Here is a 55,188-nt window from a genome sequence, read left to right on the forward strand (position 1 = left end):
TCGCGTAACCCCAGTTGCGGGGGTCGAAGTCGGGCTGCTGCTTGCGCATGAGCTGCCCCACCGTCCCGAGGTCGGACCAGCCGTCATCGGCGGAAGCCGTCTCGACGGCGCTCCGGAGGAGAGCCACGAGGCGCGCATCGCCGCGCAGCGCCGCGGACGTCCAGCGCTCAGCCGTCGTCGAGCGGGCGGCATCCTTCTCGTCGACGACTCCGAGCACCTCGAGGTAGGTGAACTGATCGCAGGCGTTGCGGAAGGCCTCGGGCGTCTTCCGCTCGCCGAAGCCGTAGACGGTCACACCCTCCTCGCGGATGCGCGAGGCGAGGCGCGTGAAGTCGCTGTCGCTCGAGACGATGCAGAACCCCTGGAATCGGCGCGTGTACAGCAGGTCCATCGCGTCGATGATCAGCGCACTGTCGGTCGCGTTCTTGCCCGTCGTGTTGTCGAACTGCTGCATCGGCTGGATGACGTGCTCGCTCGCGGCATCCTTCCATCCGCGCAGCTGCGACTTGGTCCAGTCGCCGTACACGCGCTTGACCGAGGCGGTGCCGTAGGTGGCGATCTCGGCGAGTACTCCGCCGATCCGCGATGGCGAGACGTTGTCGGCATCGACGAGGACGGCGAGGAGATCGCTCTGCTGAGGCATACCTCCAGCATGTCATTGACGGCGGGCCGGAGCACTGTCAAGCCGCTCCCGCCGCTCCCGCGCCCGCCGTAGCGTGAGGTCCGATGACACTCGAACGCCAGCCCCCGCTGCACCGTCCGACCGTCTCGGTCGTGATCCCGGTGAAAGACGATGCTGTGATGCTGCGGCGGTGTCTGCGCGCTCTCGCCCAGCAGTCCGAACAGCCCGATGAGATCGTCGTCGTCGACAACGGTTCACGCGACGACTCCGCCGAGGTCGCGCGAGCCGCGGGTGCACGGGTCGTCGAGTGCGTGACCGCCGGCATCCCGGCGGCGGCCGCCACCGGCTACGACCATGCGACCGGCGATCTCGTGCTGCGCCTGGACGCCGATTCGCTTCCGGATCCGACGTGGGTCGCGGACTTCCGTCGCGACTTCGCCCAGCGGCCTGACGTCGATGTCCTGACCGGCGCCGCGCACTTCGTCGACGGGCCCCGCGCCCTGCGGGTACCGCTCGCAGCGACGTACCTGGGACTCTATGCACTGCTGGGCTTCGCCGCTCTCGGCCACCTGCCGTTGTTCGGCTCCAACCTCGCCTTCCGTCGCGCGGCCTGGCGCAGCGTACGGACGGAGGTCCACCGCGGCGACGCAGAGGTGCACGACGACTTCGACCTCGCGTTCCACCTCGGCGGGCGACACCGCATCGCGTACTCGCGCCGTGCCGACATGGGGATCTCGATGCGACCCTTCGACGACGGGCGAGCCTTCCGCACGCGTATCGCCCGCGGCTTCCGCACCGTCCTCACCCACTGGCCGGACGAGCTGCCGCACCGCCGCGTCGCCCGGCGGCTCCGCCGCGCGCAGCGCGTGGCCCCGGAGCACCCGGCCTCGGCGCTGTCCGCGCAGGTCAGCCCATGACGGTCTCGACGGGCACGGCTGCGGCGATGCCGCGCATGTTCGGTCCCGACGAGATGCATCCTCACGACCTCCACGTCGCGACCTGGAACATCCGGCGCCGCATCGACGGCCCCACCTGGCCCCCGAACGACCGTTGGTCGGTGCGCGGCCGGCGCCTGGCCACGGTGCTCCACGCCGACCCGCCCGCCATCCTCGGAACGCAGGAGGCGATGCCCGATCAGGCCGACCTGGTGCGCGCCTCGCTCGGCACGGCCTACCGCTTCGTCGGTCATGGCCGGGGCGCCGACGGCCGCGGCGAAGGCTGCCCGATCTTCTTCGACAGCGACCGGCTGCAGCTCACCGGTCACGAGCAGCTCGCTCTCTCCGAGACGCCCGAGGTCGCGGGATCGATGTCGTGGGGCAATCCCGTGCCGCGGGTGGTCGTCCGGGCCGCCTTCCGCGATCGGGTCACCGGCAGCGGCCTGACCGTTCTCAACACCCATCTCGACGTGTTCTCCGCGCGGTCACGGCTGCGCTCGGCATGGCTCCTGCACGACCTCGCCGCCGAGACCGCGGGCCCGGTGGTCGTCATGGGCGACATGAACGCCGGGCCGGGTTCGGCACCTCTCGCGGCGTTGTTCAGCAGCGACCTGGTGGATGCGTGGCATGCGGCGGAGGTCCGGACGACCCCGCTCTGGGACACCTACGGCGGATATCACCCACCGCGCGTGCGGAAAGGCCCGATCGACTGGATCGCGGTCGACCGGCGCACCCGCGTCATGCGCGCCGCGGTCGACACCCGGACGAGCGACGGCGCCGCGCCCTCCGATCACCTCGGGATGCACATCCTCCTCCGCCTGAGCAGGGAGCAGTCGTGAGCCGGCCCGTCATGATCGACAACTTCCTCCGACCGCCCCGCACCACGAGCGCTGTCGCCGCGGACGCGGTGCGGCTGTGCGGCGTCCTCAGCATCGTGGTCGCGGTGCTGAGGTTCGAGCCCACGGACGCCGGCATCCTCGCCTTCGCCCTTCCCGCACTCGTCGCACCGCGGTTCGTCGGCGTCCGTCCCGCATTCGACATCGTGTGCGGCATCACGGTCCTGGTGGCGGCGTGGAGCAACGTCGTCGATCTGTATCGCAGCGTCCCACCGTGGGACATCCCCGTGCATCTCGTTTGCACGGGCGTCCTCGCAGCGCTCGCCTACATCGCGGCGGCTCGGGTCTCGATCGTGCCGCTTCCCGGCGCCGCGGGCTTCCGGCGGCGGACCGGCCTCATCAACACGACGGCGTTCGGTCTCGCCTTCGCCGCCCTCTGGGAGATCGTGGAGTGGGTCGGCAAGGCGTTCGTCGACACCATCCTCGTGACCTACGACGACACGATCGGCGACATGGCCGTCGGTGGACTCGGCGCGCTGATCGCCGGCATCCTCGTGGCCCGCGTGCGGCTGACAGTCGAGCGCACGCCCGCGGCGGGCAGCGACGCCGACCACGACGCCGCGGGCGTCACGCCCTCCCGGTGAGGATGAGGTTCCAGTAGACCCAGGGCAGCACGCGCCGGTCGAAGAACCACGACAGCGCGCTCTCGCGGTACATGCGGCGGAAGAAGGGGATCGTCGGCATGAGATCGCCGGTGGGCCCGAACTCGGCCCACACGACGCTCGAACGCGACACCGTCATCGGGCATACGCCGTAGCCGTCGTACCGCGCACGGGGTTCGCCACCCGAGGCGACGGCCGCGAGGTTCTTCGCGAGCACCATGGTCTGCTTGCGCAGCGCTCCCCCGCTCTTCGAGTTCGTCGTCGCGGCGGCGTCACCGATGGCCCACACGTTGCCGAAGCGCCTGTGGCGGAGGGTCTCGGGGTCGACGTCGACGAACCCGTCCGCATTGCCGTCCGCTGCCAGGCCCGAGGCGCGGATCCAGTCGGGCGCCGACTGCGGCGGCACCACGTTGACGAGATCGAACCGGAGGCGTTCGATGCCGGAGGGCGAGCCGATGACGACTTCGGAAGCCGCGGCATCCACCTCGATCAACGCGCTCTGCGTCCGCAGCTCGATGCCGTAACGGTCGATCGCCCGCTGGATCTCGTGGTCGAAGGCCGGGATGCCGAACACGGTGCTCTCCGGCACGACGAGGACGACTCTGATGTCGTCGAGCACACCGGTGCGCTGCCAGTAATCGCACGCCTGGTACATGGGTTTCTGCGAGGCACCCGCACACGAGGCGGGGCCTGCGGGCTGCGTGAAGACGACGGTGCCCTGCCGCAGATCGCGCAGGCGCAGCGACGTGCGCGCCGCGAGGTCGCCCTCGTAGTGCGTGGTGACGTCGCCCGTGCCGATCGACTCGGCGAGGCCCGGAACGCTCGCCCAGTCCTTCTGCATCCCGGGGCTGAGGACGAGGTGGTCGTAGCCGATCTCGTCGCCCGAGATCAGGCGGACGACCGATCGACGCGGGTCGACCGAGACGACGGCATCCTGGATCCACCGGACGCCGTCGGGGATGACGCTGCGCTGTGGCCGGACCGTCTCGCTGATGCGCGCGGTGCCGCCGGCGACGTGCGAGAACAGCGGCTGATACTCGTGGACGTCCTTCGGCTCGATCAGCGCGATGTCGTCGAGTCCGCGCCGCTGCAATCGAGCCGCGGCGGACACCCCGCCGTTGCCGCCGCCGACCACGACGATCCGGTGATGCGCGTTGTGCGACCGGGTCGCTCGGGGATCGGATGCTGCGTCTGCCGTCGCCATGCGACCACGGTAGGTGGCAGGCGCGGAACGACCGAGGTGCTTGCGTCGCGCGACGGCGGGGTCTAGAGCGTCTCGGTGATGTAGATGAGCACGAAGATCGCGAGAGACCCGACGGCGAGGATGCCCATCGCGACGGCCAGCCGCCGATTGCGGACGGGGGCATCGGCCGACGACCGGGCGGCGACGACCATCATCGCCCAGCCGACGACCGCGAAGATGATGCCGACCGCGGGCAGCGCCGTCTGCAGCTGGAATGCCAGCACGTAGAGCACGATCGCGACCGCGGCCAGGACGCCCGCGGGCACGAGCCACCGCGAGGCCGATCCGTGTCGGAAGCTGGCCTGATTGGTGAGATCGGTGGGATCGGGCCGGGGGTGGCGGTCCGGCATCTGCTCGGGTCCGTGGGGCTCGTTGCGCTTGTCGACCATGTCGTCCTCCCGTTCGACCCCACGGTATGCGCTCCCCGCGCCCCCGCCGACCCCCTTGCGCATCCCGCGCCGAGCACGCACCGTCCGCGCGAGAACGCACCCTGCACGGTGCGCTTTCGGCGCGACGGTGCGTACTCGCGCAGCACAGCCGGCGCGGGCGGGTCAGCGGGCGAGGGCGACCATCTCGGCACTCCGGTCCCAGAGCTCGCGGGCGAGGTCGGCGTCGGTCGCATTGCGGTGGGAACGGGTCGGACGGTCGTTCTCGTAGTAGGCGCCGGGCACCCAGTCACGGTTGGGGATGCCGTCGGCGAGGAAGACCAGTCGAGCGCCGCCCTCGTCGGTGGTCGTGAGCAGGCGCCGGGCGAGGGGGTTGTGGTAGACCCAGCGGAGCGGGCCGGGAACGTTCGCGGCGAACTGCGTCGCGACGACGCCGGGGTGGAACGCGGCCGCCGAGATGCCCTGTTCGCCGAACCGGGTCTGGAGTTCCCGCGTGAACAGGATGTCGGCGAGCTTGGCGTTGCCGTAGGCGATGCGTCCCGAGTAGTGCTTCGCCGCGTTCAGGTCGGTGACGTCGAACCGTGAGAACAGGCGAGCCGCCACACTCGCCGTCTGGATGACGGATGCCTCGCTCTCGATGAGCCGCTCGAGCAGCAGGTTCGTCAGCAGGAACCCGGCGAGGTGATTGACCTGGAAGGTCTGCTCGTAGCCGTCGACGGTGAGGGCACGCGGGCCGAAGATGCCGCCGGCATTGTTGGCGAGTACGTCGATGCGCGGATAGGCCTCGAGCAGCTCGTCGGAGAGCCGACGCACCTGCGCGAGCTCGGCGTAGTCGGCCAGGTGGTAGGGCGCGCCGAGCTCGCTGGCGAGAGCCCGCGTCTTCTCCGGCGAACGCCCGACGAGCACGACTCGATGCCTCTCTCGCGCGAGGCGCCGCGCCGCGGCCGCCCCGATTCCGTCGCTGGCTCCCGTGATGACGATCGTGCGCATGCCCGCAGTCTCGCAGGCTGCGGCCGGTCGACGGGAGTGCTGGCGCATCCGACCCCGGTGTGTCAACGACTTCTCCCCCGGCACCGGCCGGCGGAAGGATCGCGGCAACCGAAGCACAACGGAAGGAGCCGGCATGGCTCAGGAACTGTCGAAGGGCGACCGCGTCAGCTGGGACACCTCCCAAGGGCGGACGCAGGGGAAGATCGTCGAGAAGAAGGAGAAGGACTTCCAGTTCGCGGGTCAGAAGTTCACAGCATCCGCCGACGAGCCGGCCTTCATCGTCGAGTCGGAGAAGAGCGGCGACCAGGCGGCCCACAAGCGTTCGGCGCTGCGCAAGCTCAGCGATTGAGCGGCAGCCACCCCGCAGCGCGACGAGAGGCCCCTCCGCCGAACGGAGGGGCCTCTCGTCGTAGCCGTCAGCGTCGAGGTCAGTTCTCGATGTCGCCGCGCCAGGCTCCGGTCTCGGTGCCGCGCGACTCGATGAACTCCTTGAAGCGCGTGAGGTCCTTCTTCACGGCGTGGTCGTCGATGCCGATGGCCGCGCCGACCGACTCGACGAAGCCCTCGGGCTTCCAGTCCAGCTGAACCGTGACGCGGGTCTCGTTGTCGCTGAGCTTGTGGAAGGTCACGACACCGGCGTGCTCGTCCTTGCCGCCGACGCTGTTCCAGGCGACACGCTCGTCGGGGTGCTGCTCGGTGATCTTCGCGGTGAACTCGCGCTCAGCCCCGCCGATCTTGACCTTCCAGTGGGTCGTGCCGTCGTCGAGCTGGGTGACCGACTCGACGAAGCTGAGGAAGTGCGGGAACGACTCGAACTGCGTCCACTGGTTGTAGGCGACGGAGACGGGAACGTCGACGTCGGTGGTCTCGATGATGCGAGCCATGGGCGGCTCCTTTCGTTTCGATTGCGGGGCTGTCACCATGCTTCGCCGTCACCGGCGCCATCGCGACCGACTTGCGACCTCGACGGTCGGCTGGTAGGCCAGGGGCGGAGTCAGTCGAGTCCGCGTACCGGCACCCCGAGCCATTCGGCCAGGTCGCGGATCTCCGCCTCGACCATCTCGCGCTCCTCGCTCTCCCAGGGCACGAGCTCGTGCAGCGCCGCGACGACGAGGTTCTCCTTCGGTTTGTCGAGCGCCGCGTCGAGGAGGCCGATGAACCGGTCGCCGCAGAGGATGGGATGCGCGAAGTAGCCGTAGACGCGCTGCGCCTTCGGCACGAACTGCTCGAGCTTGTAGGTGAAATCGAAGGCCTCGACCAGTCGCGGCCGGTCAAACAGCATTCCGTCGTACGGATTGAGGATCGCCACCCTCCCGCCGGGGTCGTCGTCGATGGCTTCGAGCGCCCGCGGGTCGACCCGCCACTTCCACGTGCTGCCCTCGACGGAGGCCGGCTCGCCGGCCATCCCGACCCCCGACCACGACGACTTCTGCCGCGCGAGCCCCGCGCCCTGCAGGCGGCGCTCGTCGAGGATCGCCCCCGCCTCGTCGTAGGTCAGGTCAGCGGGCTCGGGACCACGCGCCCGCTCGGCGACATCCCAGCGGCGCAGCCGACCGGCACGCCCCACGACCGCGACCTCGCCGAGCCGCTCGAGCAGGTCGAGCATGCGCGGCACCTGGTTGTCGCTGTACCAGCCGCTGTCGTTGCCGGCGGGCACGGCGGCGGTGTCGGGGATGTCGGCCGCCAGCAGCGGTCCGTCCGCGCGCAGGCGCGCCAGCACGTCGGCCCGGAACGCGCTGTTGGCTTCGAGCCACGCCGCGGTGCTGTCGCGCACAGGACGCATCCGCATCCGCACGCGCATCGCGGGCAGCATGCTCGCGGGGTGGAACGATCCGGCGTACTCGAAGAGCTGCCGGTCGTCTTCGACGGCCTTCGTCAGCTGCCCCGGCTCATATCCCCAGCCGATCCTCGCCCACGGGATGGCCTGCTCGCTGGGCGCGATGACGGCCGTCGGGTCGATCTTGATGGCGCCGATCTGCTCGGCCACCTCGACGACGTCGCCGGGACGGTCTGCCTCGAGCAGCTGCGCCCGCACGATGACGCGGCGCGCCTGCTCGCGCGTGAGCCGATGCGGTTCCATGCGATGACGCTACCGCCGACCCCCGACCGCGACGCTCAGAAGCGGGCGACCCACTCGGGAACGGTCGCCGTCGCCGGGCCGAGCAGGACGTCGTCGAACAGGCGAAGGTCCTCGTAGGCCTCGAGGTTCAGCAGAGCGGTGCGGGCCCCGGCTTCCGCCGCCACCGCGACGAGGGATGCCGCGGGCGTGACCGCCCCCGACGTCCCGATCACCCAGAACTGCTCGCACAGCGCCACCGCGTCGAAGATGTCGTCGAGCCCATATACCGCCTCACCGAACCAGACCACGTCGGGGCGGAGCGCTCGGGCTCCGCACACGGGGCAGGGCGGCCCGTCGGCGAGGTCGCCGTGCCACGGCATCCGCTCTCCGCACGCCTCGCAGAGCGCCGACTCGAGCTCACCGTGGATGTGGCTGACGCGCACCGACCCGGCACGCTCGTGCAGGTCGTCGATGTTCTGCGTGACGATGAGCACATCGCCCGGGCGCCGTGCTTCGAGGTCGGCGAGGGCGATATGCGCCGCATTGGGCTCCGCGGCGGCCGCCGCGCGACGACGCTCGTCGTAGAACGCGTGGACGAGAGCCGGGTCGGCCGCATAGCCCTCGGGAGTCGCGACATCCTCGATGCGGTGGTCCTCCCAGAGCCCGTCGGCGGCGCGGAACGTACGGATGCCCGACTCGGCGGAGATGCCGGCCCCCGTGAGGACGACGATTCGCGCCACCGTCAGCGCCGCGCCGTCAGGTCGGGGGCGAGAGCCTCGCGCTCGTCGAAGACGAAGCACTCCCCGTTCCAGTGCGCACCGCCCGCGTGCTCGAAGTAGCCGAGGATCCCGCCCTCGAGCTGGTAGGCGTCGACCCCCTCCTCGCGCAGGACGATCGCCGCCTTCTCGCAGCGAATACCACCCGTGCAGAAGCTGACGACCGTCTTATCGGCGAGCTGGTCGCGATGCACGGCCGCAGCATCCGGGAACTGGGTGAACCGCTCGATCCGCCAGTCGATGGCGCCCGCGAAGGTGCCGTAGTCGACCTCGAACGCGTTGCGGGTGTCGAGCAGCACGATCTCGCGGCCGGTGTCGTCGTGGCCCTGGTCCAGCCAGCGCCGCAGGTCGTCGGGCGACACGCTGGGCGCGCGTTCGGCGGCGGGGCGGATCGCGGGGCGGTCCATGCGGATGATCTCGCGCTTGACCTTCACGAGCATCCGGCCGAACGGCTGATCGTCGGACCAGCTCTCCTTGGCCGTCAGCGCTGCGAAGCGCTCGTCGGCGCGCAGGTCGTCGAGGAAGCCCCGGACATCGCTCTCGGGACCGGCGAGGAACAGGTTGATGCCCTCCTCGGCCAGCAGGATCGTGCCCTTGAGCCCCGCGCCCACGGCACGCTCGCGCAGCACCTCGCGCAGTGCGGCGGGGTCGGCGATGTGCGTGAAGAGATACGCCGAGACGTTGAGAACGGATGCCACGCCTCCAGCCTACGAAACCGGCGGCCGCACGCGGATCGGGCGCAGTTCCCGACGTCCGCCGCAGAAGAATCTGCGCGGGATGCCGAGAACTGCGCCCGAAGCCGAAGCCGGAACGGCCCGAGGGGGGTCAGTTCACCTCGGAGGGGTGGGCGCTCACGCGGCCCGAGCCGTCGCCCGGGTCGAGCGCCGAGATCGCGTCGACCTGCGCCGTGGTGAGCTCGAAGTCGAACAGCGATGCGTTCTCGACCATGCGCTCGCGGCTGACCGTCTTGGGGAAGACGATGAAGCCACGCTGCAGGTGCCAGCGCAGCACGACCTGAGCCGGGCTCTTGCCGTGCGCGGCGGCTGCCTCGGCGACGGGCTCGGCGCCGAACAGGTCGTACTTGCCCTGACCGAGCGGACCCCACGACTCGATGCGCACGCCCTTGTCGGTCGCCCAGTCGACGACATCCTTCTGCTGGTAGGCCGGGTGCAGCTCGATCTGGTTGACGGCGGGGAGCACACCGGTCTCGGCGTGGATCTTCTCGAGGTGCTCGACGAGGTGGTTCGAGACGCCGATCGAGCGGGTGTGGCCCGCGTCGCGCAGCTCGATGAGCTTCTGCCACGCGTTGACGTAGTTGCCGTTGGCGGGGGCCGGCCAGTGCACGAGGTAGAGGTCGACGTGGTCGAGCCCGAGCTTCTCGAGGCTCTCGGAGAGTGCCTTGCGGGGCTCATCGCCGCCATGGCGGTCGTTCCACAGCTTGGTCGTGATGAACAGCTCGTCACGCGGGATGCCGCTCGCGGCGATGGCGCGGCCGACGCCCTCCTCGTTGCCGTAGATCGCGGCGGTGTCGATGTGGCGGTAGCCCGCCTCGAAGGCCTCGGAGACGAGACGCTCGGTCTCGGCCGGGTCGACCTTGAAGACGCCGTAGCCGAGCTGCGGGATCTCGAAGCCGGAGTTGAGTGACACGTTCGGAACGTGGATCTGATCTGCCATGAGTCCACCCTACGAGCGCGCTCCGACCGCGTCGCCGGGATTGACGCGGGGCGCTCCGAGGGGCATGGCAGCACTCAGCCGGCGAGCGCGTGCAGGGCGTCGCCGGTGAGGCGCTGCGTCGTCCACTCCGACATCGGCTCGGCCCCGATCGAGCGGTAGAACGCGATCGAGGGGGCGTTCCAGTCGAGGACGGTCCACTCCAGCCGCGAGTATCCGCGTTCGACGCAGACCTCGGCGAGCGACGCGATCAGCGCCTTGCCGTAGCCGGTGCCGCGCTGCGATTCGTCGACGAAGAGGTCTTCGAGCCAGATGCCGTGGCGTCCCGTCCAGGTCGAATAGGTCAGGAACCAGATCGCGATGCCCATGATCGCGCCGTCGCGCTCGACCACGTGGCAGAAGGCGCGGGGCTCTGGTCCGAACAGCGTCTCGGTGAGCATCTCGGCGGTGTTCTCGACGGCATCCGGTTCGCGCTCGTAGACGGCGAGGGCGTGGATGCAGGCGAGGATGCCGGTCTCGTCACCGGGGCGGGCGGCGCGCAGGACAGCGCCGCCGGGAAGGTCGCGCGGGGTCATCCCGCCAGCGTATCGAGCGTGGCGTCCGCCGCCACGCCGCGCCAACTCCTCACTTTCGGGCGTTGCCCGCACCGGACGGCCCGGGATGCCCGCGATGGCCGCCGAGACGACTTCCGACCATGAGGAGTTAGCGCGAGCGTCGGGAATCACCCGACGAGCGGGCCGCCGTGCCGCCAGTACCCGAGGAACGAGATGCGCTCCTTCGGCATGCCGACCTCGGCGGTCAGGAACCGGCGGATGCCGGTGACGACGCCCGACTCGCCGGCGAGCCACACGCCGTAGCCCGGGTCGGCCGCGGCGGCGGCACCGTGCTCCGCGGCCCAGGACCGCACCGCCGTGGAGAGGGCGTCGTCGCCGGCGCGGTGCTCGACACGCGTCACGAGGGCACGGTCGGCGATCGATCGCGTGACGAGGTCGTCGGCGGGGTCCGCCGCGCCGACGATCACGTGCGGCTGCGCCTCCTCCGGCAGCGAGTCGACGATGTTCCGCAGGGCGGGGAAAGCCGTCTCGTCGCCCACGAGGAGGAAACGGCTCGCCTCGCCCGGCGTCCAATGGATGCCGTATCCCGTCCATCCCATCCGCACGTCGGGTCCCGTGATGACGAGCGGGTCGCCGGGGCGGGCGGCCAGGGCCCATGCCGAGGCGGGGCCGACGGGCTCGTGCAGGAAGAAGTCGACGTCGATCTCGCGTTCGGCGACGCGAATCGCCGACGGCGTATAGGTGCGCAGCACGTTGCGGTCGTCCTCGTCGAGCGCCTTCCACCGGGCGTACCAGTCGGAGGGGTGCGGGGTCGGCTCGTCGAGCAGGCCGAACTCGGCGAGCCCCGGGTGTGGGCGCCCGGGCATCGGCAACACGATCTTGATGCGCTGGTCGAGCCCCCACGGCGCGAAGTTCGCCAGCGCCTCCCCGCGAAGGGTGATGCGGATGAAGCCGGGGCTCAGTCTCGCCACGGCGGCGACCTCGACGACGAAGGCGCTGTACGCCCAGGGACGCTCAAGGCTCACGGTGCTTCCTCCCCCGTCACTGCCCTGGGCCGACGCGCGCGCAGCGGCACGACGAGCGGCCCACCCGTGACCGGATCATCGACGACGATGTTCGCGAGCCCGAAGACCTCCTGCACCCGCTCGCTCGTGATCACCTCCGCCGGGGGTCCCTCCGCGAGGATGCGCCCGTCTCGCATCGCGACGATGCGGCTCGCGTACCGGGCGGCGTGGTTCAGGTCGTGGAGCACCGCGACGATCGTACGGCCCCGCTCGTTCAGCTCGGCGAAGAGCTCCATCAGGTCGACCTGGTGGGCCACATCAAGGAACGTCGTCGGCTCGTCGAGCAGCAGCAGGTCCGTCTGCTGCGCCAGGACCATTGCGACCCAGACGCGCTGCCGCTGGCCGCCCGAGAGGGCCTCGACCGCGCGCGAGGCGAGCTGCGTCGTTCCCGTCGCCGCCAGCGCCTCGTCGACGGCCGCATCATCGGCGGCCGACCACTGCCGGAAGAGGTTCTGGTGCGGATAGCGCCCGCGTCCGACGAGCTCGCGTACGGTGATGCCCTCGGGCGCGATCGCCGATTGCGGCAGCAGACCCAGTCGGCGGGCGACCTCCTTCGCGGGCAGCTCGGTGATCGCGCGCCCGTCGAGCACGATGTTCCCCGCACGCGGCGCGAGCAGGCGCGACAGGCCGCGCAGAAGAGTGGATTTGCCGCAGGCGTTGGGCCCGATGATGACGGTGAACGACCCGGGCTCGATTCGCACCGACAGATCGCGGACGATCTCGGCGCCGTCGTAGGCGAGGGTCACGGACTCGGCGGCGAGCGATGTCGCCGAAGGGAACGGGTCAGGCACGGCGGCGGACCTCCAGCACGATCATGAGGACGAGGTAGGCGCCGCCGAGCGAGACGGTGACGACGCCGACGGGAAGCGGAGCGGGCAGCACGTGCTGCGCGATGAGGTCGGAGGCGATCAGCAGCACGGCGCCGATCAGGGCGGAGAGCCCGAGCGACAGGTGCGGAGTGCGCGCGATGAGGCGCCCCACCTGCGGCGCGGCCAGCGCGACGAAGGCGATGGGACCGCCGACGGTCGTCGCGGCCGCGACCAGCACGACCCCGACCAGCAGCGCGAGCGTGCGAACGAGCTGCGGTCGGGCGCCGGTGGCGGCAGCGAGGTCGTCACCGAGCTCGAGCTGACGCAGCCGCGGTACGAGCGCGAACGACACGGCGACGAACGGCGCCGCACACGCGAGTGCACCGGCCACCGCCGGAGCCGTGACGCCGTTGAGACTGCCTGCGCCCCAGGCCGAGGCGAACATCGCGGTCTCGAGCTCGATCTGCAGCAGCATCCAGGTGTTGAGCGACGCGAGCATCGCCGAGACGCCGATGCCGACGACGATGAGGCGGAACCCCTGCAACCCGCCGCGCCAGGCGAGCGCCCAGATCGCGACCGCGGTGACGAGAGCACCGATCAGCGAGCCGCCCACGAGCACCGGCCAGCTCGACGACACCAGAACGAGCGCGGCGAGCATCCCGGTGAACGCTCCGCTCGACAGCCCCAGGATGTCGGGGCTCGCGAGCGGATTGCGGGTGACGGTCTGGAAGAGCGCCCCCGCGATCCCGAGGATCGCCCCCACGCCAAGGGCTCCGAGCGCTCGCGGCAGCCGCCACTCGCGGACGACGGTCTGCACGAGCGCATCGTCGCTCGCGCCGGCCAGCGCCGCGATGACATCGCCCGGCGCGACGGGGAACGTACCGGCGCCGAGGGCGACGACCAGCAGGACGCCCGCGACCACGAGAGCAGCCATCCCGACGACGACGCTGCGCAGGCGGACGGGAACGTGCAGTCCACCGACCCGCAGGCGCAGCATCCGCGGCCCGCCGCTCACAGTGCGCTCGCCCGGCGTCGGCGCGCGAGCGCGATGAGGATCGGAGCTCCCACGAACGCCGTGACGATGCCGGCCGGCAGTTCCGCGGGCGCGATGAGCACGCGCCCCACGACGTCCGCGGCGAGCACGACGACCGGGGCGAGCAGGGCGCTGACGGCGAGGATCACCCGGTGATCGGCACCGAACAGCCAGCGTGCGATGTGCGGCACCATGAGCCCGACGAACGAGATCGGCCCCGCCAGTGCCGTCGCCGCCCCGGCCAGGAGGGTCACCGCGACGGTGACGCCGATCCGGATGCCGGCGAGGTTCGCCCCCTGCGCCCGAGCGACGTCATCGCCCAGTGCGACGGCGTTGAGTCCGGCGCCGAGCACGAGCGCCAGGACGAGCCCGAGCGCGATGAAAGGCGCGACCGGCACGATGGTGTCCCAGCCGCGACCCAGGAGCGACCCGGCGTTCCAGCTGCGCATCGCGTCGAAGGCGTCGGGATCGCTGAGCACGATGCCCGTCGTGATGCCCGACAGCACGGCACCGAGCGCGACACCCGCGAGCGTGAGCCGGATCGGTCCCGCCGCCCCGCGCCCGCCCGAGCCGATCAGGTAGACGGCGACCGTGACGACGAGTGCGCCGACGAACGCGAACCAGACCGCTCCCGACGTCGCGTGGACGCCGAAGACCGCCATTCCGAGCGCGACCGCGAGAGCGGCGCCGGCGTTGACTCCGAGGATGCCGGGATCAGCGAGCGGATTACGCGTGAAGGCCTGCATCAACGCTCCGGCGACACCGAGGGCAGCACCCGCGATAAGCCCCACGACCGTCCGCGGAACGCGGAGCTCGGCGACGACGAACGTCGCCTCGGGCGAGCCCTCGCCGCGCAGCACCCCGATGACGGTGTCGAGTGACAGCGGATTCGCCCCGACGGCCAGGGATGCCGCGACGACGAGCACCAGGGCCAGGGCGATCGCGGCGCCCGCCGCCGCGCGTCCGGCTCTCGAGCTCACCGCCCGTCGAGGAAGCGCTCGATGTCGCTCAGCACGCTCTGAGCGCCGCGCGGACCGACACCGGCCACCCAGGTGCTCGTGTCGACGAGGGTCACAGACCGGAAGGCATCCGCGTTCTGGGTGATCGCCGCCGGAACCGCCGATGCGTCGGTCGTGTCGGATGCCGTGACGAAGACGGCGTCCGCACGCGCGTCGAGGACGTTCTCGGGAGAGATGTCGGCCTGCAGTCCGTCGGCCCAGTCGTGCGCGGGCGTCGTGTAGCCGACGCACTCGAGCAGGCTGCCCGCGAACGAGACGGGTCCGTACAGGCTGAGGGTCGTCTCGTCGCGGGGGCGGATGACCTGTGCCGTCTTGCCGGCGAGATCGTGGGCTTCGCCGATTTCGGCGCAGCGGTCGTCGACGACGGCGATCTGCGCCGCGACCTCATCCTCGCGCCCGAGCGCCTCGCCGATCAGCTCCGCGTTGTCACGCCACGGGTCCGCCTGCGTCGCGATGAAGACTGTCGGGGCGATCGCGGACAGCTGGTCGTACAGCTTCGAGTGACGCGCCTCGGTTCCGAGGATGAGATCGGGCTTGAGCGCGGCGATCGCCTCGAGGTCGGGCTCGGGTACCGTGCCGACCGGTTGAACGCCATCGACGCCGAGGTAGGCGGGGATCCCCGCGACGTTACTCGCGACCGCGGCTCCGACCGGCGTGATGCCGACGGAGACCGCGGTGTCGAGTTCGAGGGGCTCGAGGGTCACGACGCGCTGGGGCTGCTCGGGAATCTCGGTGACGCCGCGGGCGTGCTCGACGGAGCGAGCCGCGGCGCTGGCCTCAGGGGCGGCGTCGGCCGAAGAGGGCTGCGCCGCACATCCGGCCACGACGAGGGCCGCGGCGGCCGAGATGGCGACGGCGCTCAGGGCGCGCCGAAGGGGACGAGACAGCATGTGGAGGCCTTCCCTCGGGTCGATCTCGCGGCGAGCGCGATGAGGCAAGGCAACCCTAACAAAAACGGTCAGTCGGCTGTGAGCGCCGCCTCGATCGGGGTGTCACCGCCCGTGAACTCGATCATGCGCCCGACGGTCGCGGGCTCGGCGAGGACGGCTGCGATGACCGCCGCGACATCGCCGCGGGGCACGGACTCCTCGCCCGAGCCGCCCACCGTGATCTGGCCGGTCGGCTCGTCGAGCGTCAGGCCGCTCGGCGCGACGATCGTCCAGTCCAGCCCGCTCTCGCGCAGGTGCGCGTCGGCCTCCGCCTTCGCCTCGGCGTAGGCGTAGAAGGAGTCGTCCTCGGGCACGCCGTGATCCGGTCCCGCACCGAAGTACGACACCATGACGTAGCGGCGCACGCCAGCTGCCGCGGCGGCGTCGATCGAGCGGATGGCCGCGTCGCGGTCGACGGCCCAGGTTCGGGCGGCATCCCCTCCTCCGGCTCCGGCAGCCCAGACGACCGCGTCGTTGCCGCTGAGCAGGTTCGTCAGCTGGTCGACGTCGAAGGACTCGACGTCGGCGACGAGTGGCGTGGCACCGGTCGCGGCGACGTCGGCCTCGTGATCGCGGTTGCGGATGACGGCGGTGACGGTGTCACCGCGCTCGGCGAGGATCGGCTCCAGGCGGAGCGCGACCTTGCCGTGGCCTCCGATGATCAGGATGCGGGACATGGGTGTTCCTTTCGTCGGGGGGGTGTGGATCGGATGCGGCTGCGCCGGCTCTTCGGCCGGCGCGTCAGCCGCGGAAATCGTCGGGATCGATGTCGTCGAGGAACTCGCGGAACTCCGCGACGCGCTGCTCGGCCGCCTCGGGAGTCTCGGCCCCCTCCGGTGCTTCGCTCACGGTGTCGGGGATGCCCGCCTCGGCGAGCACGTCGTCGGCGACGAAGATCGGCGCCCCGGCACGCGAGGCGAGCGCGATCGCGTCGGAGGGGCGGGCATCGACCACCCGCGATCCGGTGAGGGCCGTGACCGTCACCTCGGCGTAGAAGGTGCCGTCGTCGATGCGGGTGACCTCGACACGGTCGACGGTCGCGTCGGTCGCGTCGAGCAGGCGAATCATGAGGTCGTGCGCGAGGGGACGCGGGGGCGAGACCCCTTCGACCGCGACGAGGATCGACGTCGCCTCCTGCGAACCGATCCAGACCGGCAGCACCCGATCCGACAGCGCGTCGACGGGCTTGAGCAGGATGACGTGCTGCTGAGCGGGATCGAGCGCGACCCCGAGAACGCGGACCTGGACCATGACACCTCCCGGGGTCGGTTTCGCCCAGCCTATGCACGGGGGAATGCGAACGGGGCCACGGGCGTTGCGGGTTGACATGCAGCGTTTCGGCACTCTCTCGTTCGGTCACTACGGTCCCCTGGGCGGCGGTCGCGAGCTCACCGCCGGTGATTCGCTGCGTCAGGCCATCGACCTCGCGCAGGGAATGGACGACCTCGGCGCCGTGGGCGCCTACTTCCGCGTGCACCACTTCGCACGGCAGCAGGCGTCGCCGATGCCGCTGCTGGCCGCGATCGCCGCGACGACGAAGAACATCGAGATCGGCACCGGCGTCATCGACATGCGGTACGAGAACCCGCTCTACCTCGCCGAGGAGGCCGCGGCCGTCGACCTGATCTCCGACGGGCGACTCGCGCTCGGCGTGAGCCGCGGGTCACCCGAGACCGTCGTCCGCGGGTACGAGGCGTTCGGGTACACCGGCTCGCAGGATCCGCGCGGCGCCGACATCGCACGCGAGCACTTCGACACCTTCCTCCGCGCCATCGAGGGCGAAGGACTCGCCGAGCGCGACCCGAACAGTCCCTTCGGCGGCGGGAACGGGATGCAGCGGATCGAGCCCCACTCCTCCGGACTCCGCTCCCGCATCTGGTGGGGCGCCGGCACGACCGAGACCGCTGAGTGGGCCGGACGCAAGGGTGTGCACCTGATGTCGTCGACGCTCCTCACCGAGGCGGACGGTACGCCGTTCGACATCCTGCAGGCCCGACAGCTCGATGCGTTCCGCGCCGCGTGGCGCGAAGCCGGGCATCCCGGTGAGCCCCGCACGTCGGTCAGCCGCTCGGTCTTCCCGATCACGACCGCCGAGGACGAGCTGTACTTCGGCGGCAGCAACGACCAGGACGGCATCGGTTACATCGACGGCATGCGCTCGACCTTCGGCAAGACGTACGCCGCGGCGCCCGACGTCCTCGTCGAGCAGCTGCTGCAGGATGCCGCGGTCATGAGCGCCGACACCCTCATGCTGACGATCCCGTCGCAGTTGGGCGTCGAGTTCAACCTGCGCATCGTCGAGTCGTTCGCGAAGTACGTCGCTCCCGCGCTCGGCTGGAAGTCGGCACCCGCCACCGTCTGACCGCCTAGGCTCGGCGGCGTGACGAAGCTCGACGTCCATCCATCTGCACCGCTCGCGATCGCGTCGGGCGCGGTCGTACTCGCGGGACTCGACGTCGCGTCCGGCCTGATCGCGGTGCGAGATGACGAGGCGTATCTCGCTATCGCGGTGTCCGCTGGCCTTCGTCTCTTCGCGGCGCTGTGCCTCGTCGTCGCGCTGGTTGCGGCGTTCCTGACCCCGAAACGGCGGGGCGTGCAGATCGCCGGGGTTCTCGCGGTGGCGGTGGTTGCGATCGCCGTGGTATCCATCGGCGAACACCTCGCCCGCGAAGCGAGCGCCTTCATCCCCTGACCTGACACAGCCCAGCCAGCCGTTAGCGTTGAGCGCGAGCGCCGCTGACCGGCGCACGGCTGCCGCGACCGCGGCACCGCCCGCCCCCGAAGCGAAGGCGCCGCCATGATCATCGAGCTCGTCCGTATCGACCCGACGGGAGCCGACCGCGAGGAACTGATCGCGTTCATGACCGGCGAGGTGTTCCCGTTCCACGTCGGGACCCGGCCGACGCGCGAGCAGGTCGAGGACGGCATCGCCGCGGGACGGTTCCGCGACGACGACAACGACTCGTTCTGGATCGACCATGTCGAGCACGGCCGCATCGGGTTCTTCCGCCTCGAGGAGATCAGCGACGGCGCACCGCTGTTCGATCTCCGGCTGGCGTCGGCGTGGCGGGGCCGCGGCCTCGCGAAAGACGTGCTGGCGACGGCGGCAGACCACGTGTTCACGACGATGCCCGACGTCGACCGCTTCGAGGGGCAGACCCGCGAGGACAATCGCGCGATGCGCCGCGTCTTCGATGCGTGCGGCTGGGTCCAGGAGGCCTACTACCGCGAGGGATGGCCCGTCGAGGGGGCCGAACCGCTGGGATCGGTGGCGTACAGCATCCTCCGTCGCGACTGGGAGACGGGCGAGGTCACGCCACTGCGCTGGTCGTAGCTCGCGCCGAGCACGCACCATGGCGGCGAGAATGGAGGGATGACGCAGCACCGCCGCACCATCATCGACCGTGACGGCGTCTCGCTCACGGTGACCGAGGCGGGAGGGTCGGGTTCCGCGGTCCTGCTGCTGCACGGGTTGGCGGGCAGCTCGCGCGAGCTCATGCCCACGGCGGACGCGCTCACCGACCGGCATCGCGTGCTGCTGCTCGACCAACGCGGTCATGGCTGCAGCACGCGGCGACCCGACGATCTCTCCCGCGACGCCTTCGTTGCGGATGCCGTCGCCGTGATCGAGCGGTTCGCGCCGGACGAGCGGGTGGCGCTGGTCGGACAGTCGATGGGCGCGCACACCGCGTTCCTCACCGCGAGCCGTCATTCCGACCTGGTGAGCCGGCTCGTCATGCTGGAGGGACACCCGGCGGGAAGCGCCGATCCTCAGGATGCCGCCGACCTCGGCGCCTTCTTCGCCTCGTGGCCGACCCCGTTCGCCGACGCTGCCGCCGCGCGGGCCTTCCTGGGCGACTCGCCGCTCGTCGACGCCTGGGTCGCCGACCTCGAGAAGACGCCGTCGGGATTGCGGCCGCGCTTCGACGCGGACGTCATGCAGGCCGTGATCACCGCGGTGCACGAGCCGCGATGGCCCGAGTGGGAGAGCCTCACGGTGCCGACGACCGCCGTCTTCGCCCACCGCGGCATGTTCTCCCCCGAGCAACAGGCCGAGCTTGTCCGCCGACGCCCCGGCACCCGCATCCTGCCTCTCCCCGACGGCACCCACGACGCACATCTCGACGCATTCCCCGCTTGGCTCGCCGTGCTGCGTGAGGCGCTTGCCTGACGTAGCTCGGCCGAGTACGCACCATGGCGCCGAGAGCGCACCGTCGCGGGTGCGTTCTCGCCGCGACGGTGCGTGCTCGCCGCTCGCACGGGCCCGAAAGGGTACAACCACGGCGGGAGTGGGCGAAAGAGCGAACGTGATCCCGCGGGCGCGGCCATAACCTGTCGTCCGCCCCCGGGTGCCCACCGGCACCTGTTCCAGCGAAGAAAGAAGAAGCACCATGCTCTGGACGATCCTCGGCCTCATCCTCGTCGGACTGATCGCCGGCTTCATCGCACGCGCCGTCATCCCCGGCAAGCAGAACATCGGCATCCTGATGACCATCGTGCTCGGCATCGTCGGCTCGTTCGTCGGCGGATTCCTCGGATTCCTCATCTTCAACCACAGCCCCGAGGGCGGCTTCCTGCAGCCCTCCGGCATCATCGGCTCGATCATCGGCGCCATCATCGTGCTCGGCATCTACGTCGCCGTCTCGCGCCGCGGCTCGACCCGCACGCGCTGACACCGCTGCGCACGCGCACCGCGCCAACTCCTCAGATTCGGCGACCCCCTCCCCTGGCGGGGGCTCGGCACCGCATGGCGGGTCGGATTCTGAGGAGTTGGCGCGTCGTCGTTGGACCGGAATACGAACTCGCCCCCACACCTTGAACCCAACATGAGCACGATCGGAAACAGCGACCTCTCCGTCTTCCCCCTCGCCCTCGGCGGCAATGTCTTCGGCTGGACCGCCGACCGCGACGCGTCGTTCGCGATCCTCGACGCTTTCGTCGAGGGAGGCGGCAACTTCGTCGACACCGCCGATTCCTACAGCGCCTGGGCGCCCGGCCACAGCGGCGGCGAGAGCGAGACGATCATCGGCGAATGGCTCGCCGCGCGCAGCCGCCCCGAGGTCGTCGTGGCGACCAAGGTCAGCCAGCATCCCGACTTCCGCGGTCTGTCCGCCTCGAACGTCCGCGCTGCCGCGGAGGCATCGCTGAAGCGCCTGGGCGTCGACGCGATCGACCTCTACTACGCCCACTTCGACGACGAGGAGACCCCTCTCGAAGAGACGGTCGGCGCGTTCGGCCAGCTCGTCGCCGACGGCCTCGTCCGCCACATCGCCGTGTCGAACTACACCGCCGAGCGCATCGAGGAGTGGCTGCGCATCGCCGACGAGACCGGCGTCGCCCGCCCCGTGGCCATCCAGCCCCACTACAACCTCGTGCACCGCAACGAGGTCGAAGACACGATCGTGCCGATCGCCGAGCGCGAGAACCTCAGCCTCGTCCCCTACTTCGCTCTAGCGAAGGGCTTCCTGACCGGCAAGTACCGGTCGACAGACGCCTCGGGGCACGACACCCCGCGCGCCGAGGGCGCCGCCGTGTATGCGACGCCGCAGGGCCTGCAGATCATCGAGACGCTCGAGCGCATCGGCGCCGCACACGACGTATCGATCGCCTCGGCCGCTCTCGCGTGGCTGCGCTCGCAGCCGACCGTCGTCGCGCCGATCGCGAGCGCCTCGCGCCTCGAGCAGGTGCAGGGCCTGCTCGACGGCGGACGCGTCGAGCTCACGGCCGACGAGATCGCCGAGCTCACCCGCGTCTCGACGTGGAGCCCGGAGGCCTGATCGGCAGCATCCGTAGCTCGGAGAATCACGCGAACCTCGGAGCCCTGCGCACGCGGGCTCCGAGGTTCGTCGTATGCTCCGACGTTCGCGTCGACGCGCGCTCATCGCCGCAGGTCGACCGCAGTGGAGTCGCGGGCATGCAGCGAGGGCAGCACGTGGGTGCGCTGAACGGGTCGCGCGGCCCCGCCGGCCAATCGCGCCGTCACCGCCTCGACCGCGAGCCTGCCGATGTGCTGCTTCGGCGGCCGCAGAGCCGTGATGGCGGGCTCGGCGCTCGCAGCGACCTCGTCGTCGTAGGCGATGATCGCGAGGTCGTCGGGCATGGACCACCCGAGGTCGCGCGCCTGCTGCTGCACGAGGACTGCCTGAGGGTCGGAGTGGACGAGCAGCGCGGTCGTCCTGCTCCGGCGGCACTCGGCGAGCAGGTCCGCCACGACGCTCTCGCGCGTTGCGGCGTCGAGCTCGTCGAGGGAGAGATCGCGGTCGATCGTCGGGACGAGCCCGTCGTTCTCGATGGCACGCCGCCAGCCGCGTCGCAACGGGGGTGATGTCGGCGAACCGGCCGATGTCACGAAGCCCACGCGGACGTGTCCGCGCGCCGAAAGATGGGCGGCGGCCAGCGATCCTCCGAAGTCGTGGTCGGTCGTCACCCACTCCAACCGGGTGAGCGCGAGGTGCGAGGGAGCGCTGCGCTCCGCCAGGACGACGGGGATCGGCAACGCGTCGAGCCAGTGCAGCAACGCCGCGCCGTCGGCTCCGAGCGTCTCGGGCGCCACGATGAGCCCGTGAAGATCGCCCATGTCGAGCAGCGACGAGATCTGACGGCGTTGGTCGTGCACCGAATAGCTCGCCCCCCGCAGGATGAGCTGCACGCCCGCATCCGTCGCCGCAGCACGGGCACCGATCACGATTTGCGGCCAATAGTAGGTCAGCGACGGGACCACCATTCCCACCCGGAACAGAGTCGGACGTCTGCCGCCCACCCCGAGCGGTACCGAGGTGTCGAGGCGGCTGCGCAGAGTGGCTCCGCCATGCACCCGCGTGAGCAGCCCGCGGTCGGCGAGGTAACCGATGTCGCGGCGGATCGTGAGTTCCGCGACTCCGAAGCGGCGAGCGAGATCGGCGACACGGACCGAGCCCGCGTACCGGAGCTCGTCGAGGATCCGCTCGCGGCGCGACACCGCGAATCTCGCCCCCGTCGGCTCCTCCACGCCACCCACCATAGCGATCGCCTCGGTTCGAGTGTGTTCGAACGCGATCGGATGCCTCGCCTCGATGGCGCCCGGGTGGTTCCCTCGAAGCATCCCCACTGGACCTTCACCGACGAGGAATCCACCGATGACGAAGATGTCATGGGCTCGGGCGTTCGCGCCCGTCGCCGCCGCTCTCATCACGACGACCGGACTGGTCGTCCCCGCAACCGCGGCGAACGCCGTACCCCTCTCGTCCGTCGCAGCGGATGCCGCCACGGCGACCTCCGGCGCTTCCGAGCTGCCCACGCTCACCTATGACGACGTCGCAGAATGGGCCGAGCTGCTCGTGGACGGCGAGGACGTCGAGCGCGATGCATCGGGCTCGCCGTTCAACACATTCGGCGGCTTCGGCTCGGTGTCGTGCAACAACACCTCGAACCTCCTCCTCGATTACAAGGAGGAGCACCCGGACGTCTATTGGCGCATCCTGCGGATGCTGTTCGACCCGGTGGAGGGCGCGGGTCTGAAGCACATCAAGGTCGAGCTCGGCGCGGACAACAACACCTCGTCGGGAACCGAGCCCGCCACGAAGCGCTCCGCCGACGAACCCGCCAACGTGCTGCGCGGCGCCGGCTTCCACTTCATCGCCGACGCGCAGTCGATCAACCCGGACGTCGAGGTCGAGGCCCTCCGCTGGGGCGAGCCGTCGTGGACGAAGGCCGAGCCCGACCTGCGATACCAGTGGTACAAGGAGACGATCGACGCCGCCTACGACACCTACGGCGTCGAGTTCGACTACCTGAGTCCGTCGCAGAACGAGGTCCACGCGAACTACATCGGCTCCGAGCTCGCTTGGACCGTCGACTTCGCGAAGCGCCTCGAGGCCGACGCGCAGGCGGAGGGTGCTCGCTACGACTACGGGAACATCAAGATCGTCGCTCTCGACTCCTACCGCAACGTCGGTCAGGTCTCGCGAGCCATCCTCGCCAGCCCCGAGGCGCTCGAGCAGGTCGATGCGATCGGCTACCACTACGACATCTCCGGTGATCCGGCGCTGACCCGCCTGAACAAGGAGTTCGGGATGGAGGTGCTCTACTCGGAGGGCGTCGCGCCGATGATCGACCCCGAGTACCGCGTGCAGGCCGACCCCGCGCGCGGCGGCATCGGGGGCACCGTCGGCGCCGTCGACATCGCCGACCGGTTCATCAACGCCTACCGGTGGAGCGGCTCGAGCGCCGACCCCGGACACATGACGACGTTCCTCTTCCAGCCCGCCGTCAGCGCGCTGTACGAGGGCTCGCAGTACTCCCCGAAGCACCTCATCCGGGCGTCCGACCCGTGGTCGGGCTACTACGAGGGCGGTGTCGGCATCGCACTGGTGCGGCACTTCACGCAGTTCATGGACGAGGGCTGGGAGTACATCGAAGGCGCCTCGGGCGGCGACGGGCAGAAGGGCGACGGCGGAACCGTCGTCGACACCTCGACCCGCACAGCCCTGACGCTGCGCACGCCCGCAGCCGACGTCGCCGCGGGCGAAGATCTCGAGTTCAGCCAGGTGCATGCCAACAACACCTCACGCGTCCGGAACTTCGAGGTGAAGGTCGCGAACCTCGACACCGACGACGACACCCCGCTGTACGTGTGGGAGACCACGGGACCGGATGCCGGCGACGCGTTCGACGCGGACTGGTTCCAGAACACCGGAAAGGTCGTCCCGGTGCGCACCGAGACGACGGACGGGGTGGAGTACGACGTCTACCGGGTGCAGGTGCAGCCGTACTCGATCCTCACGCTCGCGACGCAGCAGCACGGCATCCATGACGCCGCGACCGACTACGAAAGCGGCCAGTACGCCGCCACGGTGACCGACGACGTCCTGCCGCTCCCCTACACCGACGACTTCGAGTACGCCGACTACGCCGTTCAGGACGTCGGCGGCGTCCCGATGGACTACGTCACCCGCCGGGGCGGGTCGCCCCGCTACACCGCCGACCAGAACGGCGCCTTCGAGGTCATCGGCACGGATGCCGGCAACGTGATGCATCAGGCGATTCACGCCGACAACCGCGGCTACACCTGGAACGTCTGGGGCGACGGCTCGCAGCGCAACCCCTCCACCACGACGCCGGCGACGGTATTGGGCGACCACACCTGGACGAACTACACCGCGAAGATCGACTTCCGCCTCGACGGTGTGGTGCGTGACGCATCGCTGGCGAACTTCGCGGGCCTCGGGGTGCGGCAGACGACCACCGAGGGCACCGGCGCGGACCTCGCGACCTACACCGCTCGCGTGCACGCCGACGGAACGTGGGAGCTGCGCAAGCTCGGCCAGAACGTCGCGACCGGCACCATCTTCATGTTCGACGCCGATGCGTGGCACGAGCTCGAGGTCGAGGCCCGCGAGAACGTCATCACCGTCCGCCTCGACGGTCAGCAGCTCGGCACCTACGCCGACACCACGCCGAACCCGACGATGGCCGGGCGCGTCTCGATCGTGAGCGGCTACTACAACACCCAGTTCGACGACCTCGCGATCAGCCCCATCGAGGATCTGTCGTGGCACGCCGTGAAGGTCGATGACGCCGACGCGCGCATCGCGTACCCGCAGGGCTCGTCGTTCACGCAGGCCGGCTATGCCCACTACAACCGCACGCAGCACGTCGTCGCCGCGGGCCGCTCGTTCGCCTTCGACCTCGAGGGCACCGGCTTCAACCTCAACGGCGCGACCGGCGCCTCGGTCCTCTCGATCATGATCGATGATCAGCCGGCACGCTCCGTCACCGTCTCGGGCATCGGCAACCGCCAGACCTCGGCATGGGTGCGCGGACTCGAGGACGCTCCGCACCGCGTCACGGTGCAGGTCGTCTCGGGAACCTTCAGCCTCGACAGCATCGACTTGCTCGTCGGCGGATCGAGCGGTGGCACGGCCGACCCCGAGCTGCGGCCGGTCGAGGTCCTGACGGCGCTTCCCCGCCTGTCGACCGCCCCCACGGCGGTCCCGGGGCTGCCCGACACCGTGCGCGCTCGCAGCGAGGCCGGCGGCGAGATCGACGCCCCGGTGACGTGGAGCACGACTCCCGCGCAGTTCGGCACCGCCTACGATCTCGTGAAGGTCGACGGTGTGTTCCGCGACAACCCGGCACTGGCGGTCAGCGCCTACGTCGAGGTGGTGCCCGCCGGCATCCGCTACTTCGTCGATGCCAACGCCCCCACCGATGCGCCGTCGTATCCCGCGGTTCGGGATGCCGCGGCCGACACTCTGCGCAACACCGCCGCCGACGCCGCCTACTCGGCGAGCGCCGGATGGGGCCGGGTCGGATCGGCGTCGGCGAAGGGCCGTCTGAATCAGACGCCGTACGACAAGACCCGCGAGACCGGCTGGTACAGCGCGAACGCGGCGACCCCCCTCGTCTACCGCTTCGCCCTGGAGGCGGGCGAATACGACATCGCGACCGGCCACACCGAGTGGTGGAACCCCGGCTCGGGGCGCAGCCGGGTCGTGACGGGTACGGTCGAGTACACCGCGGGCGGCGAGACCGTGCAGGTGCCGATCGGCAACCACACCTTCGCCAACGGCAGCATCGGCCAGAGCGCTGTACTGCGAGGTGGATTCACTCTCGACGCAGCGACCGACGTGACGGTGCGGATCAGCGGAACCGGCGGAACGGAGGCCCCGGCCCTCAGCTGGATCGGCATCTCCGACCACACCGAGACGGCCGATCGCACCGAGCTCGCCGCGGCGTTGGCCGAAGCGACGACGGCGCCGCGGCAGGCCTACACCCCCGAGACCTGGCAGGCATTGCGCGACCAGGGCCTCGCGGCCAAGGCCGTTCACGACGACCCGACGGCGACGCAGGAGCAGGTGGATGCCGCGACCGCGGCGCTGCGCGCGACGATCGACGCCCTCGTCGAGGTCGCCTACCTGGCACTGCCCGACTACCGCGTCGCCGTGGTGGCAGGCGAGGAGCTCGATCTCCCCGACACGGTCGAGCTGGCGACGCGCAGCGGTGCGACGCAGGAGGTCCCCGTGCAGTGGCAGGAGACGCCGACCGCCGAGACGCCCTACGCGGTCGTCCCGGTCGCAGGTCGCGCCGGTCAGACCGGTCAGACACCGGTGACGCTCCAGCTCGAGGTCGTGCCGGACGGCGTCGTTGCCTTCGTCGACGCGGCATCCACGCAGGGCGCCGCCGACCCCGAGGCGCCGGGGGCGTCACCCGCCTTCGATGCTGTCGCCGAGCTCCGCGGCGACGCGCTCATCGGCGACGTCCCCGATCAGGTCTTCGACGACGAGACCGGGTGGGGGCTGCGCAACCCGATCGGGTCGGGCGAGAGCTATGTCGGCCTCCGCGCCCGCGGCACCGGCGTCTACGACAAGAGCCGCACCACCGGGTGGTGGGCGAGCTCAGGCGGATCGGTCGACTACGGCTTCACCCTCCCCGCCGGCTCGTACGAGCTGACCAGCGGGTACCAGGAATGGTGGAGCGTGACGCGCCAGGTCGCACCGAGCGTCGAGATCGGCGGCGAGCGGATCTCCGGCGATCGGGTGAACCTGTCGGGATCGACCCCCCAGGGCACCTCGACGATCGCGTTCACGCTCGACGAGGAGACCGTCGTCGACTTCCGGGCCGCGCGCGGCACCGGGACCGCGGACCCCGTGCTCAGCTGGATCGCCATCGCCGATGTCACGGCGCCCGGCGCACCCTCCGGCGTCGCGGCCGAGGCGACGTCGACGACGACCGCGACGGTGTCGTGGCAGGCACCGGCGGGTGCCGGTACCCGGTACGACGGTTTCCGTGTCTTCGTGGGCGACGCGGCCGAGCCGGTGTGCGAGGTGGCATCGGATGTCACCACCTGCGAGGTGACCGGGCTGACCGCGGGCAGCACCTCCGACGTCTCCGTCGTCTCTTTCGACGCCGATGCCGAGAGCGAGCGCGCCACGGTGAGCCTCGTCCTGCCCGAGGTGCCGGCCGACGACGCCCGCTCGGTACCCGGCAAGGCGGTGCTGAGCTCGGACGACGGCTGGGACACGGGCCTGAGGGACGGGACGTTCCGGGTCACCATGAACCTCTGGTGGGGTCAGAACGGTTCGCTGTTCAAGCTCTACCGCGACGGCGAGCTGGTCGGGTCGGTGCCGTTGGAGATCGCGAGCGGCCCGAGCGCACAGCAGGCGGTCGTCGACATCGCGGGACTGCCGAACGGCACCTACCGGTTCACCGGTGAGCTGGTGAACTCGCGCGGGACGACGGCGACGGCACCGCTGACGGTGACCGTGACCGACGCCTCCCCCGGCTCGCCCGTGCTCTCTCACGACAACCACGACGGCGACGGCAGCTACACCGTGCGCGCCGACATGTGGTGGGGCACGAACGCGACCTCGTACCGGTTCCTCGAGAACGACGTCGAGGTTGCCGCGGGAGACCTCGCGTCCGCCAGCCCACGAGCCCAGATGGCGACGCTCGCGGTGTCGGGCAAGACCCCCGGGCGGTACCGGTACGTCGTCGAGTTCATCAACGCGGCGGGCACGACGGTGAGCAGGCCGCTCGTGGTGACCGTGCGGTAGCGGCATCCGTAGCTCGGAGAATCACGCGAACCTCGGAGCCCCGCGCACGCGGGCTCCGAGGTTCGTGGCTTTCTCCGAGGTTCGCCGGCCGAAGTGCTCGACGGCGTGAGCAAAACGACAAAATTCACGGTGTGGTAGGACCACACCGGTTTTCCGTGTTTAATGAGTCCTATGAGCACCGCGACCGTCGGATACAGCGCCATCTCGAGCTACTCCCGCGTGGAGATCCTGCACCTCATCCAGGAGCAGCCCCGCCGGACGATCCTCGAGCTCCAAGAGGCCACCGACCTGCACCCCAACACCATCCGCGAGCACCTGGCACGCCTGATCTCCGACGGGTTCATCGTGGCCGAGAAGGAGCACCGCACCACCCGCGGCCGCCCCCGCGTGCTCTACAGCGCCGCTGACGGCGACGCGACCCGTAGCGCCATCCAGCGCCGCAAGGTGCGGGATGCCGCGCAGCGCGGCGACCTCATGCGCCGCGTCCTGACCCTCGACGTGCCGGACGTGCTCGAGACCCGCGCCCTGCACCAGATCGATGCCCTCGTCGAGGAGCTCGAGGACGAGGGCTTCGACCCGATCATCGACGACGCCGCGCTGACCGTCGACCTCACCCCGTGCGCCCACGCGACGGCGCAGGCGGATCACCGCGAGGTGCTGTGCAGCGTGCACTTGAGCCTGCTGCAGGGTGTGCTCACCGAGGCGGGCGGACCGCTCGCTGTAGATGGCATGCGCTCCTCGTGCGACCCGTCGGTGTGCATCATCCAGCTGCTGCACGCAGCGACCACCCACGACTGACCCCGATCGGGCTGGGCACGGCACCCGAGCCCGGCGTCAGACCCCGGCGGCCGCGATCAGGATCGCCGCCGTCGAGCGCGCGTGCGCGGTGTCGTGATCGCGCTCGCGCAGCCGCATCGCCAGGTCTCCGCTGACGACGAGAAGCAGCCGCTCCGCAAGCTCGTCCGCGGCGGCGCCGGCGACGGGACGCGCGAGCGCCGTCAGCCGCGCCCGCATGCCCTCGGTGTCGGCGCGGACAGCGGATGCCACCTCCGGCGGCGGGTCGGCATACTCCGCGGCCGCCCCGAGGAAGGCGCACCAGCGCGACCCGCGTGGCTCGTCGCGGAACGCCGCCAGCGCGTCGAACACCGCCAGCAGGCGCTCCACGTCGTCGGCGCTGCGCGCCACAGCGGCATCCCACGTCTCCAGCCACACCCGCTGCCGCCGCTCGAGCGCCGCCGCGAGCACCGCCTCTTTGCTGGGGAACCCGCGGTAGAGCGTCGCCGCCGACACGCCAGCACGCGCGATCACCGCATCGATCGGCGTCGCGGCGATGCCCTGCGTGAAGAAGAGGTCCTCGGCGGCGTCGAGGATGCGTTCCTCCGTGCGCGGCCGCATTCCCATGCCAGCACTCTATGCTCGGTAAAGTGAAACGGTCGTTTTTGTTTTGGCGGTGGCCCCTCGTCGCTTCGGGTGTCGCGCTCATCGCGGCGACCTACGGCCTCGTGCGCCTAGCCTTCGGACTCCATCTGCCCGATATGAGCGACGACCTCGGGATAGACACCGGCGCGGCCGGCCTCATCTCGGCGGCGGGCTCGATCTCGTACGCGGTCGCCGCGGTGATCGGGTTCCTCGCCGCCGAGCGCCATCCCCGGCTCCTCGTGATCGCAGCGACCCTCACCGCAGGCGGCGGCGCCGTCGGGATCGCCGTGGCGACGGATGCCGCGACCTGCGCCCCCGCGGCGGCGATCGCCTCGGCCGGGGCCGGGCTCGCCTCCCCCGCCCTCGTGCGCCTGGTCGCTCGCACCTTCGCCGAGCATGAGTCGAGCACGCCGCAGGCGATCGTCAACGCCGGAACCGGCCCGGGCCTCGTGGCTGCCGGAGCAATCCCCCTGATTCTCACCGCCGATTGGCGCATGTGCTGGATGATCGCGGCCGTCGCCACCGCGGTGGCGGGGATCGCCGTCCTCATCACCGACCGCGCGCGCGAAAGCGCACCGGTCGACACGCGCGCGAACCGGCCCGCCATCCTCCCGCCGCGCGAATGGTGGGCGGCGCATCGGTCCGCGGTCGCGGCATCCGTCCTCCTCGGGGTCGGCGCGTCCGCGATCTGGAACTACGGCCGTACCGTCCTGGTCGAGGCGGGAGCATCGGAGGCGCAGTCGGTGACGTCCTGGATCCTGCTCGGATGCGGCGGCGCCGCCGTCATCGTCACGTCGCGGCTTCTGCGCGGGCTGCAGCCGCGCGCCCTCTGGCTGATCGGCGCGAGCCTCATCAGCGTGTCGACGCTGGCGATCGGCGCTGCCCCGGCCCAGGGCACGCTCTCCGCCGCAGCGTGCGCCGTGTTCGGGTGGGCGTACGTCACGGCGTCGGGGGCCCTCATCGGATGGACGACGCAGATCAATGCTGCCCACGCGGCAGCCGGCACAGCCCTGCTGTTCGTGACCTTCATGGTCGGCCAGGCGCTCGGAGCGGCGGTTCTCGGCGCCCTGCTCCCCCTCGTCGGGCCCGTGACCGGGTTCGCCGCCGCGGCCGCTCTGGGCATCGCCGGCGGCGCGAGCCTGATCGCACCGGCCCGCCGCGAGGCGACCGCACCCCGCGTCTGAGCCTCGACCTCGGCCTAGCCGCCGATGGCGTTCATGCCGCGCGCAGGCTGCAGGAAGGCGGGGTCGTCGATCGCGTGACCGGCCTTCTTACCCGCGATGCAGTTGCGCAGCACCTGATCGATCCGGTCGGCACGGCCCTCGGGCGTCATCTCCGAGCGGAGAACCGGGAGCAGGTCGTACTCGTCGATCGAGAAGAGGCAGTTGCGCAGCTGACCGTCGGCCGTCAGCCGCATCCGGTCGCACGCACCGCAGAACGGCGCCGTCACCGACGCGATGACGCCGACCGTGTGCGGGCCGCCGTCGAGGCGCCATCGCTCGGCGGGCGCACCGCCACGCCCGGGGACGGGCTCGAGACTCCAGCGCGCGGACAGCGCCTCGAGGATCTCCTCTCGGGTGACCATGGTGGACCGGTCCCACGTGTGCCCGGCATCGAGCGGCATCTGCTCGATGAAGCGCATCTGGGCGTCGTGCTCGACGGCGAAGGCCACGAGGTCGGCGAGCTCGTCGTCATTGACGCCGCGCATGGCCACCGCATTGATCTTCAGGGGGCGGAGCCCGGATGCCTGCGCGGCGCGCACGCCGTCGAGCACGTCGTCGAGACGGTCGCGACGCGTGAGGTTGCGGAACCGTTCACGGTCGAGGGTGTCGAGCGAGATGTTCAGGCGAGCCAGCCCGGCGGCGACGAGGTCGGGCAGCACCTGAGGCAGCCGGATGCCGTTGGTGGTCATGGCGATCTCGATCGGGCCGTCGGATGACTCGATCGCCGCGAGCCGCCGCACGATCTCGACGAGGTCCGTCCGCAGCAGCGGCTCGCCGCCCGTGAGCCGGAAGGTCGTGATGCCCGCCGCAGCCGCGACGGTGGCGGTCTCGACGATCTCGTCGAGGGTGAGGATGCTCTGCCGAGCGAGCCACTCGTTGCCCTGCTCGGGCATGCAGTACGTGCAGCGCAGCGAGCAGCGGTCGGTCAGCGATATGCGCAGGTCGCGGTGGACCCGGGCGAATCTGTCGACGAGCGGCTCCCCCATGGGTCGAGCGTAAGCGGCTCCGGTGCACCCGCGGGTCGATCCCGCCCGATCGGCCCGCGTCGGCTGTGGTCTGACAGCACCTTGATAAGTGGTCAGACCACGCGTAGCATTATTCCCGGCCGCCCCTGAGACCGGGGAAAACCACACTCGATACCTTCAGCCTGTCGAAACCTTCGCCTCCCGAAAGGCACCTCCCGATGGACTTCCTCGATCCGCTCCTGCTGGCCCGCTGGCAGTTCGGTCTGACGACGCTTTACCACTACCTCTTCGTGCCGCTGACCCTCGGGATGGCTCTCGTCGTGGCGATCTTCCAGTCGGTGTGGCACCGCACCGGCAACGTGAAGTGGCTGCACCTGACGCGCCTGTTCGGCAAGATCTTCCTCATCAACTTCGCGATGGGCGTCGTCACGGGCATCGTGCAGGAGTTCCAGTTCGGCATGAACTGGTCGGCCTACTCGCGTTTCGTCGGCGACATCTTCGGCGCACCGCTGGCCTTCGAGGGCCTCCTCGCCTTCTTCTTCGAGGCGACCTTCATCGGCCTGTGGATCTTCGGCTGGGACAAGCTCCCGAAGGCGCTTCACCTGTTCTCCATCTGGATGGTCGTGCTGGGTTCGACCCTGTCGGCCTACTTCATCCTCGCGGCCAACGCGTTCATGCAGAACCCGGTGGGGTATCAGATGGCCGCCGACGGCGGCCGCGCCGAGCTCATCGACTTCGGGGCGGTCCTCACCAACCCGATCGTGCTGGCCGCCTTCCCGCACACGATCTTCGCCGCGTGGATGTTCGCCGCCGCCGTGGTCATCGCGGTCGCCGCCTGGCACCTCTCTCGCGCGCAGCACATCGAGACGATGCGTCCCGCGCTCCGCTTCGGCATGTGGGGCATGATCGTCTCGTTCGTCGGCGTCGCCCTCTCGGGCGATCAGCTGAGCCTCGTGATGGTGGCGACGCAGCCCATGAAGATGGCCGCGGCCGAAGCCATGTTCAACAGTGCCTGCGGCGCGGATGCATCCTTCTCGATCTTCTCCATCGGAACGCCCGATGGCACCGAGGAGATCTGGTCGCTGCGCGTGCCGTACCTGCTGTCGTTCCTCTCGACCCACAGCTTCGACGGGTGCGTCGAAGGGCTCAACGACCTGCAGGCCCAGTACACCGAGACCTTCGGTGCGGGCGTCGATTACCGCCCGATCGTCTGGGTCACCTACTGGTCGTTCCGCTGGATGATCGGCCTCGGCGGTGTCGCCACCCTCATCTCGGTCGCCGGCCTCTGGCTGACCCGCAAGAAGGCTCAGCGTCCCGTGGCCCGCTGGATGTGGAAGGTCGCGATCTGGTCCGCGCCCCTCCCCCTCCTCGGCAGCCTCGTCGGCTGGGTCTTCACCGAGATGGGCCGCCAGCCCTGGATCGTCTTCAGCCTGATGCTGACCGAGGACGGCGTCTCACCGAACGTCCCCGGCTGGACGGTCCTGATCTCGCTGATCGCGTTCACCGCGGTCTACGCCTCGCTCGCCGTCGTCGAGTTCGGCCTCATCCGCAAGGCCGCACAGAAGGGCCCCGACCCGCTGCCCGAGCCGGGCTCGCCCGAAGCCGAGAACCCCTCGGCGTCCCACACGCAGACCACCGTCTACTGAGGAGCACGACATGGATCTCGCATACGTCTGGTTCTTCATCGTCGGAGTCCTGTTCGTGGGCTACTTCGTCCTCGACGGGTTCGACTTCGGTGTCGGGATGTCGCTGCCCTTCCTCGGGAAGGACAACGTCTCACGGCGCCAGATCATCAACACGATCGGTCCGGTCTGGGACCTCAACGAGACCTGGGTCATCGTCGCGGGCGCGTGCCTCTTCGCGGCCTTCCCGGAGTGGTACGCGACCCTCTTCAGCGGGTTCTACCTGCCACTGCTGCTGATCCTCATCGCCCTGATCCTGCGCGGGGTCTCGTTCGAGTACCGCCACCAGCGCGATGATGCCACCTGGCGCAAGCGCTTCGACCTCATGATCGTCGTGGGCTCGGCGCTCCCCGCCTTCCTCTGGGGCGTCGCGGTCGCCAACATCGTTCAGGGCGTGCCGATCGACGCCGACAAGGAGTTCACCGGCACCCTGTTCACGCTGCTGAACCCCTACGGCCTGCTCGGCGGGGTCGTGACGCTCCTGCTGTTCTTCACGCACGGCGTCTACTTCGTCGCTCTCAAGACCGACGGTGACGTCCGCGAGCAGGCCCGCCGGCTCGCGACGAAGTCGGGACTGCTGACCCTCGTCGCGGCGGCCGTCTTCCTCGCCTGGACCGTGCTGTCGGCCATGGGGGCCCAGGCGCCGCTGCTGCCGCTGGTGTTCGTGACGGCCACCGTCGCCGCGGTCATGCTGATCGGGGCCATTCTCGCCAACGCGACCGGGCGTGAGGGTTGGGCCTTCGCGGGAGGTGCGGGAACCGTGATGTTCGCCGTCCTGACGCTGTGGCTCTCGCTCTTCCCGAACGTCATGCCGTCGTCGACGGATCCCGCATGGAACCTCACAATCGAGAACGCGTCGTCGACGGATTACACGCTGACGATCATGACCTGGGCGGCCGTGATCTTCCTGCCCCTCGTGCTCCTCTACCAGGGCTGGACGTACTGGGTCTTCCGCAAGCGCGTGACCCGGGCACGCATCGAAGAGGCCGAGCTCGTCACCCACTGACCGAGTGACGGGATGCCTCGGATCCGCGCTATCGCGCCGGACCCGAGGCATCCCGGTCCCGGGGTAAGGCAGGATCGAAGGGTGAGCATGGACGACCCCGAGGCGCCCGCGCGCTCGAGCGGACGACCCGTCGATCCGCGGCTGCTGCGCTACGCCCGCACCTCGCGCCTCTTCTTCGTCGCGATCGGCGCGATCGGCCTCGCCCAGACCGCCGTCGTCGTCGGGTTCGCCTGGCTGACCACGCAAGCGATCGTCGGAGCCATCGGCGGGATGCCGGTAGCCGACCTCATGCGCGTCCTCGCCGCCCTCGCCGCCGTCGTCGCCGCGCGCGCCGGGCTCCTCTGGCTGCGCGAGGGCGTCTCTGCTCGCGCCGCCGCCCGGGTGCGCAGCGAGCTGCGCGGCGGGCTCACCTCGGCCGTCGGCCGCCTCGGCCCTGGCTGGCTCGCGAACCGCAACTCTGCTCAGCTCGCGGTGACCGCGGGCCGCGGCCTCGACGCGCTCGACGCCTACTTCGGCCGCTACCTGCCGCAACTCGTCCTGACGGTCATCGCGACCCCGGTGCTCATCGCCGTCATCTGGTGGAGCGACTGGATCTCGGGCGTGACGGTCCTGCTCACGATGCCGTTGATCCCGCTGTTCATGGTGCTGATCGGACTCGCCACCCGCGCGGTGCAACGCGCGCAGTGGCAGACCCTCCGCCAGCTCGCAGCCCGCTTCGCCGACACCGTCCGCGGACTCTCGACCCTCACGGTGTTCGGCCGGCAGCACCGCGCCGCGTCATCGATCGAACGGGTGACCGAGAACTACCGCATCGAGACGATGCGCGTGCTGCGGGTGTCGTTCCTGTCGGGCTTCGCGCTGGAGTTCCTCGCGTCGATCTCCGTCGCGATCGTGGCGGTGTCGATCGGCTTCCGGCTCATCGACGGCTCGCTCGCCCTGTCTGTCGGACTCTTCGTGCTGCTGCTGGCCCCCGAGGCCTACCTTCCGCTTCGTCAGGTCGGGGTCCAGTTCCACGCCGCCGCAGAGGGTGTCGCGGCCACCGACGACGTCTTCGAGGTACTCGACGCGGCGCGCGCGCTGCCGCCGCAGGATGCCGCGAGCTCAGCGTCGACGACGGACGCCGCGACGAGCGTCGCGGCGGAGCGCGGCATCCTCCGCGCCCGTGAGCTCCGGGTGCGGCGCGGCGATTCGCTGCTCGCACCCGTGTCGTTCACGGCGAGGCCGGGCACGATCACGCTCCTCTCCGGGCCGAGCGGCGCGGGCAAGTCGAGCGTCTTCGCCGCACTGCGCGGCGTCGCCCCGTTCGAAGGGGAGCTGACCCTCGACGGCGAGCAGGTTCCGCCGCCGGCGTCGTGGCTCGCCTGGGCCGGACAGGACGCGGGGCTGATCGCCGGCACCGTCGCCGAGAACGTCACGCTCGGCGCTTCGACGGACCGCGTCGCCGGGCCCGCGGGTGAGCGCGCCGTCGTCCGCGCGCTCGCGGCCGCCGGCGCCGCTGACCTCGACCCGGCGCTCGAGCTCGGCGTGCGCGGCGCGGGCCTCTCCGGCGGGCAGGCGCAGCGCGTCGCGGTCGCCCGGGCTCTCTTCCGGCACGTGAACAGCGGTGCGCCGGTGGTCGCGCTCGACGAGCCGAGCGCCGCACTCGACGCCGAGACCGAGGCCGCGCTCTGGCAGAGCCTCCGCCGTGTCGCTGACGACGGCGCGACTGTCCTGCTCGTCTCGCACCGGGAGTCTGCCCGGTCGATCGCCGACGTCCTCGTCGACGTACGACCCCGATTGGAGGTGACGGCATGACCACGACGTCCGAGGTGCTTCGCGGCGCGATGCCCCCGCCGCGACGGTTCTGGCGCGCCCTCGCGACCGGGTTCGCCACGGAGGCCTCGGCCGTCGCGCTCCTCGCGTGCAGCGCGTGGCTCATCGTCCGCGCGAGCGAGCAGCCCGCGGTGATGTACGTGATGGCGGCCGTCGTCGGGGTGCGGGCGTTCGCGATCTCGCGTGCCGTCTTCCGCTACCTCGAGCGCCTCACGTCGCACGATGCGGCGCTGCGTCAGCTCGCAACGACGCGGACCGACCTCGTCCGACGCCTGATCCCGCTCGCACCCGACGGGCTCGGCCGCATCCGCCGCGGATCCGCGCTCTCCGCCCTCGTCGACGACGTCGACGACCTGCAGAACCTGCCGCTGCGAGTGGTGGAGCCGCTCGTGGCCTCGGCCACCGTCGCTCTCGCCGCCGTCGTCTTCGTCGCGACCGTCTCGTGGCCGGCCGGGCTCACCCTGCTCGGCTGCCTCGTCGTCGCCGCGGCGGCGGCCACCGGCTGGGGCTGGGTCGCGGGTGCTCGCGCGGAGCGCACGATCGCCCCGCTCCGCGCCCGGCTCGCCGACGCCGTCGCCGACCATCTCGGAAGCCTCGACGTGCTGCTGGCGTACGGGGCCGAAGAGCAGAGCCGTCGCCGTGTCGAGGCAGCGGACGCCGACCTCCGACGTGCGGTCGTCCGCCGCGCCGGTGCGCAGGCCGGAAGCGCAGCCATCGTCTCGCTCGCCGCGGGCGCCGCATCGATCCTCGCCGTCATCGTCACCGCCCCGGATGTCACCGCCCTCGGCGGTCCGTGGCTGGCGGTCGCCGTGCTCGTGCCGATGGCCGTGTTCGAGGTCTTCCAGACGGTTCCGCTCGCAGCGGCATCCTGGCGTCAGGTGCACGCGTCGGCGGAACGGATCGCCGAGACCGTGCCCGGCGACATCCCATCGGGACTCGTTGCGAGCAGCGTCGCACCCACGGGTGTCGCGCCCGCGCTCGGCGACGGCCTGCACCTCCGCGACGTGTCGGTGACGTGGCCCGGAGCCGATCGGCCGGCCCTCGCGGGCGTCGACCTGGATGTCCGCCCGGGTGAACGCCTGCTCGTCGTCGGCTCGAGCGGTGCGGGCAAGTCGACGCTCGCGCATGCCCTTGTGCGCTTCCTCGACGTCGATGGGAGCTACCGGATCGGGCGCACAGACGTGACCGGCCTCTCCCCCGACGACGTGCGCCTGACGGTGGGACTGTGCGAGCAGCAGCCGATGCTCTTCGACGAGGACATCCGCCAGAACCTCCTGTTCGCCCGCGACACCGCGACCGACGCCGAGTTGGAGGCCGTGCTCGAACGCGTCGGCCTGGGCGGCTGGCTGCGCGAGCGCGGCGGTCTCGACGCTCGCGTCGGCGAGCACGGCGCGCTCGTGTCGGGCGGCCAGGCGCAGCGCATCGCGCTCGCTCGTGCGCTGCTGCACGGCTTCCCCGTGCTCGTGCTCGACGAGCCGACGGCGGGGGTCGACCCCGCGGCATCCGACGCGCTGATGCGCGATCTGCTGTCCGCCGTAGACCCGGAACGTGCCGTCGTCCTCATCTCGCACGTCCGGGTGCCGAGTGCGCTCGTCGACCGCACGGTCCGCATCTCCGACGGGCGCCTGCTCGCCGGCTGACGCGCGGCCCCCACCCCGCGCCCACCCGCCCCCCACACCCCGCGCGGTCCCATTTCGGCCGGGAAACCCGCCCCCAAACCCGGCCCAACGGGGACCTCGGCGAGCCGCGTGACCGGGCCTCAGCGGTCGAGGTCGATGCCGAACGCCTGCGCGCCGGGCGAGGAGGGCAGGCGCTCGAACCCCAGGCGGTCGTAGAAGGCGAGCGCCCCGTCGTTGGCCGCCGACGCGACCAGGTGCAGACGGATGACGCCCGACGCGCGGAGCTGCTCCGACACCCGGTCGATCAGCCGTCGCCCCCACCCCTGCCCCTGGGCCGCGGGCAGCAGGTCGATGTGCAGGTGCGCGGGATAGGTCGCGGCGAGCGGCTCGGCTCCGGGGCGTCGACCGTAGGCGTATCGCAGCGTCCCCGCCTGCCGCGAGGTGTCATCGGGCGAGGGCACGGGCCAGCGGTCGGCGAACCGCGGCCACCAGTCGCCGCGGAACCACTCCTCGAAGGCATCGGTGTCCGGCGTCGCGACGACGTAGCCGATCGCCCGGTCCTCGTCATCGGCCACGACGAAGGCGGAGTCGGGATGCCGCTCGGCGTAGGGCAGCACGAAGATCGCTCCCCAGATGTCGTCGTCGTCGAAGAGTCCGGTGGCATCGGAGCCGTGGTCGGCGGTCCGCAGACAGATCTCGCTCAGCGCGGCGTCATCGCCGGGCCGGACGGCGCGCATGTGGGGCATTCCCCCATCGTGCCACTCAGTCCCATGTGATCGCGGCGGTCGGCAGCGAGAGCTGCACGAGGCCGCCCGCGCCGAGGTCCGCGGCCAGATCCACCGGGATGTCGACCGCCGCCGGCGGATCGGAGACGATCACCCGGACTCCGCCGACGGTGGGCTCGAGCCGAACGACGCGAGCCCGCCACACGACGCGGTCGGCGTCCGACGGCGCAGCCCCCGACCGCGCGAGCCCGTCGCCGGCCGCGACCCCCTCGAGCCGGACGTCGCTCGGGCGGAACAGAGCGGCAGCGGCACCACCGTCCGCGCCGGGCCGGGGCACCGCGAGGGTGCCGGCCTGCCAGACCGTGTCATCGCCCTGGCCGACCACGTTGCCGACGACACGGTTCACTCCCGCGATGGCAGCACCGAACGCCGTGGCGGGGGTCCGCAGCACCTCTCGGACGGCGCCGCTCTGGGTCACGAGTCCCGCTTCGAGCACCACCAGCCGATCGGCCACCGCCGCCGCATCGAGGGCGTCGTGGCTGACGATCACGGCCGTCGCCCCGGCAGCCCGCAGCTGTTCGCCGAGCATCGCCCGCAGTGACGCGGCCGTCGCCGGATCGAGCGCCGTGAACGGCTCGTCGAGCAGGATGACGCGGGGCCGCGCCGCGAGCGCGCGGGCGAGGGCGACGCGCTGCTGCTGCCCCCCGGAGAGCTCCCGGGGATGCCGGCCGCCGACCCCGGCGAGCCCGACCCGCTCGAGCCATTCGTCGGCGATGAGGCGCGCCCGGCGTGCCGGCTCTTTGCGAGAGCGGAGCCCGAAGGCCACGTTCTCGCGCGCCGAGAGGTGCGGGAAGAGGCCGGGGTCCTGACGCAGCATCACGATGCCGCGGTGCTGCGGCGCCACGCGCCTGCGGGGGCTCGCGACCTCGTCGTCGTCGACGCGGATCGATCCCGCGTCGAGCGGCACGAGGCCCGCGATCGCCTCGAGCACCGTCGTCTTCCCCGCGCCGCTCGGCCCCATGACCGCGACGACCTCCCCCGGTTCGGCGACGAGGTCGACGGTCACGGTGAGGCCGGGCCGCTGCACCCGGACGCGTGCCGTGAGCCGGGCACTCATCGGGCACCGCCCGGCCGCCAGGCCCGCACGAGCAGAAGCGCGGCGATCGCGGTGATGAGCAGGAGGAGCGACAGTGCCACAGCCGTGCCCTCCGACACCCCGGCACCGTTGAACGCCGTGTAGATCGCCAGCGGCATCGTCTGCGTGACGCCGGGCGCGTTGCCGGCGAACAGTGCGGTGGCGCCGAACTCGCCGAGGGCGCGGGCGAAGCACAGCACGGTCCCTGCGATGAGCCCGGGCGCTGCGAGCGGCAGGGTGACCCGGAACAGGATGCGCCACCGTCCCGCCCCGAGCGCGGCGGCGGTCTGCTCGTACCCGACTCCCGTGGCGCGAAGTGCGCCCTCGAGCGCGAGCACGAGGAAGGGCAGAGCGACGAAAGTCTGCGCGATCACGACAGCCACGGTGGTGAACGGGATGCGGATGCCGGCTTCGCCGAGCATCGCGCCCAGCCAGCCGGTCCGCCCGAACAGGAACAGCAGGGCGACGCCGCCGACCATGGGGGGCAGCACGAGCGGGACCGTCACGATGGCTCGCAGCACCGCCGCTCCGCGGGCGCCTGCCCGGGCGATCGTCAGGGCGAGCGGAACGCCGAGCACGATGCACGCAGCGGTGGCCGCGAGCGCGGTCTGCAGCGAGAGCGCGAGCGCCGCGCCGGCCTCGGGCGACGTGACGTCGGTCCACACCGTCGTGGGGTCGACGCGGCCCACCAGGGCGGCCAGCGGGACCACGAGCAGCGCGAGCCCGACGACCGCCGGCACGAGAAGGACGCGCGGCACATACCCCGGCGCGCTGCGGCGCGTCGTCCGGTGACCGCCGGCCCCATCGCCGCTCACGGCGCCCCGAAGCCGAGACGGCGCAGCACCGTCTGGCCGTCTTCGGACAGCACGTAGGCGACGAACTCCGCGGCGGCCTCGGGCGACCGCGCGTCGGCGAGCGCCGCGATCGGATACCGGTTGACGACTCGCTCGGCGCCGGCGACCTCCACCGTCTCGACATCGCCGGTGAGGGCGGCATCCGTGACGTAGACGAGGCCGGCATCGGCCTCGCCGCCCGCGACCTTCGTCAGCACCGCGGTGACGTTCTGCTCGTAGCTGTCGACGCTCGGAGTGACACCGGCGTCGCGGAGAAGCGTCTCCGAGGCCGCGCCGCACGGCACCGCCTGTGCGCACAGCACGACGGTGCGGTCGGCGTCGGCGAGGTCTGCCAGGCCGGTGATCGAACCGGGGTTCCCGGCCGGCACCACGAGGGTGAGCCGGTTCGTCGCGAAGACGTCCGGGGCGGCGGCGAGCCCGGCGTCGACGACCTTCTGCATGTTCGCCTCGTCGGCCGAGGCGAACACGTCGCCGGGGGCTCCCTCGATCAGCTGCGTCGCGAGCGTCGACGACCCGTCGTAGCTGATGGGCGAGATCGTGACGGAGGGATGCCGCTGCTCGAACTGCGACGCCAGCTCGTCGAATCCCGTCTTCAGCGACGCGGCAGCGAAGACGGTGACCTCGCCCGAGACCTCGGATTCCGCGGCGCCCGGCCCCGACTCCGCGACGCCGCCCGCGGCGCACCCGCTCAGGAGGAGCATGACAGCCGCGAGGGCGGCGACGGTGATTCGTCGTGTGCGCACGGCTCAGTCCTTCGGAGTCTCGACCACGACCGTCGTGGCCTTCACGACCGCGACCGCGAGCGATCCGGGTTCGAGCTCGAGTTCGCGCGCCGCCTCGGCCGACATGAGCGACACGATGCGGTGCGGTCCCGACTGCACGTCGACCTGGGCCATCACCCCGTCGATCTGCACGCGGGTGACAAGGCCGACGAAGCGGTTGCGGGCGCTCGAGAGTCGGTCGGAGGGGTCCGCCGCGGCGGAAGCGAGCTCGACCGCGTGCGCGGCGAGCGCGTCGCCGGGCACCCTCGCCGGGCTGTCACCCGAGACCGGAAGGACACCCTGCTCGATCCAGCGGCGCACGGTGTCGTCGCTGACTCCGAGCAGGCGGGCCGCCTCCGAGATGCGATACGTCGTCATGGGCCGAACATACCCGCATCTGCGGAGCAGAAGGAGCGAATCCGCCGCATCCACGGACGCTCGCCCCGGGCCCGCCCACGTCCGCCCCCGCTACCCCTATGCGCGTCTAGCCTGATCCCATGACCCTGCCGCCCCTCGTCGATCCCGCCGAGACCCTGTCGAATCGTGAGCGCGAGCGCACCGCGAGGCATGCCGTCCTCGCGGGCCTGGGCGACCAGGGTCAGCGACGACTGGCGGCGGCCCGCGTCGCGGTCGTCGGTGCCGGTGGTCTCGGCTCGCCGGTGATCCTCGCCCTCGCCGCCGCCGGGGTCGGGACGATCACCGTCATCGACGACGACGTGGTCGAGTTCGCCAATCTCCAGCGGCAGGTGATCCATCGCGTCGACGACGTCGGCGCACCGAAGGTCGCCTCCGCGGTCCGAGCCGCCACCGCGTTGTCGCCCGAGACCCGGATCGAGACGCGCCGCGAGCGGCTGGATGCCGATAACGCGTCGCGTCTGCTGGCGGGGAGCGACCTCGTCATCGACGGCACCGACACGTTCGAGACCCGCACCGTCGTGGCCGCGGCATGCGCGGCACTCGGGCTGCCGCTCGTCTGGGGCGTCATCCAGGAGTTCCACGCGCAGGTCACCGTCTTCTGGACCGCGCCGCCGGCAGGCGTTCCGGCCGTCGGCCTCGACGACCTCTACCCCGCGGGCAGCGCGGACGACCTGCCGACGTGCGCCGAGGTGGGCGTGCTCGGGTCCCTCTGCATGACGGTGGGCGGGATGCTCGCGACCGAGGCGATCAAGCTCATCACCGGGGTCGGCGAACCGCTCCTCGGCCGGCTGGCCGTCGTCGATGCCCTCACCGGCGCCCAGCGCGAGGTCCCGCTGCGCGCGGCGTCGAGTGCGGCGTCCCCGGCCGCGGTTCCTCCGCCCCCTGCAGAGCCGAGACGGACCGCGGCACCCGAGGTCGATCTCGAGCAGCTCCGAGCGCAGCAGTCCGTCGGCGCGGTGGTGCTCGATGTGCGGGAGCCCCACGAGACGGCGACCGGTGTGCTGCCCGGCTCGGTGCTGGTACCGCTCGGCGAGCTTCTCGCTGATCCGAGCCTCGCCGGTGCCGACCGGGTCGTGGTGGTGTGCGCGCACGGCATCCGCGCCCATCGCGCTGCGGATGCCCTCCGGGGCCGCGGTGTCGCGGCATCCGTGCTCGCGGGCGGGCTCGCACGGTGGCAGTCGTGAGCGGGGGGCTGCGCACCGTCGAGGATCAGCTCGCGGACGTCCTCGCCGCCGTCCGCCCGCTGCCGACCCGCACGGCCGGGCTCGCCGACGGCGCCGGCTGCGTCCTGCGCGAGGCTGCGATCGCGCGCGGGGGGATCCCCGACTTCGACAACTCGGCGATGGACGGCTTCGCGGTGCGCTTCGACGATGTCGCGACGGCGTCCGACGAGCGTCCCGTCGACCTCGCGGTCATCGCCGATCTGCCGGCGGGCACGGCGGACGATCCGCATCTGACCCCCGGCGAGGCCGCACGCATCATGACGGGCTCCCCGGTGCCCAGCAGCGCCGACACCATCGTGCCGTTCGAAGACACCGCGGGCGGCCTCGATGATTCGCTGACGACCGCACGCGTGCTCACCGCCCCCGCGAGGCGGGGCATGTTCGTCCGGCGCGCACACGACGACATCCGCCCCGGCGACACGGTGCTGGACGCCGGGACGCTGCTCGGCCCGCGGCAGCTGGCGGCCCTCGCCGCCGCCGACATCGCCCGGGTCACCATCTCGGAGTCCCCGCGCGTCGTCGTCATCTCGACCGGCAGCGAGCTCGTCGAGCCCGGCTTCCCACGCATCCGCGGACAGATCCCCGAGTCGAACGGCCTGCTGCTCGAAGCGCTCAGCCGTCAGGCGGGCGGTACGGTCATCCGCCGCGTGCACGTCGACGACGGCGGCGCCGCCTTCCGGCACGAGATCGCCGCGGCCACGACCGGCGGATCCCGAGCGGACGTCGTCATCACCTCGGGCGGGGTGAGCGCGGGCGCCTACGAGGTCGTCAAGACCGAACTGGGCGACGCGCTGCGTTTCTCGCGGGTGGCGATGCAGCCGGGCAAGCCGCAGGCCTTCGGGGTCCTGCCGTCGGGAACGCTCGTCTTCGGCCTGCCGGGCAACCCGGTGAGTGCGGCGGTGTCGTTCGAGGTGTTCGTGCGCCCTGCCCTGCTCGCCCTCCAGGGCCGCTCCGACCTGCGGCGGCCGGCGCTCCGGCTTCCCGCGGCCGAGTCCTGGCGCACGCCACCGGGTCGCCGGCAGTACCTGCCCGCGGTGGTCGACCGCACCGACCCTGCAGGATGGTCCGTGCGCCCGGCGACACCGGGCGGCTCGGGCTCGCACCTCGCGGGCGCACTAGCCCTCGCCGAGGCGTATGCGGTCGTCCCGGAGGAGACGGCCGTCGTCGAGCCCGGCGACCTCATCGACGTCGTGCTGCTGGAAGGATGAGGGCATGAGCTTCACACACCTCGACGACGCCGGTCACGCCCGCATGGTCGACGTCACCGCGAAGCAGCCGACCGTCCGCGCGGCGACTGCTCGCGGATTCGTCCGCTGCTCGCCCGAGGTGGTCGCAGCGCTGCGCGACGGCGCCGTGCCGAAGGGCGACGTCCTCGCCGTCGCACGCATCGCCGGCATCCAGGCTGCGAAGCGCACCCCCGAGCTGCTTCCGCTGGCGCATGTGATCGGCGTGCACGGCGTCGTCGTCGACCTCGACATCACCGACGACGGCATCGAGATCGAGGCGACCGCACGCACCGCCGACCGCACCGGCGTCGAGATGGAGGCGCTCACCTCGGTCTCGGTCGCCGCCCTCGCCGTGGTCGACATGGTGAAGGGCCTCGATAAGGCGACCTCGATCGAGAACATCCGCATCACCGCGAAATCCGGCGGCCGCAGCGGCGACTGGCGACGTCCCGGCGAGGACGCCTGATGGCCCGCGTGCGCTACTTCGCCGCCGCCGCTGAACGCGCCGGCCGGAACGAAGAGCATCGCTCCGAGACGACCCTCGGCGCCCTGCGCGACGCGTTGTCGCGCGAGATCACTGGGCTGGCGGCCATCCTGCCGAAGTGCGCCGTGCTCGTCGACGGCGCACGCGTCGCCGACACCACCGAGATCGGCCCCGACGTCACCGTCGACATCCTGCCGCCCTTCGCGGGCGGCTGAGACGGCCCGGGTTCGACGCGATCAGCCGCCGATCCCCTTCCACGCCGTCGTGCCATCGGCCTCGATCTGCTGCTTCCAGATCGGCAGCTCGCGTTTGATCGCCTCGATCAGCTCGCGGCAGACGTCGAACGCGTCGCCCCGGTGCGCCGTGCCCACCGCGATGACGACCGCGGCGTCCCCCACCGCGAGGTCGCCGATGCGGTGACTGACCGCGACGATGCCGTCACGGTCGCCGAGGGCCGCCTCGGCGATGGCTCGGAGCGTCGCCTCGGCATCGGGATGTGCCTCGTAGTGCAGCGCGGCGACCGTGCCCGCGGCATCCGGGTCGTGGTCGCGCACGGTGCCGACGAAGCTCGTCACCGCTCCGACGGCGGATGAATCGACGGCCTCGAGGTGCTGGGAGACGTCGAGAGGCTCCGCGGTGATGCGGGCGATGCGGATCTCGCCCATCAGTGATCGTGCCCGTCGAGCTGGGCGACGACGTGCCCGGCGATTCCCGTCACCACGTCCATGCCGGATGCCACGGCGCGCGGCGACCCCGGCAGGTTCACGATGAGCGTTCGGCCGGCCACCCCGGCACGTCCGCGTGAGAGCACCGCAGTGGGCGTCTCGGCGACACCGCGGCGTCGCAGCTCTTCGGCCACGCCGGGCAGCTCGCGCTCGATGACCTCGCCGGTACCCTCGGGAGTCTCGTCGCGCGGTGCCACGCCGGTGCCGCCCGTCGTGACGATCAGGCGTGCTCCGTCGGCGATCGCGACGCGCAGCGCCTCGGCGACGGGGGCGGCTCCGTCGGCGACGACCACCGCATCGCCACACTCCCACCCCGCGGCGCGCAAGGCCTCGACGGCGACCGGGCCGGCCGCATCCGGACGCTCGCCGCGCGCTGAGCGGTCGGAGACGGTTATGACGACGGCGGAGCGGCTCATGACCCCACCCTAGAAGCGTCCGCGCCCGCGGGGGCGGTGTCATCGTCGGCGTGGGTGTTCTCGACGGCGATCCGCCCCTCTTCGACCTTCCCCTCGGCCATCTCCGTGATGCGCGTGGCCATCGCCGTGAAGATGAGCCCGTGGAACGGCAGCACACCGAGCCAATACAGCCGCCCGGCCAGTCCGCGCGGGAAGAAGATCGCGCGCTGCTCATAGCGGGCACCACCATCCCGCGGTGCGACTTTGAGCTCGAGCCAGGCCTCCCCCGGCACCCGCATCTCGGCACGCAGCCGCAGCAGGCGGCCCTCCTCGACGGCCTCGACGCGCCAGAAGTCGATCGCATCCCCCACCCGCACCTTTCCCCGGCTGCGGCGGCCGCGCGCGAGGCCGATGCCGCCGACGAGACGGTCCATCCAGCCGCGGATCTCCCACAGCGCGCGAGCCGAGTACCAGCCGTTCGTCCCGCCGATGCCGGCGATCACCTCCCACAGTCGCTCTGGCGACGCGCTCGTTTCGGCGGAGCGCTCGTCGGTGAACACGGTGCGGCCCGCCCATTCGGGGTCGCTCGGCAGCGGATCGCTCGGCGCGCCGAGCACGTCGGCGTCCTGCCAGCTCGTCTCGACCTCGTCGGCGTCCACCCGGCCCAGCGCCAGCCGCACGCTCGTCCGGTACGACGTCAGGCCGCCCTCGGGCTGCGGGATGATGTCGTCGATGTCATGGTCGTCCATGACGCACTCGTTCTGAAGCGACGCGATGAGCGGGCGGGCGATGGCGCGCGGCACCGGCGTCACGAGGTTGACCCAGTGGGAGGCCAGCCCGGGCGTCAGCACCGGCAGGGCCGCGATCGCGCGCTGCCGCAGGCCCGCCTCGAGGGCATAGCCGTTCATCATCTGTCCGTACCGCAAGACGTCGGGACCGCCGATGTCGACGGCACGGTTCAGCTCAGGATCGACGCGGGCTGCGCCGAGCAGATAGTGCAGGACGTCTCGCACGGCGATCGGCTGGATGCGGTTGCGCACCCACTTCGGCGCCGGCATGTACGGCAGCACATCGGTGAGATGACGCACCATCTCGAACGACGCCGACCCCGACCCGATGACGACCCCCGCCTGCAGCACGAGGGTGGGCACGCCGGACTTCAGCAGAATCTCGCCGACCTCCACGCGCGAGCGCAGGTGCGGCGAGAGCTCCGCATCGGAGGGGTGCAGGCCACCGAGATAGACGATGCGCTTCACGGATGCCGCCGCCGCGGCGTCAGCGACCGTGCGGGCGGCCCGCTCGTCGGCCGCCTCGAACCCGGCCCCCGCTCCCATCGAATGGATGAGGTAGTAGACGACATCCACGTCGTCGACAGCCTCGGCGACGGCATCCGCGTCGTCCGCCGAGCCGCCCACGATCTCGACGGCGTCTCCCCACGGGAAGCTGGCGACCCGCTCGGGCGTCCGTGCCAGCACGCGCACGCGGTACCCCGCCGCGACGAGGCGAGGCACCAGCCGTCCGCCGATGTACCCGGTGGCGCCGAGGACGAGGGCTCGCGGGGCGGATCCGTCCGGTCGGGGCTGCGCCTGCAGCTCGGGCTCGTGTCCGGTGGGTGCGGTCAGCTCGGTCATGATCAGACGGTAGGCGTCCGTCGGCCCCGTCCGACACGACTTGACACGTGACGGATGGACGGTCGCCGGCCGGGCGTACGGGCCGTTCGCCTCACGCGCGCGCGATAGGCGGCGACGCACCGGACCGCAACGCCCGTCCCCGAGGTTGCGCACGACCCCGCATCGGGGTCTACGCTCCCGTGAGCGAAGGACAGTCGTCTGGCGACCCGAGCCCGGCGGCGCTGCCGGAGGAGAATCGAATATGTCACGCACGCGCACCAAGCGGCCTGCCCGCCGACGTCTCGAGGTCGACGACGTCATCGTCGTCGAACGCAAGAAGGTACGCACCGCGATCTCGGGCACCGTCGTCGGCAACTTCATGGAGTGGTTCGACTTCGGGATCTACGGCTACCTCGCCGTGACCCTGACGGTGGTGTTCGCCGAGGACATCCCCGACCCCTGGGGCCTTCTCGTGACGCTCCTCGGCTTCGCCGTGTCGTTCCTCGTGCGTCCCCTCGGCGGGATCGTGCTCGGCCCGCTCGGCGATCGGATCGGGCGCCAGAAGGTCCTGTTCCTGACGATGGCGATGATGGCGACCGCGACCGCGCTCATCGGACTGCTGCCGACGTCTGCGCAGATCGGTGTCTGGGCTGTCGTCCCCCTGTATGTGCTGAAGATGGTGCAGGGCTTCTCGACCGGCGGCGAGTACGCCGGGGCGTCGACGTATGTGACCGAGTTCTCCCCCGACCGCTCGCGCGGTTTCTGGGCATCATGGCTCGACGTCGGCTCGTACGTCGGCTTCGCCGCCGGCGCTACGGTCGTCGCGCTGACCACCCTCATCACGCAGGGGCTCTGGGGCCCCGACGCGATGGTCGACGGCGGCTGGCGCATTCCGTTCCTCGTCGCCATCCCGCTCGGCATCGTCGCCATCTGGTTCCGCCTGCGCATCCCCGAGACCCCGGCATTCGAGCAGGAGTCGGAGTCGGCCGCGGCGCCCAGCAAGGACGACCCGATGGCTCGTCACGGCATCGGCGGCATCCTGCGCCACCACTGGCGGACGATCCTGGTCGCCGTGGCGATCGTCGCCGCGACCAACACGGCCGGCTACGCGCTGACCAGCTACATGCCGACCTACCTCGAGAAGGAGGTCGGACTCTCGAACCTCTCGGCCGCGGTGGCGACCGTGCCGGTGCTGATCGTCATGTCGGCGACGCTGCCGTTCGTCGGGCGCCTCAGCGACCGGTTCGGCCGGCGTCGCATCTACGCTTTCGCGATCGGCGCGTCCCTCGTCCTGACGATCCCCGCCTTCGCCGTCATGCAGATCGGCGAGCTGTGGGCCGTGTTCATTGCGCTGGGCATCATCGCGGTACCGGTCGCACTGTTCGTCGCGATCTCGGCGAGCGCCCTGCCGGCGCTGTTCCCCACCGCGACCCGCTTCGGCGCGATGGGCATCGCGTACAACCTGGCGGTGTCGCTCTTCGGCGGTACGACGCCGCTGTTCAGCCAGGCGCTCATTGAGTGGACGGGCAACACCTACATGCCCGCGTTCTACATCATGTTCTTCTCGGCGCTCGCGGCCGTCGCGCTCTTCGCGATGCGCGAGACGGCGCAGCGGCCGCTGCTCGGGTCGGTGCCGACGGTCGAGACGATCGCCGAGGCCGAGGCGCTCGTCGCCGGGCAGGACGACGACCCGCGCATCGACACCTCGACGATGCCACTCGACATCATCCGTCCCTGAGACGCCCGCGTCCCGGGCGCGCCGTCAGCGCCGTCCGGTGCTCAGCGCCGTCCGGTGCCGAAGATTCCCCGGATGACGCCGGTCAGCACCTCCTGGGCCGCGCGCGAGCCGAGGATCTGCTCCGCCGGCGTTCTCCGGCGCGAGCGCGTGTTCGAGGTCATGCTGCGCAGCATCCGGTCGTCGTCGCGTCGCTCCTTCGCCTCGTCGGCCGCGGCCTGCTTCCGGATGGCGGCGAGCTGCTTCGCGTAGGCGGCGTCGGCCTTCGCCCGCAGCTTCGCGGCGTCCTGCTCGGCCTTGCGGCGCGCGGCCTCGGCCTCGGCCGCATCGAGAGCCGCCTGCGCGGCGTTCATGCGAGCGGTGAGGATCTCGCGCGCCGACTCCCGATCGACCGCCTCGGCGTAACGCGGCCGGATCTCGGATGCCGCCACCCGGGCCTGGACGTCCTCCACCGCTGCCGGCGACATCGACGCCTGCGGCGCACGGAGCCGTGTCCACGCGACGGGGGTGGGCGCACCTTTCTCGTTCATGACGGTGACGACGGCCTCGCCGGTGCCGAGCTCCTGCAGAACCCTCTCCAGGTCGTAGCCCGATCGCGGGTAGGTGCCCACACTCGCGCGCAGCGCCTTGACGTCATCCGGGGTGAAGGCACGAAGCGCATGCTGTACGCGCGAGCCGAGCTGCGCCAGCACATCGGACGGCACGTCCTTGGGCGTCTGCGTGACGAAGAAGACGCCCACACCCTTCGACCGGATGAGCCGGACCGTCTGCACCACCGCGGCGAGGAAGTCCTTCGACGCGTCGCGGAACAGCAGATGCGCCTCGTCGAAGAAGAACACGAGCTCCGGCTTGTCGACGTCACCCACCTCGGGCAGCACCTCGAACAGCTCCGCGAGCAGGTACATCAGGAAGGTCGAGTAGAGCACCGGGCGATCGGCCACACCGGGCACCTCGAGGAGGGTGACGATGCCCTCGCCTCCGTCCGTGGTCCGCATCAGGTCTCGGACGTCGAACTCCGGTTCGCCGAAGAACACGTCCGCCCCGGCGTCGGCGAAGGTGATGAGTTCGCGAAGGATGACGCCCGCCGTCGCCTTGGAGAGTCCGCCGAGCTCCGCGAGCTCGGCTTTGCCGTCATCGCTCGTGAGGTAGGTCAGCACCGCCCGCAGATCGGCGAGGTCGACGAGAGCCAGGCCGTTCGCGTCGGCGTAGTGGAAGACGAGACCGAGACTCGACTCCTGCGTCGCGTTGAGTCCGAGCACGCGGCTCAGCAGCAGCGGGCCGAAGCCGGAGACGGTCGCGCGCACCGGCGTTCCCGACCCGCGGCCGCCGAGCGCCAGGAACTCGGTCGCGAAAGAACGCGGCGACCAGTCCTGCCCGATCGCGCTCGTTCGCGAGAGGAGCTTCTCGCTCGGCTCGCCCGCCGAGGCAAGACCCGAGAGATCGCCCTTGATGTCGGCCGCGAACACCGGCACGCCGTTGGCGGCGAGCTGCTCCACGAGAACCTGCAGCGTGCGGGTCTTGCCGGTGCCAGTGGCGCCGGCAACGAGACCGTGACGATTCGTCATCGCCAGCGGGATCCGCACGAGCGCATCACGCTGCGGCTCGCCGTTCAGGAGCGCCCCGAGCTCGAGGACGGGACCGTCGAACGTGTAGCCCCGGCGGATGTCGTCGACCTCGGATCCGTCGAGCGGAACCGCCGCCCCGGAGGGCTCGGCTTCCCCGGCCGCCGACGGCTCGGGTTCGCCGGTCGGAGTCGACGGCGCCGCGTCCCCGGCCGGGGCCGACCCGGCTCGCGCGGCAGCTGCCTCGGCGGCGGCCAGGGCGGCTCGAGCTCGGGCGGCGACGAGCGCGGCCTCAGCGGCTTCCGCTTCCGCACGCAGTCGTGCGAGATCGGCTGCGGCGATCGCGTCGTCGGAGGGCATGGCCGGGTCGTCGGGCGAGACGCTCATGCCGGCGAGCCTAGCCCCGCCGCTCTCGCACGGCGCGGCGCTCGCGTTCGAGCTGCTCGGTGAACATGGCGGCCACGATCAGGGCGACGCCGGCGCCCAGCAGCATCCCACCGACGGTGTCGGAGAGCCAGTGAGCGTGCACGACCGTACGGCTGAGCGCCATCAGCAGGGTCCACACGATTCCGACGAACGCGACCCAGACGCGCGGGAAGAGGATGATCGCGACGATCGCGATCGTGGCCGCATTTGCCGTATGCCCCGAGGGATATGAGCCCGCATCCGTCGTCACGAGGATGTCTTCGGGTCTCGACCGATCGACGAGGTTCTTGATCAGCTGGACCACGAGCGCGCTCAGCGCCGACGCCACGAGGAAATAGCCCGCAGCCCAGGGCCGTCGCAGCAGGACCAGAGCCACGGCGACCGCGATCGGGATCGCGAAGACGCCGACCCACGTGCCGCCGATCCGGTTCATCACGAGCCCGAACACCAGGCCGACCGCGCCCGGGTCGGCCGGCAGCGTCTCGTTCCACCACCGGTCGATCGCGAAGGGCTGGCCGAGCTGCGTGAACAGCCACCATCCCAGCAGCGCACCGGCCACCACCAGCACGAAGCCAATGGCGGCGCGGCGCGGCCAGAGTCGGCGGGGGTCGGTCGGCGGAGCGTCGTTCATCCGTCCATTGTGTCGACGGCGGCGGATTCGACCCCGCCCCTTGCGCTGAGAGCAGCGATCAGGGAGAGAGCTGCGGCACGCTGCGCGGCCGCACGACGAGCCACAGCGAGAGGACCGCCACCACGGCGCACCCCGCCATCACCGAGGCCATCGTCGTCGCGGTGATGCCCGAGCCGCCCGAGATCCACGCCGCGAGCGGCGAGATGAAGCCGGCGACGCCGAAGTTGACGGCGCCGATCAGGGATGCCGCGGTCCCGGCGGCTCGGCCGTGACGGTCGAGAGCGAGCACCTGAACGCAGGGGAAGGTGAAACCGCACGCCGTGATGAAGAAGAACAGCGGCACGACCGTGCCCCACAGGCCCAGCCCCAGCTGGTCGGTGACGATGATGGTGGCCCCCGCGATGACGAGCACGGCGGTCGAGACCGCCATGACCCACTGCGGGCCGAAGCGGGCGGCGAGCCGCGACGCCGTCTGCACGCCCAGCACGACTCCGAGGGAGTTGACGGCGAACAGGACGCCGTACTGCTGCGGATCGAAGCCGTAGGTCTGCTGGAAGAGGAACGACGACGACGACAGGTACGAGAACAGTCCGCTGAAGGTCATGCCGCCGATGATCAGCACGCCGATGAAGATGCGATCGCTCAGGACGCTGCGGTAGCGCTGCCAGACCGTGGCGGAACCGCTGTCGCGGCGGCGCGCTTTGGGCAGGGTCTCGGGCACGAGGAAGAGCGAGGCGATCAGCATCACCGCGCCGTACGCGGCGAGCACGACGAAGATGCCGCGCCAGGGCATGACCGTCAGCAGGCCCGAGCCGACGAGCGGGGCGGCGACCGGGGCGACACCGGAGACCAGGGCGAGTCGGCTGAGCATCACCACGAGCCGGCGTCCGCCGAAGAGGTCGCGCACGATCGCCATCGCGACGACACCGCCCGCCGCGGCGCCGATCCCCATGAAGACCCGGGCGGCGCTCAGCAGCTCGAGGGTCGGGGCGATGGCGGCGGCCGTGCTCGAGAGCACGTGGAGCGCGGTCACGCACAGCAGCGGGACCCGGCGCCCCAGCTTGTCGCTGAGCGGGCCGACGATGAGCTGGCCCAGCGCGAAGCCGACCATCGTTCCGGTGAGCGTCAGCTGAATCGCCGCCGCCGTCGTCTGGAAGTCGGCCTCCAGCGCGGGGAAGGCGGGCAGGTAAAGGTCGATCGTGAAGGGCCCGAGCGCCGTCAGCGCGCCGAGCAGGATGATGTAGATGACGCGGCGTGAGGTCGGGATCGCGTCACCCGGATGCAGCATGATGGGCGCGGTAGCCGGGTTCGAGCCCAGCGTGCGGATCGCCCCGGTGGCGGAGGAGGAATGATGGGGAGGAGTTTCGGGCACGTCTTCTTCGTTTCGTGGCAGCAGCGTTTTTGAGCGACCTTCTATCGTAACCCGCCGCCGCTCCGCGTCGTTCGCGCCTCTCAGCCGATTCACCATTCACGCGCATAGGCTGGCTCCGCGCCGCGCGCGCTCCGACACTCCCCTTGCCCCCGAACCGAGGTCACAGCAATGACTCCGTCCGCCGACAAGCGAACGAGCGGCAATCCTGCCGCCCAGGCCCAGATCAACCTCACCGTCAAGCAGCAGCGCGAGCAGCAGAAGCAGGCCAAGCTCGCCGAGTACCAGAAGCAGCTGGCGAAGCGACGTCGCAGCAAGCTGACGTGGTGGGTCGTCGGCTCGACCGCCGCGGTCGCCGTGGTGGGCCTCATCGCCGCGTCGGTCATCCTCGCGCCTCGGCCCGTCACGTACGAGGCCGGCAACAGCACGGGTCGCGAGATCCCCGGCGTCGAGACGTTCCAGAACATCACGACGCACGTGGAGGGCACCGTCGAGTACCCGCAGAACCCGCCGGCCGGTGGCGAGCACAACCCGTACTGGCTCAACTGCGGCGTCTACACCGAGCCGCAGGCGAACGAGAACGCGGTCCACTCGATGGAGCACGGCGCCGTCTGGATCACGTACGACCCGGCCCAGGTATCGGATGCCGACATCGAGACCCTCGAGGGCTACATGCCGAGCACGTACGCGCTGCTGACGCCGTACCCCGACATGGACACCCCCATCGCCGTGAGCGCCTGGAACGCGCAGCTGAAGGTCGACTCGGCCGACGACGAGCGCATCCGCGACTTCTTCACCGAGTACTGGCGCAGCCAGAACGTCCCCGAGCCGAACGCGATCTGCTCGGGCGCGATCGACGGCCCCGGCAAGGCGTGACGGACGACGTCACGGCGGAGACGGGCGCGCAGATCCCCGTCCCGTCACCCACCGGCCTGCGCTGGTGGGCGGTGCTCCTCATCGTCCTCGCGGTCGCGGGCTCGGCATTCGCGGTAGGACGATTCTCCGCCTTCGGCACCTCCCCGTCGGTTCCCGGCGGCTCCTCCCCCGAGGCCGGGTTCGCCCGTGACATGCAGGTGCACCACACGCAGGCGATCGAGATGGCGATGACGATCTATCGCAAGACCGAGGATGAGGGCATCCGCACGCTTGCGTTCGACATCGCCACCGCGCAGGCGGGCCAGCGCGGCGAGTTCTACGACTGGCTCGTCCAGTGGGGGCTGCCGCAGGCATCCACCGCGCCCCTCATGCAGTGGATGGTCGGGCACCCCGCTCACAACCACGGGACTCAAGCGCAGCAGCCGAGCGACGAAGAGCTCCGCGCCGAGATGGGCATGGCCACGCCCGCTCAGCTGGCGCAGCTGGATGCCGAGACCGGGGTCGCCGCCGACTGCACGTTCCTCGGCCTCATGATCCGGCACCACGAGGGCGCGATCCCCATGGCGCAGGCTCTCGTCGACCTCGGCAGCGACCCGCGGGCCGTCCATGTCGCCGGCGGCGTCATCGAGACGCAGAGCGCCGAGATCGACCTGATGCGCTCGATCCAGCAAAGACTGGGGTGCGAGGGCTGACAGCCCCCGCACCCCAGCGGCATCCGATCCTGCCGATCAGCCCTTCGTCGCACCTGCCAGCAGGCCGCGCACGAAGAAGCGCTGCAGGGCGAAGAACACGATCAGCGGCACGATGATCGAGATGAAGGTTCCCGCCGACTGCAGGAACCAGCGGTTGCCCCACGTGCCCGACAGCGAGTTGAGCGCCTGCGTGATCGGCAGCGCGCCCGGCGACGCGAAGATCGTCGCGACCAGCAGGTCGTTCCACACCCACAGGAACTGGAAGATCGCGAACGATGCGATGGCCGGGGCTGCCAGCGGGACGATGATGCGGAAGAAGACCTGCCCGTGGCCGGCGCCGTCGACCCGCGCCGCCTCGATGATCTCGCCCGGGATCTCGGCGATGAAGTTGTGCAGCATGAAAGTCGCCAGCGGCAGGGCGAAGATCGCGTGGGCGATCCAGACGCGGGCGAAGCTGTACTGCACCTCGTTCAGGCCGAAGCCGGGGAAGATGGG

Annotated in this window: 56 protein-coding genes (2 of these 56 cut by a window edge); 24 read left to right on the forward strand and 32 right to left on the reverse strand. The window is 71.1% G+C overall.

All coding sequences use genetic code 11. From position 1 onward, the window contains the following. Positions 1-643, reverse strand: the 5' end (the start) of a protein-coding gene (locus tag ABIC53_RS08375; protein WP_282502231.1) for an NYN domain-containing protein. It extends 1,127 nt beyond the left edge of the window; the window shows 643 of its 1,770 coding nt (coding positions 1-643); it begins with the start codon at positions 641-643; the stop codon falls past the left edge of the window. Positions 644-726: 83 nt separating this feature from the next. On the opposite strand from ABIC53_RS08375, the gene ABIC53_RS08380 reads away from it, so the two are divergent. Genes ABIC53_RS08380 through ABIC53_RS08390 form a run of 3 tightly spaced genes read left to right on the forward strand, consistent with a single transcriptional unit; the run spans position 727 to position 3,037 of the window. Next, positions 727-1,539 carry a glycosyltransferase family 2 protein gene (locus tag ABIC53_RS08380; protein ID WP_282502230.1) on the forward strand — a complete coding sequence of 271 codons (813 nt, stop codon included), beginning with the start codon at positions 727-729 and terminating at the stop codon, positions 1,537-1,539. Next, positions 1,536-2,396, forward strand: a complete 861-nt coding sequence (locus tag ABIC53_RS08385; protein ID WP_282502229.1) for an endonuclease/exonuclease/phosphatase family protein — start codon at positions 1,536-1,538, stop codon at positions 2,394-2,396. Before ABIC53_RS08380 ends, ABIC53_RS08385 begins: the two co-directional genes overlap by 4 nt. Beyond that, positions 2,393-3,037, forward strand: coding sequence for a DUF2238 domain-containing protein (locus ABIC53_RS08390; RefSeq protein WP_354451082.1), 645 nt, complete (start codon positions 2,393-2,395; stop codon positions 3,035-3,037). The genes ABIC53_RS08385 and ABIC53_RS08390 overlap by 4 nt, the downstream gene beginning before the upstream one ends. On the opposite strand, the gene ABIC53_RS08395 is transcribed toward ABIC53_RS08390, so the two are convergent. From ABIC53_RS08395 to ABIC53_RS08405, 3 genes are all read right to left on the reverse strand, one after another. After that, positions 3,021-4,259 carry an NAD(P)/FAD-dependent oxidoreductase gene (locus tag ABIC53_RS08395; protein ID WP_354451084.1) on the reverse strand — a complete coding sequence of 413 codons (1,239 nt, stop codon included), beginning with the start codon at positions 4,257-4,259 and terminating at the stop codon, positions 3,021-3,023. The two genes, ABIC53_RS08390 and ABIC53_RS08395, sit on opposite strands and share 17 nt — an antisense overlap. A 62-nt stretch (positions 4,260-4,321) precedes the next feature. Then, a complete protein-coding gene (locus ABIC53_RS08400; protein ID WP_269267484.1) occupies positions 4,322-4,687 on the reverse strand; it encodes a hypothetical protein in 366 nt (121 codons plus the stop codon). A gap of 162 nt (positions 4,688-4,849) precedes the next feature. Then, on the reverse strand, positions 4,850-5,674 hold the full coding sequence (locus tag ABIC53_RS08405; RefSeq protein ID WP_323987373.1) for an SDR family NAD(P)-dependent oxidoreductase: 825 nt from the start codon (positions 5,672-5,674) through the stop codon (positions 4,850-4,852). Between the two features lie 133 nt (positions 5,675-5,807). On the opposite strand from ABIC53_RS08405, the gene ABIC53_RS08410 reads away from it, so the two are divergent. Continuing rightward, a complete protein-coding gene (locus ABIC53_RS08410) occupies positions 5,808-6,023 on the forward strand; it encodes a hypervirulence associated TUDOR domain-containing protein (RefSeq protein ID WP_112613597.1) in 216 nt (71 codons plus the stop codon). Positions 6,024-6,102: 79 nt separating this feature from the next. Here ABIC53_RS08410 and ABIC53_RS08415 read toward each other — a convergent pair whose 3' ends face one another. The 13 genes from ABIC53_RS08415 to ABIC53_RS08475 form a co-directional block, all read right to left on the reverse strand. Continuing rightward, positions 6,103-6,558: an SRPBCC family protein gene (locus tag ABIC53_RS08415; RefSeq protein ID WP_354451087.1), complete on the reverse strand. Its 456-nt coding sequence runs from the start codon at positions 6,556-6,558 to the stop codon at positions 6,103-6,105. Positions 6,559-6,668: 110 nt separating this feature from the next. After that, complete coding sequence (locus tag ABIC53_RS08420) at positions 6,669-7,754, reverse strand: winged helix DNA-binding domain-containing protein (protein WP_354451088.1); 1,086 nt, start codon at positions 7,752-7,754, stop codon at positions 6,669-6,671. A gap of 35 nt (positions 7,755-7,789) precedes the next feature. After that, positions 7,790-8,473: an NAD-dependent deacylase gene (locus ABIC53_RS08425; RefSeq protein WP_354451090.1), complete on the reverse strand. Its 684-nt coding sequence runs from the start codon at positions 8,471-8,473 to the stop codon at positions 7,790-7,792. Positions 8,474-8,475: 2 nt separating this feature from the next. Then, positions 8,476-9,207, reverse strand: a complete 732-nt coding sequence (locus ABIC53_RS08430; protein WP_354451092.1) for a sulfurtransferase — start codon at positions 9,205-9,207, stop codon at positions 8,476-8,478. 127 nt (positions 9,208-9,334) lie between these two features. Beyond that, positions 9,335-10,183 carry an aldo/keto reductase gene (locus tag ABIC53_RS08435; RefSeq protein WP_354451094.1) on the reverse strand — a complete coding sequence of 283 codons (849 nt, stop codon included), beginning with the start codon at positions 10,181-10,183 and terminating at the stop codon, positions 9,335-9,337. 74 nt (positions 10,184-10,257) lie between these two features. Next, positions 10,258-10,755: a GNAT family N-acetyltransferase gene (locus ABIC53_RS08440; protein WP_354451096.1), complete on the reverse strand. Its 498-nt coding sequence runs from the start codon at positions 10,753-10,755 to the stop codon at positions 10,258-10,260. A gap of 146 nt (positions 10,756-10,901) precedes the next feature. Beyond that, positions 10,902-11,759, reverse strand: a complete 858-nt coding sequence (locus tag ABIC53_RS08445; protein WP_274177482.1) for a siderophore-interacting protein — start codon at positions 11,757-11,759, stop codon at positions 10,902-10,904. Next, positions 11,756-12,589: an ABC transporter ATP-binding protein gene (locus tag ABIC53_RS08450; protein WP_354451099.1), complete on the reverse strand. Its 834-nt coding sequence runs from the start codon at positions 12,587-12,589 to the stop codon at positions 11,756-11,758. Before ABIC53_RS08450 ends, ABIC53_RS08445 begins: the two co-directional genes overlap by 4 nt. After that, the gene (locus tag ABIC53_RS08455; protein WP_354451101.1) at positions 12,582-13,622 is read right to left on the reverse strand and encodes a FecCD family ABC transporter permease; all 1,041 of its coding nucleotides are present in this window, start codon (positions 13,620-13,622) and stop codon (positions 12,582-12,584) included. Before ABIC53_RS08455 ends, ABIC53_RS08450 begins: the two co-directional genes overlap by 8 nt. After that, positions 13,619-14,620, reverse strand: a complete 1,002-nt coding sequence (locus tag ABIC53_RS08460; RefSeq protein WP_274177479.1) for a FecCD family ABC transporter permease — start codon at positions 14,618-14,620, stop codon at positions 13,619-13,621. The genes ABIC53_RS08455 and ABIC53_RS08460 overlap by 4 nt, the downstream gene beginning before the upstream one ends. Further along, entirely contained in the window at positions 14,617-15,549 is a 933-nt protein-coding gene (locus ABIC53_RS08465) for an ABC transporter substrate-binding protein (protein WP_354451102.1), read from the reverse strand. The genes ABIC53_RS08460 and ABIC53_RS08465 overlap by 4 nt, the downstream gene beginning before the upstream one ends. Before the next feature lie 68 nt (positions 15,550-15,617). Further along, positions 15,618-16,265, reverse strand: coding sequence for an NAD(P)H-binding protein (locus ABIC53_RS08470; RefSeq protein WP_354451103.1), 648 nt, complete (start codon positions 16,263-16,265; stop codon positions 15,618-15,620). Positions 16,266-16,329: 64 nt separating this feature from the next. Beyond that, positions 16,330-16,839, reverse strand: a complete 510-nt coding sequence (locus ABIC53_RS08475) for a bifunctional nuclease family protein (protein ID WP_023951957.1) — start codon at positions 16,837-16,839, stop codon at positions 16,330-16,332. 76 nt (positions 16,840-16,915) lie between these two features. Here ABIC53_RS08475 and ABIC53_RS08480 point away from each other — a divergent pair, with 76 nt between their 5' ends. From ABIC53_RS08480 to ABIC53_RS08505, 6 genes are all read left to right on the forward strand, one after another. Then, positions 16,916-17,950: an LLM class flavin-dependent oxidoreductase gene (locus ABIC53_RS08480; protein ID WP_269267469.1), complete on the forward strand. Its 1,035-nt coding sequence runs from the start codon at positions 16,916-16,918 to the stop codon at positions 17,948-17,950. Positions 17,951-17,968: 18 nt separating this feature from the next. After that, positions 17,969-18,280, forward strand: a complete 312-nt coding sequence (locus tag ABIC53_RS08485) for a hypothetical protein (protein ID WP_323987366.1) — start codon at positions 17,969-17,971, stop codon at positions 18,278-18,280. 105 nt (positions 18,281-18,385) lie between these two features. After that, the gene (locus tag ABIC53_RS08490; RefSeq protein ID WP_274177474.1) at positions 18,386-18,922 is read left to right on the forward strand and encodes a GNAT family N-acetyltransferase; all 537 of its coding nucleotides are present in this window, start codon (positions 18,386-18,388) and stop codon (positions 18,920-18,922) included. A gap of 39 nt (positions 18,923-18,961) precedes the next feature. Continuing rightward, positions 18,962-19,759 (forward strand): alpha/beta fold hydrolase, encoded by a 798-nt coding sequence (locus tag ABIC53_RS08495; protein ID WP_274177473.1) that lies wholly within the window; start codon positions 18,962-18,964, stop codon positions 19,757-19,759. Positions 19,760-19,979: 220 nt separating this feature from the next. After that, the gene (locus ABIC53_RS08500) at positions 19,980-20,261 is read left to right on the forward strand and encodes a GlsB/YeaQ/YmgE family stress response membrane protein (RefSeq protein ID WP_023951967.1); all 282 of its coding nucleotides are present in this window, start codon (positions 19,980-19,982) and stop codon (positions 20,259-20,261) included. A gap of 153 nt (positions 20,262-20,414) precedes the next feature. Then, positions 20,415-21,365: an aldo/keto reductase gene (locus ABIC53_RS08505; protein WP_282502214.1), complete on the forward strand. Its 951-nt coding sequence runs from the start codon at positions 20,415-20,417 to the stop codon at positions 21,363-21,365. 101 nt (positions 21,366-21,466) lie between these two features. Here the strand turns inward: ABIC53_RS08505 and ABIC53_RS08510 are convergent, their stop codons facing one another. Then, positions 21,467-22,588, reverse strand: coding sequence for a substrate-binding domain-containing protein (locus ABIC53_RS08510; RefSeq protein WP_354451107.1), 1,122 nt, complete (start codon positions 22,586-22,588; stop codon positions 21,467-21,469). A 115-nt stretch (positions 22,589-22,703) separates the two neighbouring features. Between ABIC53_RS08510 and ABIC53_RS08515 the strand changes: the two genes are divergently transcribed. Then, positions 22,704-28,121, forward strand: coding sequence for an Ig-like domain-containing protein (locus ABIC53_RS08515; protein ID WP_282502212.1), 5,418 nt, complete (start codon positions 22,704-22,706; stop codon positions 28,119-28,121). A gap of 171 nt (positions 28,122-28,292) precedes the next feature. Next, positions 28,293-28,919: a helix-turn-helix transcriptional regulator gene (locus tag ABIC53_RS08520; protein WP_112613567.1), complete on the forward strand. Its 627-nt coding sequence runs from the start codon at positions 28,293-28,295 to the stop codon at positions 28,917-28,919. Between the two features lie 36 nt (positions 28,920-28,955). On the opposite strand, the gene ABIC53_RS08525 is transcribed toward ABIC53_RS08520, so the two are convergent. Beyond that, a complete protein-coding gene (locus ABIC53_RS08525; protein ID WP_274177469.1) occupies positions 28,956-29,522 on the reverse strand; it encodes a TetR/AcrR family transcriptional regulator in 567 nt (188 codons plus the stop codon). Between the two features lie 38 nt (positions 29,523-29,560). Between ABIC53_RS08525 and ABIC53_RS08530 the strand changes: the two genes are divergently transcribed. Beyond that, the gene (locus ABIC53_RS08530) at positions 29,561-30,724 is read left to right on the forward strand and encodes an MFS transporter (RefSeq protein WP_354451110.1); all 1,164 of its coding nucleotides are present in this window, start codon (positions 29,561-29,563) and stop codon (positions 30,722-30,724) included. Between the two features lie 14 nt (positions 30,725-30,738). Here ABIC53_RS08530 and moaA read toward each other — a convergent pair whose 3' ends face one another. Further along, entirely contained in the window at positions 30,739-31,749 is a 1,011-nt protein-coding gene (moaA, locus tag ABIC53_RS08535) for a GTP 3',8-cyclase MoaA (RefSeq protein ID WP_323987358.1), read from the reverse strand. 197 nt (positions 31,750-31,946) lie between these two features. Here moaA and ABIC53_RS08540 point away from each other — a divergent pair, with 197 nt between their 5' ends. From ABIC53_RS08540 to cydC, 4 genes are all read left to right on the forward strand, one after another. Continuing rightward, entirely contained in the window at positions 31,947-33,374 is a 1,428-nt protein-coding gene (locus ABIC53_RS08540; protein ID WP_112613559.1) for a cytochrome ubiquinol oxidase subunit I, read from the forward strand. 10 nt (positions 33,375-33,384) lie between these two features. Further along, positions 33,385-34,416 (forward strand): cytochrome d ubiquinol oxidase subunit II, encoded by a 1,032-nt coding sequence (gene cydB / locus ABIC53_RS08545; protein ID WP_112613557.1) that lies wholly within the window; start codon positions 33,385-33,387, stop codon positions 34,414-34,416. An 87-nt stretch (positions 34,417-34,503) separates the two neighbouring features. Then, positions 34,504-36,210 carry a thiol reductant ABC exporter subunit CydD gene (gene cydD, locus ABIC53_RS08550; protein ID WP_354452197.1) on the forward strand — a complete coding sequence of 569 codons (1,707 nt, stop codon included), beginning with the start codon at positions 34,504-34,506 and terminating at the stop codon, positions 36,208-36,210. Then, positions 36,207-37,868, forward strand: a complete 1,662-nt coding sequence (cydC, locus tag ABIC53_RS08555; RefSeq protein ID WP_354451113.1) for a thiol reductant ABC exporter subunit CydC — start codon at positions 36,207-36,209, stop codon at positions 37,866-37,868. The genes cydD and cydC overlap by 4 nt, the downstream gene beginning before the upstream one ends. Before the next feature lie 119 nt (positions 37,869-37,987). Here the strand turns inward: cydC and ABIC53_RS08560 are convergent, their stop codons facing one another. From ABIC53_RS08560 to ABIC53_RS08580, 5 genes are read right to left on the reverse strand one after another with little or no spacing between them, the layout of a single operon-like run. Then, positions 37,988-38,593 carry a GNAT family N-acetyltransferase gene (locus tag ABIC53_RS08560; RefSeq protein WP_282502208.1) on the reverse strand — a complete coding sequence of 202 codons (606 nt, stop codon included), beginning with the start codon at positions 38,591-38,593 and terminating at the stop codon, positions 37,988-37,990. 16 nt (positions 38,594-38,609) lie between these two features. Further along, a complete protein-coding gene (locus ABIC53_RS08565) occupies positions 38,610-39,689 on the reverse strand; it encodes an ABC transporter ATP-binding protein (protein WP_282502207.1) in 1,080 nt (359 codons plus the stop codon). Continuing rightward, positions 39,686-40,522 (reverse strand): ABC transporter permease, encoded by an 837-nt coding sequence (locus tag ABIC53_RS08570; RefSeq protein WP_354451116.1) that lies wholly within the window; start codon positions 40,520-40,522, stop codon positions 39,686-39,688. The genes ABIC53_RS08565 and ABIC53_RS08570 overlap by 4 nt, the downstream gene beginning before the upstream one ends. Continuing rightward, positions 40,519-41,304 (reverse strand): molybdate ABC transporter substrate-binding protein, encoded by a 786-nt coding sequence (modA, locus tag ABIC53_RS08575; RefSeq protein ID WP_282502205.1) that lies wholly within the window; start codon positions 41,302-41,304, stop codon positions 40,519-40,521. The genes ABIC53_RS08570 and modA overlap by 4 nt, the downstream gene beginning before the upstream one ends. 3 nt (positions 41,305-41,307) lie before the next feature. Beyond that, complete coding sequence (locus ABIC53_RS08580) at positions 41,308-41,700, reverse strand: TOBE domain-containing protein (RefSeq protein ID WP_112613545.1); 393 nt, start codon at positions 41,698-41,700, stop codon at positions 41,308-41,310. 119 nt (positions 41,701-41,819) lie between these two features. Between ABIC53_RS08580 and ABIC53_RS08585 the strand changes: the two genes are divergently transcribed. Genes ABIC53_RS08585 through ABIC53_RS08600 form a run of 4 tightly spaced genes read left to right on the forward strand, consistent with a single transcriptional unit; the run spans position 41,820 to position 44,887 of the window. Continuing rightward, entirely contained in the window at positions 41,820-42,923 is a 1,104-nt protein-coding gene (locus tag ABIC53_RS08585; protein WP_274177461.1) for a ThiF family adenylyltransferase, read from the forward strand. Continuing rightward, a complete protein-coding gene (locus ABIC53_RS08590; protein ID WP_354451119.1) occupies positions 42,920-44,170 on the forward strand; it encodes a molybdopterin molybdotransferase MoeA in 1,251 nt (416 codons plus the stop codon). The genes ABIC53_RS08585 and ABIC53_RS08590 overlap by 4 nt, the downstream gene beginning before the upstream one ends. A gap of 4 nt (positions 44,171-44,174) precedes the next feature. Then, on the forward strand, positions 44,175-44,654 hold the full coding sequence (gene moaC / locus ABIC53_RS08595) for a cyclic pyranopterin monophosphate synthase MoaC (RefSeq protein ID WP_354451121.1): 480 nt from the start codon (positions 44,175-44,177) through the stop codon (positions 44,652-44,654). Next, positions 44,654-44,887: a MoaD/ThiS family protein gene (locus tag ABIC53_RS08600; RefSeq protein ID WP_282502202.1), complete on the forward strand. Its 234-nt coding sequence runs from the start codon at positions 44,654-44,656 to the stop codon at positions 44,885-44,887. The genes moaC and ABIC53_RS08600 overlap by 1 nt, the downstream gene beginning before the upstream one ends. 21 nt (positions 44,888-44,908) lie before the next feature. Here ABIC53_RS08600 and ABIC53_RS08605 read toward each other — a convergent pair whose 3' ends face one another. From ABIC53_RS08605 to ABIC53_RS08615, 3 genes are read right to left on the reverse strand one after another with little or no spacing between them, the layout of a single operon-like run. After that, on the reverse strand, positions 44,909-45,337 hold the full coding sequence (locus tag ABIC53_RS08605) for a molybdenum cofactor biosynthesis protein MoaE (protein ID WP_282502201.1): 429 nt from the start codon (positions 45,335-45,337) through the stop codon (positions 44,909-44,911). Beyond that, positions 45,337-45,813 (reverse strand): MogA/MoaB family molybdenum cofactor biosynthesis protein, encoded by a 477-nt coding sequence (locus tag ABIC53_RS08610; protein ID WP_282502200.1) that lies wholly within the window; start codon positions 45,811-45,813, stop codon positions 45,337-45,339. Before ABIC53_RS08610 ends, ABIC53_RS08605 begins: the two co-directional genes overlap by 1 nt. Beyond that, the gene (locus tag ABIC53_RS08615) at positions 45,810-47,423 is read right to left on the reverse strand and encodes an SDR family oxidoreductase (RefSeq protein WP_282502199.1); all 1,614 of its coding nucleotides are present in this window, start codon (positions 47,421-47,423) and stop codon (positions 45,810-45,812) included. Before ABIC53_RS08615 ends, ABIC53_RS08610 begins: the two co-directional genes overlap by 4 nt. 241 nt (positions 47,424-47,664) lie before the next feature. Here ABIC53_RS08615 and ABIC53_RS08620 point away from each other — a divergent pair, with 241 nt between their 5' ends. Then, positions 47,665-49,140 carry an MFS transporter gene (locus ABIC53_RS08620; RefSeq protein WP_282502198.1) on the forward strand — a complete coding sequence of 492 codons (1,476 nt, stop codon included), beginning with the start codon at positions 47,665-47,667 and terminating at the stop codon, positions 49,138-49,140. Positions 49,141-49,181: 41 nt separating this feature from the next. Here the strand turns inward: ABIC53_RS08620 and ABIC53_RS08625 are convergent, their stop codons facing one another. From ABIC53_RS08625 to ABIC53_RS08635, 3 genes are read right to left on the reverse strand one after another with little or no spacing between them, the layout of a single operon-like run. Then, complete coding sequence (locus ABIC53_RS08625) at positions 49,182-51,086, reverse strand: helicase HerA-like domain-containing protein (RefSeq protein WP_502915519.1); 1,905 nt, start codon at positions 51,084-51,086, stop codon at positions 49,182-49,184. Between the two features lie 10 nt (positions 51,087-51,096). Next, positions 51,097-51,756: a phosphatase PAP2 family protein gene (locus ABIC53_RS08630; protein WP_282502197.1), complete on the reverse strand. Its 660-nt coding sequence runs from the start codon at positions 51,754-51,756 to the stop codon at positions 51,097-51,099. A 58-nt stretch (positions 51,757-51,814) separates the two neighbouring features. Next, positions 51,815-53,044 carry a multidrug effflux MFS transporter gene (locus ABIC53_RS08635; protein WP_094262140.1) on the reverse strand — a complete coding sequence of 410 codons (1,230 nt, stop codon included), beginning with the start codon at positions 53,042-53,044 and terminating at the stop codon, positions 51,815-51,817. 252 nt (positions 53,045-53,296) lie between these two features. Between ABIC53_RS08635 and ABIC53_RS08640 the strand changes: the two genes are divergently transcribed. Together ABIC53_RS08640 and ABIC53_RS08645 are read left to right on the forward strand one after the other, a co-directional pair. Then, positions 53,297-54,001 carry a thioredoxin-like domain-containing protein gene (locus ABIC53_RS08640; RefSeq protein ID WP_112613535.1) on the forward strand — a complete coding sequence of 235 codons (705 nt, stop codon included), beginning with the start codon at positions 53,297-53,299 and terminating at the stop codon, positions 53,999-54,001. Beyond that, a complete protein-coding gene (locus ABIC53_RS08645; RefSeq protein ID WP_354451125.1) occupies positions 53,998-54,693 on the forward strand; it encodes a DUF305 domain-containing protein in 696 nt (231 codons plus the stop codon). Before ABIC53_RS08640 ends, ABIC53_RS08645 begins: the two co-directional genes overlap by 4 nt. Before the next feature lie 36 nt (positions 54,694-54,729). Here the strand turns inward: ABIC53_RS08645 and ABIC53_RS08650 are convergent, their stop codons facing one another. Further along, positions 54,730-55,188 carry the 3' portion of a carbohydrate ABC transporter permease gene (locus ABIC53_RS08650; RefSeq protein ID WP_112613533.1) on the reverse strand. It continues 513 nt past the right edge of the window, so 459 of the gene's 972 nt are visible here — the last part of the coding sequence; the start codon falls outside the window, past its right edge — the gene reads right to left on this strand; its stop codon occupies positions 54,730-54,732.

This window comes from Microbacterium sp. 1262, assembly GCF_040544895.1.
Classification (GTDB): domain Bacteria; phylum Actinomycetota; class Actinomycetes; order Actinomycetales; family Microbacteriaceae; genus Microbacterium; species Microbacterium plantarum.

Bases quoted from the DNA above. Each gene is read 5' to 3' on its own strand.
- ABIC53_RS08420 (WP_354451088.1), bottom strand. From the start codon at position 7,754: ATGGAACCGCATCGGCTCACGCGCGAGCAGGCGCGCCGCGTCATCGTG.
- ABIC53_RS08605 (WP_282502201.1), bottom strand. From the start codon at position 45,337: ATGGGCGAGATCCGCATCGCCCGCATCACCGCGGAGCCTCTCGACGTC.
- ABIC53_RS08495 (WP_274177473.1), top strand. From the start codon at position 18,962: ATGACGCAGCACCGCCGCACCATCATCGACCGTGACGGCGTCTCGCTC.
- cydC (WP_354451113.1), top strand. From the start codon at position 36,207: ATGACCACGACGTCCGAGGTGCTTCGCGGCGCGATGCCCCCGCCGCGA.
- ABIC53_RS08525 (WP_274177469.1), bottom strand. From the start codon at position 29,522: ATGGGAATGCGGCCGCGCACGGAGGAACGCATCCTCGACGCCGCCGAG.
- ABIC53_RS08470 (WP_354451103.1), bottom strand. From the start codon at position 16,265: ATGTCCCGCATCCTGATCATCGGAGGCCACGGCAAGGTCGCGCTCCGC.
- ABIC53_RS08585 (WP_274177461.1), top strand. From the start codon at position 41,820: ATGACCCTGCCGCCCCTCGTCGATCCCGCCGAGACCCTGTCGAATCGT.
- ABIC53_RS08415 (WP_354451087.1), bottom strand. From the start codon at position 6,558: ATGGCTCGCATCATCGAGACCACCGACGTCGACGTTCCCGTCTCCGTC.
- moaA (WP_323987358.1), bottom strand. From the start codon at position 31,749: ATGGGGGAGCCGCTCGTCGACAGATTCGCCCGGGTCCACCGCGACCTG.
- ABIC53_RS08540 (WP_112613559.1), top strand. From the start codon at position 31,947: ATGGACTTCCTCGATCCGCTCCTGCTGGCCCGCTGGCAGTTCGGTCTG.
- ABIC53_RS08395 (WP_354451084.1), bottom strand. From the start codon at position 4,259: ATGGCGACGGCAGACGCAGCATCCGATCCCCGAGCGACCCGGTCGCAC.
- ABIC53_RS08580 (WP_112613545.1), bottom strand. From the start codon at position 41,700: ATGACGACGTATCGCATCTCGGAGGCGGCCCGCCTGCTCGGAGTCAGC.
- ABIC53_RS08410 (WP_112613597.1), top strand. From the start codon at position 5,808: ATGGCTCAGGAACTGTCGAAGGGCGACCGCGTCAGCTGGGACACCTCC.
- ABIC53_RS08565 (WP_282502207.1), bottom strand. From the start codon at position 39,689: ATGAGTGCCCGGCTCACGGCACGCGTCCGGGTGCAGCGGCCCGGCCTC.
- ABIC53_RS08400 (WP_269267484.1), bottom strand. From the start codon at position 4,687: ATGGTCGACAAGCGCAACGAGCCCCACGGACCCGAGCAGATGCCGGAC.
- ABIC53_RS08385 (WP_282502229.1), top strand. From the start codon at position 1,536: ATGACGGTCTCGACGGGCACGGCTGCGGCGATGCCGCGCATGTTCGGT.
- ABIC53_RS08515 (WP_282502212.1), top strand. From the start codon at position 22,704: ATGACGAAGATGTCATGGGCTCGGGCGTTCGCGCCCGTCGCCGCCGCT.
- ABIC53_RS08465 (WP_354451102.1), bottom strand. From the start codon at position 15,549: ATGCTGTCTCGTCCCCTTCGGCGCGCCCTGAGCGCCGTCGCCATCTCG.
- ABIC53_RS08560 (WP_282502208.1), bottom strand. From the start codon at position 38,593: ATGCCCCACATGCGCGCCGTCCGGCCCGGCGATGACGCCGCGCTGAGC.
- ABIC53_RS08510 (WP_354451107.1), bottom strand. From the start codon at position 22,588: ATGGTGGGTGGCGTGGAGGAGCCGACGGGGGCGAGATTCGCGGTGTCG.
- ABIC53_RS08520 (WP_112613567.1), top strand. From the start codon at position 28,293: ATGAGCACCGCGACCGTCGGATACAGCGCCATCTCGAGCTACTCCCGC.
- ABIC53_RS08625 (WP_502915519.1), bottom strand. From the start codon at position 51,086: ATGAGCGTCTCGCCCGACGACCCGGCCATGCCCTCCGACGACGCGATC.
- cydD (WP_354452197.1), top strand. From the start codon at position 34,504: ATGGACGACCCCGAGGCGCCCGCGCGCTCGAGCGGACGACCCGTCGAT.
- ABIC53_RS08490 (WP_274177474.1), top strand. From the start codon at position 18,386: ATGATCATCGAGCTCGTCCGTATCGACCCGACGGGAGCCGACCGCGAG.
- ABIC53_RS08475 (WP_023951957.1), bottom strand. From the start codon at position 16,839: ATGGTCCAGGTCCGCGTTCTCGGGGTCGCGCTCGATCCCGCTCAGCAG.
- ABIC53_RS08610 (WP_282502200.1), bottom strand. From the start codon at position 45,813: ATGAGCCGCTCCGCCGTCGTCATAACCGTCTCCGACCGCTCAGCGCGC.
- ABIC53_RS08620 (WP_282502198.1), top strand. From the start codon at position 47,665: ATGTCACGCACGCGCACCAAGCGGCCTGCCCGCCGACGTCTCGAGGTC.
- ABIC53_RS08480 (WP_269267469.1), top strand. From the start codon at position 16,916: ATGCAGCGTTTCGGCACTCTCTCGTTCGGTCACTACGGTCCCCTGGGC.
- ABIC53_RS08600 (WP_282502202.1), top strand. From the start codon at position 44,654: ATGGCCCGCGTGCGCTACTTCGCCGCCGCCGCTGAACGCGCCGGCCGG.
- ABIC53_RS08505 (WP_282502214.1), top strand. From the start codon at position 20,415: ATGAGCACGATCGGAAACAGCGACCTCTCCGTCTTCCCCCTCGCCCTC.
- ABIC53_RS08500 (WP_023951967.1), top strand. From the start codon at position 19,980: ATGCTCTGGACGATCCTCGGCCTCATCCTCGTCGGACTGATCGCCGGC.
- ABIC53_RS08635 (WP_094262140.1), bottom strand. From the start codon at position 53,044: ATGCTGCATCCGGGTGACGCGATCCCGACCTCACGCCGCGTCATCTAC.
- cydB (WP_112613557.1), top strand. From the start codon at position 33,385: ATGGATCTCGCATACGTCTGGTTCTTCATCGTCGGAGTCCTGTTCGTG.
- ABIC53_RS08380 (WP_282502230.1), top strand. From the start codon at position 727: ATGACACTCGAACGCCAGCCCCCGCTGCACCGTCCGACCGTCTCGGTC.
- ABIC53_RS08440 (WP_354451096.1), bottom strand. From the start codon at position 10,755: ATGACCCCGCGCGACCTTCCCGGCGGCGCTGTCCTGCGCGCCGCCCGC.
- ABIC53_RS08630 (WP_282502197.1), bottom strand. From the start codon at position 51,756: ATGAACGACGCTCCGCCGACCGACCCCCGCCGACTCTGGCCGCGCCGC.
- ABIC53_RS08640 (WP_112613535.1), top strand. From the start codon at position 53,297: ATGACTCCGTCCGCCGACAAGCGAACGAGCGGCAATCCTGCCGCCCAG.
- ABIC53_RS08405 (WP_323987373.1), bottom strand. From the start codon at position 5,674: ATGCGCACGATCGTCATCACGGGAGCCAGCGACGGAATCGGGGCGGCC.
- moaC (WP_354451121.1), top strand. From the start codon at position 44,175: ATGAGCTTCACACACCTCGACGACGCCGGTCACGCCCGCATGGTCGAC.
- ABIC53_RS08435 (WP_354451094.1), bottom strand. From the start codon at position 10,183: ATGGCAGATCAGATCCACGTTCCGAACGTGTCACTCAACTCCGGCTTC.
- ABIC53_RS08615 (WP_282502199.1), bottom strand. From the start codon at position 47,423: ATGACCGAGCTGACCGCACCCACCGGACACGAGCCCGAGCTGCAGGCG.